Source organism: Pseudomonas sp. yb_5, from assembly GCF_043103865.1.
Lineage (GTDB): Bacteria > Pseudomonadota > Gammaproteobacteria > Pseudomonadales > Pseudomonadaceae > Aquipseudomonas > Aquipseudomonas putida_Y.
The window spans coordinates 56888-98754 of the sequence record NZ_JBICKE010000052.1 but is presented as its reverse complement, the minus strand read 5'-3'; the positions used below and the strand labels follow the sequence as shown (position 1 = coordinate 98754).

The 41867-nt window shown below is 62.2% G+C and carries 44 protein-coding genes (1 of these 44 cut by a window edge); 17 read left to right on the top strand and 27 right to left on the bottom strand.

Going from position 1 to position 41867, the window contains the following annotated elements; all coding sequences use genetic code 11:
* Positions 1 to 82: 82 nt before the first annotated feature.
* The 10 genes from hisC to ACF8GF_RS07450 form a co-directional block, all read right to left on the bottom strand.
* Positions 83 to 1129 (bottom strand): histidinol-phosphate transaminase, encoded by a 1047-nt coding sequence (gene hisC, locus ACF8GF_RS07495; RefSeq protein ID WP_176683734.1) that lies wholly within the window; start codon positions 1127 to 1129, stop codon positions 83 to 85.
* 2 nt (positions 1130 to 1131) lie between these two features.
* Positions 1132 to 2457: a histidinol dehydrogenase gene (gene hisD / locus ACF8GF_RS07490; protein ID WP_176683735.1), complete on the bottom strand. Its 1326-nt coding sequence runs from the start codon at positions 2455 to 2457 to the stop codon at positions 1132 to 1134.
* A 294-nt stretch (positions 2458 to 2751) separates the two neighbouring features.
* Complete coding sequence (hisG, locus tag ACF8GF_RS07485) at positions 2752 to 3387, bottom strand: ATP phosphoribosyltransferase (protein ID WP_176683736.1); 636 nt, start codon at positions 3385 to 3387, stop codon at positions 2752 to 2754.
* Between the two features lie 91 nt (positions 3388 to 3478).
* Complete coding sequence (gene murA, locus ACF8GF_RS07480) at positions 3479 to 4744, bottom strand: UDP-N-acetylglucosamine 1-carboxyvinyltransferase (protein ID WP_176683737.1); 1266 nt, start codon at positions 4742 to 4744, stop codon at positions 3479 to 3481.
* Positions 4745 to 4767: 23 nt separating this feature from the next.
* On the bottom strand, positions 4768 to 5007 hold the full coding sequence (locus ACF8GF_RS07475; RefSeq protein WP_003255121.1) for a BolA family protein: 240 nt from the start codon (positions 5005 to 5007) through the stop codon (positions 4768 to 4770).
* A gap of 117 nt (positions 5008 to 5124) precedes the next feature.
* Entirely contained in the window at positions 5125 to 5427 is a 303-nt protein-coding gene (locus ACF8GF_RS07470; RefSeq protein WP_176683738.1) for a lipid asymmetry maintenance protein MlaB, read from the bottom strand.
* Entirely contained in the window at positions 5424 to 6071 is a 648-nt protein-coding gene (locus tag ACF8GF_RS07465) for a phospholipid-binding protein MlaC (protein ID WP_176683739.1), read from the bottom strand. The genes ACF8GF_RS07470 and ACF8GF_RS07465 overlap by 4 nt, the downstream gene beginning before the upstream one ends.
* Positions 6072 to 6080: 9 nt before the next feature.
* A complete protein-coding gene (gene mlaD, locus ACF8GF_RS07460; protein ID WP_176683740.1) occupies positions 6081 to 6566 on the bottom strand; it encodes an outer membrane lipid asymmetry maintenance protein MlaD in 486 nt (161 codons plus the stop codon).
* Entirely contained in the window at positions 6566 to 7363 is a 798-nt protein-coding gene (gene mlaE, locus ACF8GF_RS07455; protein WP_003255125.1) for a lipid asymmetry maintenance ABC transporter permease subunit MlaE, read from the bottom strand. Before mlaE ends, mlaD begins: the two co-directional genes overlap by 1 nt.
* Entirely contained in the window at positions 7363 to 8172 is an 810-nt protein-coding gene (locus ACF8GF_RS07450) for an ATP-binding cassette domain-containing protein (RefSeq protein ID WP_003255127.1), read from the bottom strand. Before ACF8GF_RS07450 ends, mlaE begins: the two co-directional genes overlap by 1 nt.
* Positions 8173 to 8420: 248 nt before the next feature.
* Between ACF8GF_RS07450 and ACF8GF_RS07445 the strand changes: the two genes are divergently transcribed.
* The 10 genes from ACF8GF_RS07445 to ACF8GF_RS07400 all read left to right on the top strand — a co-directional run bounded on the left by ACF8GF_RS07445 (position 8421) and on the right by ACF8GF_RS07400 (position 15434).
* Positions 8421 to 9395 carry an SIS domain-containing protein gene (locus tag ACF8GF_RS07445; protein ID WP_176683741.1) on the top strand — a complete coding sequence of 325 codons (975 nt, stop codon included), beginning with the start codon at positions 8421 to 8423 and terminating at the stop codon, positions 9393 to 9395.
* Between the two features lie 12 nt (positions 9396 to 9407).
* On the top strand, positions 9408 to 9932 hold the full coding sequence (locus ACF8GF_RS07440; protein ID WP_176683742.1) for an HAD family hydrolase: 525 nt from the start codon (positions 9408 to 9410) through the stop codon (positions 9930 to 9932).
* An 8-nt stretch (positions 9933 to 9940) separates the two neighbouring features.
* The gene (lptC, locus tag ACF8GF_RS07435) at positions 9941 to 10513 is read left to right on the top strand and encodes an LPS export ABC transporter periplasmic protein LptC (RefSeq protein WP_176683743.1); all 573 of its coding nucleotides are present in this window, start codon (positions 9941 to 9943) and stop codon (positions 10511 to 10513) included.
* Positions 10500 to 11024, top strand: coding sequence for a lipopolysaccharide transport periplasmic protein LptA (gene lptA, locus ACF8GF_RS07430; RefSeq protein ID WP_176683744.1), 525 nt, complete (start codon positions 10500 to 10502; stop codon positions 11022 to 11024). The genes lptC and lptA overlap by 14 nt, the downstream gene beginning before the upstream one ends.
* Entirely contained in the window at positions 11025 to 11750 is a 726-nt protein-coding gene (gene lptB / locus ACF8GF_RS07425; RefSeq protein ID WP_176683745.1) for an LPS export ABC transporter ATP-binding protein, read from the top strand. It abuts the gene before it with no gap.
* Between the two features lie 176 nt (positions 11751 to 11926).
* Positions 11927 to 13420, top strand: a complete 1494-nt coding sequence (locus ACF8GF_RS07420; protein ID WP_028697418.1) for an RNA polymerase factor sigma-54 — start codon at positions 11927 to 11929, stop codon at positions 13418 to 13420.
* 79 nt (positions 13421 to 13499) lie between these two features.
* Positions 13500 to 13808: a ribosome hibernation-promoting factor, HPF/YfiA family gene (gene hpf / locus ACF8GF_RS07415; RefSeq protein WP_003255135.1), complete on the top strand. Its 309-nt coding sequence runs from the start codon at positions 13500 to 13502 to the stop codon at positions 13806 to 13808.
* 12 nt (positions 13809 to 13820) lie between these two features.
* A complete protein-coding gene (gene ptsN, locus ACF8GF_RS07410) occupies positions 13821 to 14285 on the top strand; it encodes a PTS IIA-like nitrogen regulatory protein PtsN (RefSeq protein WP_003255137.1) in 465 nt (154 codons plus the stop codon).
* 2 nt (positions 14286 to 14287) lie between these two features.
* The gene (gene rapZ / locus ACF8GF_RS07405) at positions 14288 to 15142 is read left to right on the top strand and encodes an RNase adapter RapZ (RefSeq protein ID WP_176683746.1); all 855 of its coding nucleotides are present in this window, start codon (positions 14288 to 14290) and stop codon (positions 15140 to 15142) included.
* A 19-nt stretch (positions 15143 to 15161) separates the two neighbouring features.
* On the top strand, positions 15162 to 15434 hold the full coding sequence (locus tag ACF8GF_RS07400) for an HPr family phosphocarrier protein (RefSeq protein WP_010952144.1): 273 nt from the start codon (positions 15162 to 15164) through the stop codon (positions 15432 to 15434).
* A 24-nt stretch (positions 15435 to 15458) separates the two neighbouring features.
* Here the strand turns inward: ACF8GF_RS07400 and ACF8GF_RS07395 are convergent, their stop codons facing one another.
* The 6 genes from ACF8GF_RS07395 to pmbA form a co-directional block, all read right to left on the bottom strand.
* Positions 15459 to 16352 carry a ZIP family metal transporter gene (locus tag ACF8GF_RS07395; RefSeq protein ID WP_176683747.1) on the bottom strand — a complete coding sequence of 298 codons (894 nt, stop codon included), beginning with the start codon at positions 16350 to 16352 and terminating at the stop codon, positions 15459 to 15461.
* Between the two features lie 11 nt (positions 16353 to 16363).
* Positions 16364 to 16975, bottom strand: a complete 612-nt coding sequence (locus ACF8GF_RS07390; RefSeq protein WP_176683748.1) for a superoxide dismutase — start codon at positions 16973 to 16975, stop codon at positions 16364 to 16366.
* A gap of 1 nt (position 16976) precedes the next feature.
* Positions 16977 to 17438 carry a hypothetical protein gene (locus tag ACF8GF_RS07385; RefSeq protein WP_176683749.1) on the bottom strand — a complete coding sequence of 154 codons (462 nt, stop codon included), beginning with the start codon at positions 17436 to 17438 and terminating at the stop codon, positions 16977 to 16979.
* Between the two features lie 27 nt (positions 17439 to 17465).
* Positions 17466 to 18842 carry a class II fumarate hydratase gene (locus ACF8GF_RS07380; protein ID WP_392487883.1) on the bottom strand — a complete coding sequence of 459 codons (1377 nt, stop codon included), beginning with the start codon at positions 18840 to 18842 and terminating at the stop codon, positions 17466 to 17468.
* Entirely contained in the window at positions 18835 to 19236 is a 402-nt protein-coding gene (locus ACF8GF_RS07375; protein ID WP_012051310.1) for a hypothetical protein, read from the bottom strand. The genes ACF8GF_RS07380 and ACF8GF_RS07375 overlap by 8 nt, the downstream gene beginning before the upstream one ends.
* Before the next feature lie 243 nt (positions 19237 to 19479).
* A complete protein-coding gene (pmbA, locus tag ACF8GF_RS07370) occupies positions 19480 to 20826 on the bottom strand; it encodes a metalloprotease PmbA (RefSeq protein WP_176683751.1) in 1347 nt (448 codons plus the stop codon).
* A gap of 109 nt (positions 20827 to 20935) precedes the next feature.
* Here pmbA and yjgA point away from each other — a divergent pair, with 109 nt between their 5' ends.
* On the top strand, positions 20936 to 21457 hold the full coding sequence (yjgA, locus tag ACF8GF_RS07365; protein WP_003255152.1) for a ribosome biogenesis factor YjgA: 522 nt from the start codon (positions 20936 to 20938) through the stop codon (positions 21455 to 21457).
* 57 nt (positions 21458 to 21514) lie between these two features.
* Here yjgA and tldD read toward each other — a convergent pair whose 3' ends face one another.
* The 8 genes from tldD to mreB form a co-directional block, all read right to left on the bottom strand.
* On the bottom strand, positions 21515 to 22954 hold the full coding sequence (gene tldD / locus ACF8GF_RS07360) for a metalloprotease TldD (RefSeq protein ID WP_209967842.1): 1440 nt from the start codon (positions 22952 to 22954) through the stop codon (positions 21515 to 21517).
* A gap of 2 nt (positions 22955 to 22956) precedes the next feature.
* Positions 22957 to 23808, bottom strand: coding sequence for a carbon-nitrogen hydrolase family protein (locus ACF8GF_RS07355; protein WP_176683753.1), 852 nt, complete (start codon positions 23806 to 23808; stop codon positions 22957 to 22959).
* 8 nt (positions 23809 to 23816) lie between these two features.
* The gene (locus tag ACF8GF_RS07350) at positions 23817 to 27638 is read right to left on the bottom strand and encodes a YhdP family protein (RefSeq protein WP_392487882.1); all 3822 of its coding nucleotides are present in this window, start codon (positions 27636 to 27638) and stop codon (positions 23817 to 23819) included.
* Between the two features lie 82 nt (positions 27639 to 27720).
* Entirely contained in the window at positions 27721 to 29178 is a 1458-nt protein-coding gene (gene rng / locus ACF8GF_RS07345) for a ribonuclease G (RefSeq protein ID WP_021781845.1), read from the bottom strand.
* Positions 29179 to 29232: 54 nt separating this feature from the next.
* On the bottom strand, positions 29233 to 29844 hold the full coding sequence (locus ACF8GF_RS07340) for a nucleoside triphosphate pyrophosphatase (protein WP_176683755.1): 612 nt from the start codon (positions 29842 to 29844) through the stop codon (positions 29233 to 29235).
* A gap of 32 nt (positions 29845 to 29876) precedes the next feature.
* Complete coding sequence (mreD, locus tag ACF8GF_RS07335) at positions 29877 to 30365, bottom strand: rod shape-determining protein MreD (protein WP_176683756.1); 489 nt, start codon at positions 30363 to 30365, stop codon at positions 29877 to 29879.
* Complete coding sequence (mreC, locus tag ACF8GF_RS07330; protein WP_176683826.1) at positions 30365 to 31417, bottom strand: rod shape-determining protein MreC; 1053 nt, start codon at positions 31415 to 31417, stop codon at positions 30365 to 30367. The genes mreD and mreC overlap by 1 nt, the downstream gene beginning before the upstream one ends.
* Positions 31418 to 31583: 166 nt before the next feature.
* Positions 31584 to 32621 carry a rod shape-determining protein MreB gene (gene mreB / locus ACF8GF_RS07325; protein WP_003255163.1) on the bottom strand — a complete coding sequence of 346 codons (1038 nt, stop codon included), beginning with the start codon at positions 32619 to 32621 and terminating at the stop codon, positions 31584 to 31586.
* A 205-nt stretch (positions 32622 to 32826) separates the two neighbouring features.
* Between mreB and gatC the strand changes: the two genes are divergently transcribed.
* From gatC to ACF8GF_RS07300, 5 genes are all read left to right on the top strand, one after another.
* A complete protein-coding gene (gene gatC / locus ACF8GF_RS07320) occupies positions 32827 to 33114 on the top strand; it encodes an Asp-tRNA(Asn)/Glu-tRNA(Gln) amidotransferase subunit GatC (protein ID WP_003255165.1) in 288 nt (95 codons plus the stop codon).
* A gap of 15 nt (positions 33115 to 33129) precedes the next feature.
* Entirely contained in the window at positions 33130 to 34581 is a 1452-nt protein-coding gene (gatA, locus tag ACF8GF_RS07315; protein WP_176683757.1) for an Asp-tRNA(Asn)/Glu-tRNA(Gln) amidotransferase subunit GatA, read from the top strand.
* A gap of 11 nt (positions 34582 to 34592) precedes the next feature.
* Entirely contained in the window at positions 34593 to 36038 is a 1446-nt protein-coding gene (gatB, locus tag ACF8GF_RS07310; RefSeq protein ID WP_176683758.1) for an Asp-tRNA(Asn)/Glu-tRNA(Gln) amidotransferase subunit GatB, read from the top strand.
* Positions 36039 to 36166: 128 nt separating this feature from the next.
* Entirely contained in the window at positions 36167 to 36541 is a 375-nt protein-coding gene (locus tag ACF8GF_RS07305; protein ID WP_392487881.1) for a septal ring lytic transglycosylase RlpA family protein, read from the top strand.
* 60 nt (positions 36542 to 36601) lie between these two features.
* On the top strand, positions 36602 to 37645 hold the full coding sequence (locus tag ACF8GF_RS07300; protein ID WP_176683760.1) for a calcium/sodium antiporter: 1044 nt from the start codon (positions 36602 to 36604) through the stop codon (positions 37643 to 37645).
* 271 nt (positions 37646 to 37916) lie between these two features.
* Here the strand turns inward: ACF8GF_RS07300 and ACF8GF_RS07295 are convergent, their stop codons facing one another.
* The 3 genes from ACF8GF_RS07295 to ACF8GF_RS07285 form a co-directional block, all read right to left on the bottom strand.
* Positions 37917 to 39278, bottom strand: a complete 1362-nt coding sequence (locus ACF8GF_RS07295; protein WP_176683761.1) for an amino acid permease — start codon at positions 39276 to 39278, stop codon at positions 37917 to 37919.
* A gap of 56 nt (positions 39279 to 39334) precedes the next feature.
* Positions 39335 to 40276 (bottom strand): AEC family transporter, encoded by a 942-nt coding sequence (locus tag ACF8GF_RS07290; protein WP_176683762.1) that lies wholly within the window; start codon positions 40274 to 40276, stop codon positions 39335 to 39337.
* A 193-nt stretch (positions 40277 to 40469) separates the two neighbouring features.
* Positions 40470 to 41396, bottom strand: a complete 927-nt coding sequence (locus ACF8GF_RS07285; RefSeq protein ID WP_392519737.1) for an acyl-CoA dehydrogenase — start codon at positions 41394 to 41396, stop codon at positions 40470 to 40472.
* Between the two features lie 160 nt (positions 41397 to 41556).
* On the opposite strand from ACF8GF_RS07285, the gene olsB reads away from it, so the two are divergent.
* Positions 41557 to 41867 carry the beginning of an L-ornithine N(alpha)-acyltransferase gene (gene olsB / locus ACF8GF_RS07280; protein WP_003255175.1) on the top strand. Its footprint extends 445 nt past the window's final position, so only the first 311 of its 756 coding nucleotides appear in the window; it begins with the start codon at positions 41557 to 41559; the stop codon falls past the right edge of the window.

Below are 41867 nucleotides of genomic sequence, written 5' to 3'. Positions count from 1 at the left end.
GGCCGGGCCTGCTGGCCAATTTCCACCGACCGTTCGCCGCTGCCGCCGCTACCGTATTCGCGGGTAAACCCGCTCCTACACGTCAGTTCAACGCATCCAGCAGTGCCTGGTTCATTTCCGGCGTACCGATGGTGATCCGCAGGAACTGGGCAATACGCGGCTGCTTGAAGTGGCGCACGATCACGCCCTGCTCGCGCAAGCGTGCCGCCAGCTCGCCAGCATCCTGCTGGGGGTGGCGGGCGAAGATGAAGTTGGCAGCCGACGGCAGCACCTCAAAGCCCTTGGCCTGCAACTGCCCGACCAGTTCCTCGCGGCTGTCTATCACCTTGCGGCAGGTTTCCTCGAAATACTCACGGTCTTCGAACGCCACCGCCGCGCCGACGATAGCTGCACGGTCCAGCGGATAGGAGTTGAAGCTGTTCTTGATCCGCTCCAGCGCTTCGATCAGGTCCGGGTGCCCTACCGCCAGGCCAACTCGCAGACCCGCCAGCGAGCGCGACTTCGACAGCGTCTGGGTAACCAGCAGGTTATCGTAGCGGTCCACCAGGCTGATCGCCGTTTCACCACCGAAATCGATGTAGGCCTCATCCACAACCACCACCGAATCACGGTTGGCCTGCAGCAACTGCTCCACCACCTGCAACGGCATCAGGCAACCGGTCGGCGCGTTGGGGTTGGGGAAGATGATGCCAGCGTTGGGCTTTTTGTAGTCCTCGATGCGGATCTGGAACTGCTCATCCAGCGCCACCTGTTCGAAGGCAATGCCGTACAGCCCGCAGTAGACCGGGTAGAAGCTGTAGCTGATGTCCGGGAACAGCAGGGGCGCATCGTGCTGGAACAGGCCATGGAAGATGTGCGCCAGCACCTCGTCCGAGCCGTTGCCGACAAACACTTGCGCCGGCGTCACGCCGTAGTACTCGGCCACCGCTTGCTTGAGACGGTCACCGTTCGGGTCCGGATACAGGCGCAGGTTATCGTTAAGCTCGCCGCGCATGGCCTCCAGCGCCTTGGGTGACGGGCCATAGGGGTTTTCGTTGGTGTTCAGCTTGACCAGGCGCGCCAGCTTGGGTTGCTCGCCCGGCACGTAAGGCACCAGGCCCTTGACGAAGGGGCTCCAGAATCGACTCATGCTCAGTTCCCCTTGTCTTGGGTCAGGATACGGTATTCGGCACTACGGGCGTGGGCAGTAAGCGACTCGCCACGGGCCAGGACCGAGGCAGTGTGACCCAGCTCGGACGCGCCCTGCTCGGAGCAGAAGATGATCGACGAACGCTTCTGGAAGTCATACACCCCCAGCGGCGACGAAAAACGCGCGGTACCTGAAGTGGGCAGCACGTGGTTAGGGCCAGCGCAGTAATCGCCCAGCGCTTCGCTGGTGTGGCGGCCCATGAAGATCGCGCCAGCGTGGCGAATGTGTGGCAGCCAGGCTTGCGGGTCGGCCACCGACAGCTCCAGGTGCTCCGGTGCGATGCGGTTGGCCACTTCCATGGCCTGCTGCATGTCTCGCACCTGGATCAGCGCACCACGGCCATTGATCGACTTCTCGATGATATCGGCACGCTCCATGGTCGGCATCAGCTTGTCGATGCTGGCGGCCACGCGATCGAGGAAGGCGGCATCCGGGCTGACCAGGATGGCCTGGGCGTCTTCGTCGTGCTCGGCCTGGGAGAACAGGTCCATTGCGATCCAGTCCGGGTCGGTCTGGCCGTCGCACACCACGAGAATTTCCGAGGGGCCGGCGATCATGTCGATGCCTACCTGGCCGAACACGTGGCGCTTGGCGGTGGCAACGTAGATGTTGCCCGGGCCGACGATCTTGTCCACCTGCGGCACGCTTTCAGTGCCGTAGGCCAGCGCAGCCACGGCCTGGGCACCGCCGACGGTGAACACCCGGTCGACACCGGCGATGCAGGCAGCCGCCAGCACCAGCTCGTTGACCTCACCCCGCGGGGTCGGTACCACCATCACCACTTCAGCCACGCCGGCAACCTTGGCCGGGATGGCGTTCATCAGCACCGACGACGGGTACGACGCCTTGCCGCCCGGCACATACAGGCCAGCACGGTCCAGCGGGGTGACCTTCTGGCCGAGCACGGTGCCGTCGGCCTCGGTGTACTGCCAGGAATCCTGCTTCTGCCGCTCGTGATAGATGCGCACACGGTTGGCGGCCTTTTCCAGGGCTTCACGCTGGACGGGGGTGATACGGGTCAGCGCCAGTTCCAGGCGCGCGCGATCAAGGATCAGGTCGTCAATCGACTTGGCATCAACGCCATCGAAACGCTGGGTGAATTCCACCAGTGCCGCATCGCCGCGTTCGCGCACGGCCTTGATGATGTCGAGCACGCGCTGATTGACCGCGTCATCGGACACACTTTCCCAGCTCAGCAGATGATCCAGATGTCGGGCGAAATCCGGATCAGCAGCGTTGAGACGGGCAATTGCAGTGGACACGGTCATGGCGAGGGCCTCGTAATAATAGCGAATGCTCAGGCGCCCTAGGGGGTTGGGCGAAAAGTGCCTGCGCGACGACCATGCTACGTTAAAAACAGGCTCGGAATGCTCATTTGCAACCAGCAAAGTCGGGCGCGACCCCGGCCGTTCCTCGCCTGTTTTCGTTCTTGCATGATCGCCGCTCGGCGACTTTTCGCACAATCCCAAGCTACCAGTCCATCCGCGCGGGCACCCGAGAAAAATGGCTATGACGCGGATAGACGGGCGCGACAGCGAAGGCCGCGCGCAGCAAGTAGAGCGTTAGCCGCGGTGTCGCGATTCGACCGCTTCGCGCAGCGTCTCGATCAGACTCTGGATACGGGCGTGCTGCATTTTCATGGAGGCTTTGTTGACCACCAGGCGCGAGCTGATCGTGGCGATCAGCTCCTGGGGCTCCAGGCCGTTGGCACGCAGGGTGTTGCCGGTGTCGACCACGTCGATGATCTTGTCGGCAAGGTTGATCAGCGGTGCAAGCTCCATCGAGCCATACAGCTTGATAATGTCGACCTGGCGACCTTGTTCGGCGTAGTAACGCTTGGCTACGTTGACAAACTTGGTGGCCACGCGCAGGCGCCCCTTGGGCTCGGCTGCGCCGACTACGCCCGCGGTCATCAGCTTGCATTGGGCAATCTGCAGGTCCAGGGGCTCATACAGGCCCTGGCCGCCGTACTCCATCAGCACGTCCTTGCCGGCCACACCCAGGTCGGCGGCACCATGCTCGACATAGGTCGGCACGTCGGTGGCACGCACGATCAGCAGACGCACGTCGTCCTGCGTGGTAGGGATGATCAGCTTGCGGCTCTTGTCCGGGTTTTCGGTCGGCACGATGCCAGCCTCGGCCAGCAACGGCAAGGTATCGTCGAGAATACGGCCTTTGGAAAGCGCGATGGTCAACATTGGAACGTCGGTCCTTAAGCGGCTGCTGCCGGCCAGGTCATCGACCTGGCCGCATTCAATTCAAAAGGTGCGTCCTTGCACCCGCGGGGCATTAGCCCGGTACGCGGCGGATTTTCGCGCCGAGCATCTGCAGTTTTTCCTCGATGCACTCGTAACCACGGTCGATGTGGTAGATGCGATCGATCAGGGTATCGCCTTCGGCAACCAGCGCCGACAGCACCAGGCTGGCGGAAGCACGCAGGTCGGTGGCCATGACCGGGGCACCCTTCAGCGCCTTGACGCCAGTGACGATGGCGGTGTTGCCTTCGACCTGGATCTGCGCGCCCATGCGGTGCATTTCGTAAACGTGCATGAAGCGGTTTTCGAAGATGGTCTCGATGACCGCGCCAGTGCCTTCGGCAATGGCATTCAGCGAGATGAACTGCGCCTGCATGTCGGTCGGGAACGCCGGGTACGGGGCGGTACGCAGGTTGACGGCTTTCGGCCGCTTGCCATGCATGTCCAGTTCGATCCAGTCTTCGCCGGTGGTGATGTCGGCACCCGCTTCCTTGAGTTTTTCCAGCACGGCTTCAAGGATGGTAGGGTCGGTGTCCTTGACCTTGACACGGCCACCGGTCACGGCAGCGGCGACCAGGTAGGTACCGGTCTCGATGCGGTCCGGCATCACGCGGTAGTTGGCCGAATCCAGTCGTTCGACACCATCGATGGTGATGGTGTCGGTACCTGCACCTTGAATGTTCCCGCCCATGGCGTTGATGAAGTTGGCCAGGTCGACCACTTCAGGCTCACGCGCGGCGTTCTGCAACACGCTGCGGCCCTTGGCCAAGGCAGCGGCCATCATGATGTTCTCGGTACCGGTCACGCTGACGGTGTCGAAGAAGAAGTGCGCACCGCGCAGGCCACCTTCAGGCGCCTTGGCCTTGATGTAGCCGCCTTCCACTTCGATCTTCGCCCCCATGGCCTCAAGACCACGAATATGCAGATCGACCGGGCGCGAGCCGATGGCGCAACCGCCAGGCAGGGCCACTTCGGCCTCGCCGAAACGGGCAACCATCGGGCCCAGCACCAGGATCGAGGCGCGCATGGTCTTGACCAGCTCGTACGGCGCGACCAGGGTCTTGATGGTGCGTGGATCGATCTCCACCGACAGCTTTTCGTCGATCACAGGCTCGATGCCCATGCGTCCGAACAGCTCGATCATGGTGGTGATGTCGTGCAGGTGCGGCAGGTTGCCCACGGTGACCGGGCCATCGGCCAGCAGAGTCGCTGCCAGAATCGGCAGGGCTGCGTTCTTCGCACCCGAAATGCGGATCTCGCCGTCAAGGCGAGCGCCGCCAGTAATAATCAGTTTGTCCATTGGAGTCTCGCCGCCAAGTTGGCTCAGGTGCGCTCAGCCCAGGCTGCGCTGCTGAAAAATTTCATGGTTACCGCATGGATGCTGCCATTGGCGATCCACGGATTCAGGTGAGCATAGATCGCCTGCTGGCGTTTGACCGGACTCAGGCCAGCCAACTCGTCGCTGATCACGTTCAACTGGAAGTTGCAGCCTTCGCCTTCAACTTCGACCCGGGAACCCGGCAATTTCTCTTCAAGGAAGCTTTTAACTTCTACGGCCTGCATGCTCAACCTCAATCGGCGCCCGATGCGCACGGGTCGGCCATCATACAAAAAAGCCCCTCGCCTGCGAAGCCCAACGAAGGCTTCGCTGACCGAGGGGCCATCATTCGTGCCTGGCCATTAGCTTGCCAGCACTTCATCGAGATCATAGACCTCGGCAATTTCCCGCATGTCGTCGGGCATGCCACGCACCTCGCACGCCTTGCCGGTGGCCTGAGCATCACGAATGTACCCAAGCAGTAGCGACAGGCCGACACTCGAAGACTTCTCGACAGCCGAGCAATCAAGCACCAGTCGCGGCTCGCGCGAGCCATCGATCAGCACCTTGCCTTGCTTGCGCAAGGCCGGGCCGCTGCGGTAATCCAGCACGCCAGTCAGACGTAGCACGCCCGGCTCTGCCATGCTTACAGCAGCCTCACTCATTTGACGCTCTTCTCTGGCGAGCTGTCGGCCGTCTGCTTGGCCTTGGCCACTTCGCCTGCCCAGCCATCGATGGTCTTGTCCAGGTCGTTGCCGTTGCGCTGCATGGCATCGGCGAACTGGTCACGGAACAGCTTGCCAATGTTGATGCCGTTGACGATCACGTTACGCACCTTCCACTCGCCGCCGATGTTCTGCAGGGTGTACTGCACGGGGTAAACGGCACCGTTGTTGCCGGTAACCTTCATGCCGACGCTGGCGCGCTTGCCGTCATCGGCTTTAGCCGGGTCGACAGTGATGCCCTGGTTGTTGTATTCGAGCAAGGCATTGCCATAGAACTGCATCAGGCTGCGCTTGAAGTTCTCCTGAAAGCGCTGCATCTGCTCCGGGGTCGCCTTGCGCGAGTACTTCACGGTCATGATGCTGCGCGAGATACCGTCAGCATCCACCACCGGGCCGAGAATGCGGTTGAGTGAGTCATAGAAGGCGTTGGGGTTGGACTTGTACTGCTCCTTGTTGGCCTTGAGGTCGCCGAGCAGTTCATTGGTGGTGCCCTGAACCACATCGTGCGGTGTCTGCGCAGCCAGAGCCAGCAGGGGGAAGGCCGCCAGTAGCACTAGCAGGCCACGTCGCAGGATCGAAATCATGGATACTCCTTAATTAGCCGGTTGCGCTTCTTTCGGTTCCTTGCCAACAGAGTTGAGCAGGAACTTGCCAATCAGATCCTCCAGCACCAGTGCCGACTGAGTGTCATGGATGGTTGAACCATCCTTGAGGACTTCGTCTTCACCGCCAACGCTGATGCCGATGTACTTCTCACCAAGCAAACCGGCGGTCAGGATCGAGGCAGTGGAGTCGGTCGGCAGGTTATCGACCGACTTGTCCAGCTGCAACGTCACCCGACCGGTGTAGGAATCACGGTCCAGATCGATGGCGGTGACCTTGCCGATGGTCACACCGGCCATGGTCACTTTAGCTCTGACCGTCAAACCGGCGATATTGTCGAAGTAAGCATAAACTTTATAGGTATCACTGCTCGGGCTGGCCGACAGCCCGCTGACACGCAGGGCCAGCAGCAGCAGCGCCAGGATCCCGGCCAGGAGGAACAGGCCGACACCGATTTCCAGGGTGCGGTTTTGCATCAGAAATCTCCAAACATCAAGGCGGTCAGAATAAAGTCCAGACCCAGCACTGCCAACGAGGCATAGACCACGGTCTTGGTGGTTGCACGGCTGATCCCTTCTGAGGTGGGCTCACAGTCGTACCCCTGGAATACGGCGATCCAGGTCGAGACGAAAGCAAACACCAGGCTCTTGACCAGCCCGTTGAGCACGTCGTCAGTGAAAGAAACGCTGTTCTGCATGTTGGCCCAGAACGAGCCCTCGTAGACGCCCAGCCAGTCCACCGCCACCCACGAACCACCCCAGATACCGACCACGCTGAAGATCAGCGCCAGCAACGGCAGCGAGATGAAACCGGCCCACAAGCGTGGTGCAACGATGTACTTGAGCGGGTCGACACCGATCATTTCCAGGCTCGACAGCTGCTCGGTAGACTTCATGTTGCCGATTTCAGCGGTCAGCGCGGAACCGGCACGGCCGGCAAACAGCAATGCCGTTACCACCGGGCCAAGTTCACGCAGCAGGGTCAGGGCGACCATCTGCCCTACCGCCTGCTCCGAGCCGTACTTGGTCAGGATGCTGTAGCCCTGCAGCGCCAGCACCATGCCGATGAACACCCCGGACACGACGACGATCGCCAGCGACAGCACACCGACCGAGTACAACTGCTTGGTCAGCAGCTGGAAACCGCCGCCAATGCCACCGCGACCGACCAGCGCATGGAACAGGAACAGGCACGAACGCCCGAGCACGGCCAGCACGTCGATTGCCGAGCGGCCCAGCAGGCGGACACGTTCGAGTAAGGATTTTCTGCGCATCAACGCGCCCCCAGCAGGTCGGCGCGGTAGTCAGGCGCGGGAAAGTGGAAGGGAACCGGGCCGTCCGGATCGCCTTTCATGAATTGGCGGATCCGTGGATTGTCCGAGCCCATCAGCTCATCAGGCGTCCCCTGGCCCAGCACCTGACCGTCACCTACCACGTAGATGTAATCGGCGATGCTGGCGGTTTCTGCCAGGTCATGGGAAACCACGATACTGGTGATGCCCAAAGCATCGTTGAGCAAGCGAATCAGGCGCACCAGTACCCCCATGGCGATCGGGTCCTGGCCGACGAACGGTTCGTCGTACATGAGGATCTGCGGGTCCAGGGCAATCGCCCGGGCCAGTGCCACACGGCGCTTCATGCCACCGGACAGCTCGTCGGGCATCAGGTCGATGGCACCGCGCAGGCCCACGGCCTGCAGCTTCATCAACACGATGTCACGGATCATCTCGTCCGACAGCTGAGTATGCACGCGCAGCGGGAACGCAACGTTCTCGAACACATCGAGGTCGGTGAACAACGCGCCGCTCTGAAACAGCACGCCCATCTGCTTGCGGGCGTCGAACAGGTCGCTGCGCGACAGCGTCGGCAGGTTCTGCCCGGCAACCCATACCTCACCGCTCGCGGGGCGCAACTGCGCGCCCATCAGGCGGAGCAACGTGGTCTTGCCGCAACCCGATGGCCCCATGATGCCGGTGACCTTGCCGCGCGGGATGCTGATGTCGACGTTGCTGAAAATGCTGCGCGAACCGCGTTTGAAGGTCACACCCTTCAACTCGACCGCGTAGGCGCTATCCACACTCATCTAGACTCCTTGCTTATGCAGCCTCGTCCTAATGGACGCCGGCCTCCATCTGGAAGGCACAAGCACCCCTGACAGGCCGAATAGCGGCGAACTATAGCACCGCTGACAGCGCCGCCCCAAGGCCGGGCAACCAGCCGTTCAGCCCCGCGACAGACTTTGGTGGTATTTGCTGCAGTAATCGAGGAGGTGAGGGTTTTCATCATTACGCGTATAATCGTCGCCTTTTCATCAGGCATTGCTTTTTCGACATGAGCCAATCCAGCGAGCTGATCCAATCCGCCCAACGCACTCTGCGCCTGGAACTCAAGGCCGTGGAGGCCCTTTTGGCGCGCATCGACGACAATTTCGTCAAAGCCTGCGAACTGATTCTGTCCAGCAAGGGCCGGGTCGTCGTGGTCGGCATGGGCAAGTCCGGGCACATCGGCAACAAGATCGCCGCGACCCTGGCCAGCACCGGCACCCCGGCGTTTTTCGTACACCCGGCCGAAGCCAGCCATGGCGACATGGGCATGATCACTCGCGACGATGTCATCCTTGCCTTGTCGAATTCCGGCAGCACTGCCGAAATCGTCACCCTGCTGCCACTGATCAAGCGCCTGGGTATCAAGCTGATCAGCCTGACTGGCAACCCCGACTCGCCGCTGGCCCAGGCCGCCGAAGTCAATCTTGACGCCCGCGTCGAGCAAGAGGCCTGCCCGCTGAACCTGGCCCCCACTTCCTCGACAACCGCATCGCTGGTGCTGGGCGACTGCCTGGCCATCGCCCTGCTTGAAGCCCGCGGCTTCACTGCCGAGGACTTTGCCTTCTCACACCCCGGGGGAGCGCTGGGCCGCCGCCTGCTGCTGAAGGTCGAGAACGTGATGCACGCCGGCGACGATCTGCCTCAAGTACCACGCGGCACCCTGCTCAAGGACGCGCTGCTGGAAATGTCCCATAAAGGTTTGGGCATGACCGTGATCGTCGAAGCCGACGGCAAGCTGGCCGGGATCTTCACCGACGGTGACCTGCGCCGCAGCCTGGACCGCAACATCGATGTGCACACCACTCTGATCGACCAGGTCATGACCGTTCATGGCAAGACTGCGCGTGCCGACATGCTCGCCGCCGAAGCCCTGAAGATAATGGAAGACCACAAGATCAACGCTCTGGTGGTGGTGGACCGTGAAGACCGCCCTACCGGTGCCCTGAACATGCATGACCTGCTGCGCGCCGGCGTAATGTAAAGGAGCGATGGAATGAACCAGGACCTCATGCAACGCGGCAAAGGCATCAAGCTGGCAGTGTTCGACGTGGACGGCGTGCTCACCGACGGGCGCCTGTATTTCCTCGAGGATGGCAGCGAATTCAAGACGTTCAATACCCTCGACGGCCAGGGCATCAAGATGCTCATGGCCTCGGGCGTGACCACCGCGATCATCAGCGGGCGCAAGACACCAGTGGTCGAACGCCGGGCCAGGAACCTCGGTATCCCGCACCTCTTCCAAGGCCGGGAGGACAAATTGGTGGTACTTGACGGCCTGCTCGCCGAACTGGGCCTAAGCTATGATCAAGTGGCTTACCTGGGCGACGACCTGCCCGACCTGCCGGTGATTCGCCGGGTGGCTCTGGGCATGGCCGTAGCCAACGCCGCACCATTCGTACGCCAGCATGCCCACGGCGTGACCCAGGCACGCGGCGGCGAAGGCGCGGCCCGTGAATTCTGCGAACTGATCATGCACGCCCAGGGCACCCTGGACGCTGCCAACGCCAACTACCTGTAAGGCTGCCCATGCTCAGCAAGAAAGCCCGAAACATTGCGCTGCTCGGGGCGATAGCCGCCCTATTGGTAGCCATCGGCTACTGGAATGTCAGCCCGGAAAGCTTCCTCGACAAGCCTGTGGCCCAGGTCGACGAAAGCGCCATCGATTACTACGCGATCAACGCCCACAGCGTGCAGTTCCTGCCCGACGGCAAACTGCAATACGAAATGACCGCCGACAGGATCGAACACCTCAAGACCAGCGAAATCACCCAGGTGACCACTCCGGACCTGCACCTGTACCGCGGCACTGCGTACCCGTGGCATGTGCAGAGCACACGCGCCGAGGTCAATCCGGACGGTACCGAGGTCGAACTGATTGACAAGGTACGGATTGCCCGCACCGATGAAAAGCAGCGTGAAACCATCATTACCAGCTCACGCATGACCGTGTTCCCGCAGAAGCAATATGCGCAGACCGAGCAAGCCGTTAGAATCGACGGCGCCGGAGGCACAACTACGGGCAAAGGCATGAAAGCGTATTTGAAAGAAGGCAAGATGGACTTGCTCTCTAACGTAAGAGGACAGTATGAGGCTCGTTAAAACCCTCCCCCTTTTGCTCAGCCTGAGCGCAGCACTGGGAAGCGCGAGCGCCCTCGCCCTGCCGAATGACCGTGACCAGCCTATTCGCATCCAGGCCGACAACGCCCACCTGGATGACAAGCAAGGCGTGGCCACTTACACCGGCGACGTGATCATCACCCAGGGTTCGATGATGATCAAAGGCAACACCGTGACCATTACCCGCTCCGCCTCCGGCGATATCGACGTAGTGACCTCGGTGGGCAACCTGGCCTACTTCGAGCAGCAGCAGAGCGCAGCCAAGCCGGACAAGATGAAAGGCTGGGGCGTGACCATCCAGTACCAGTCGCAGAAGGACTTGGTCATTCTCACCGACCGCGCCAAGGTCGAGAACGAAGGCAACACCACCGAAGGCGAGAAGATCGTCTACAACACCCAGACCCAGGTGGCGACCGCCGGTCGCGGTAGCAACGTGACAACACCCCGTCAGCGTATCGACATGGTGATCCAGCCCAAGAAGAAGGCCGAGTAAATGGCAACCCTCAAAGCCCAGCACCTGGCAAAGAGCTACAAGGGGCGACAGGTAGTACGTGATGTCAGCCTGTCGATCGAAAGCGGTCAGATCGTCGGCCTGCTCGGCCCCAACGGCGCCGGCAAGACCACTTGCTTCTACATGATTGTCGGTCTGGTCCAGGCCGAACAGGGCCGCGTACTGATCGACAGCCTCGATGTGAGCTACCAGCCCATGCACGGCCGCGCGCGCGCCGGCATCGGCTACCTGCCCCAGGAAGCCTCGATCTTCCGCAAGCTGTCGGTAGCCGACAACATCATGGCCATCCTCGAGACCCGCAAGGACCTCGACCGGGACGGCCGCCGCAAAGAGCTGGAAAGCCTGCTGCAGGAGTTCCACATCAGCCACATCCGCGACAACCTCGGCATGAGCCTGTCCGGTGGCGAACGCCGCCGTGTCGAGATTGCCCGCGCCCTGGCGACCGCACCCAAATTCATCCTGCTGGACGAACCGTTCGCCGGTGTCGACCCGATTTCGGTCGGCGACATCAAGCAGATCATCCACCACCTCAAGGCCAAAGGTATCGGTGTACTGATTACCGACCACAACGTGCGTGAAACCCTGGATATCTGCGAGACCGCTTACATCGTCAACGATGGCCGACTGATCGCCGAAGGCGACGCTGAAACCATCCTGGCAAACGACCTGGTCAAAGAAGTTTACCTGGGCCACGAGTTCCGCCTCTGACCCGAAAAGCGCCTGAAGTACTGGCAAGCAAGCCGTGAGACTGCGGGTAAAGTTGTTACGGTACTCTAGGCAAACGCTACAATTTAAGGCATAAAACTTGCTTGATCTGGCGCTCCGGCGCCCTCGTGTAGTGGATGGCGCATGCGCGCCGGCGAACAAGGTATTAAGCCCCTGCCATGAAACCATCGCTCGTCCTAAAAATGGGCCAGCAACTGACGATGACACCTCAGTTGCAACAGGCCATCCGCCTGCTCCAGCTCTCTACCCTGGACCTCCAACAGGAAATCCAGGAAGCGCTGGAGTCCAACCCGATGCTCGAACGTCAGGAAGACGGCGAAGACTTCGACAACAGCGACCCGATGGCCGACAACGCCGAGAACAAACCGGCCGCCGAAGTTCAGGACAACAGCTTCCAGGAAAGCGCCGTCAGCGCCGACAATCTGGAAGACGGTGAGTGGAGCGAGCGCATCCCCAACGAGCTCCCGGTCGATACCGCCTGGGAAGATATCTACCAGACCAGCGCCAGCAGCCTGCCGAGCAACGATGACGACGAGTGGGACTTCACCACCCGTACATCGGCCGGCGAGAGCCTGCAAAGCCACCTGCTGTGGCAGTTGAACCTGGCGCCGATGTCCGATACCGACCGCTTGATTGCCGTGACCCTGATCGACAGCATCAACGGTCAGGGCTACCTGGAGGACACACTCGAGGAAATCTGTGCCGGTTTCGACCCGGAGCTGGATATCGAGCTGGACGAGGTCGAAGCAGTACTGCACCGCATCCAGCAGTTCGAGCCGGCTGGCGTCGGCGCCCGCAACCTCGGTGAATGCCTGTTGCTGCAACTGCGCCAACTACCCGCTACAACTCCGTGGATGACCGAAGCCAAGCGCCTCGTCACCGACTTCATCGACCTGCTCGGCAGCCGTGACTACAGCCAGCTGATGCGGCGGATGAAAATCAAGGAAGACGAACTGCGCCAGGTCATCGAACTGGTGCAAAGCCTTAACCCGCGCCCGGGTTCGCAGATCGAGTCCAGCGAGCCCGAGTACGTGGTGCCCGACGTCATCGTGCGCAAGGACAGCGACCGTTGGCTGGTAGAGCTGAATCAGGAAGCCATCCCACGCCTGCGCGTCAACCCTCAATACGCCGGCTTCGTTCGCCGTGCCGACACCAGCGCCGACAACACCTTCATGCGCAACCAGCTGCAGGAAGCGCGCTGGTTCATCAAGAGCCTGCAAAGCCGCAACGAGACCCTGATGAAGGTCGCCACGCAGATCGTCGAGCACCAGCGCGGCTTCCTCGACCACGGCGACGAAGCGATGAAGCCGCTGGTGCTGCATGATATTGCCGAAGCAGTAGGCATGCACGAATCGACCATCTCACGGGTTACCACGCAGAAATACATGCACACCCCGCGTGGCATCTACGAACTGAAATACTTTTTCTCCAGCCATGTCAGCACCTCCGAAGGCGGAGAATGCTCGTCCACGGCGATCCGCGCGATCATCAAGAAACTGGTTGCAGCGGAAAATCAGAAAAAGCCATTGAGTGACAGCAAGATCGCTGGTTTACTGGAGGCACAAGGCATCCAGGTAGCCCGTCGCACCGTCGCCAAGTACCGCGAGTCACTCGGCATCGCACCGTCGAGCGAGCGCAAGCGACTGATGTAGCCCCTGAGATGTGCCACAGCGTTTTCGTGGCAGGTGCAAGACCTGCCTCTTTATGCACGGGCAACAAAGGAGAAGCTGTATGCAAGTCAATATCAGTGGACAGCATGTAGAAGTCACCCAGCCACTGCGCGATTACGTGCTTGAAAAGCTCGCCCGCGTGGAGAGTCACTTCGACAAGATCACCAACGTGCAGGTAATCATGAAAGTCGAGAAGCTTCAGCAGAAGGTCGAGGCGACCCTGCAGATTCCCGGCGGCGAAGTGGTAGCCAACGCCGAACACGAAGACATGTATGCAGCGATCGACGCCCTGGCCGACAAGCTCGACCGCCAACTGAAAAAACACAAGGAAAAACAGCAAAGCCTGCTGCAAGGTGCAGCTGCCCGCTGATCCCCCTCATCCATGATCCGACTTGAAACCATCCTGACCCCCGGCCGTTCCCTCGTGAACGTGCCGGGCGGCAGCAAGAAGCGCGCCCTGGAAAAGGTCGCCACTGTCATCGCCGACCAAGTGCCAGAACTGGAGATGCAGGACGTCTTCGAAAAACTGGTAGCCCGGGAAAAGCTCGGTTCTACCGGTTTCGGCAATGGCATCGCCATCCCGCACTGCCGGCTTGAAGGATGCTCCGCTCCCGTCAGCGCCCTGCTGCACCTGGAAGCCCCTATCGATTACGACGCTATCGATGGCGCGCCGGTTGACCTGCTGTTTGTGCTACTGGTGCCCGAAGCGGCCACCGATGCCCACCTTGAACTACTGCGTCAGATCGCCAGCATGCTCGATCGCAAGGAAGTCCGTGATCGGCTGCGTGCGGCCACCAGCAATGAGGCCCTGTTCCAGGTTGTCCTGGACGTACAGAACGAGCACTGAACATGCGCCTGATCATCGTCAGCGGCCGGTCCGGCTCCGGCAAGAGCACCGCCCTCGATGTCCTGGAAGACAGCGGTTTCTATTGCATCGACAATTTACCCGCCGGGCTGCTGCCGCAGTTGGCGGAAAATGCACTGATCAACACCGATTTGCTGCAGCCCAAGGTGGCGGTGTCTATCGATGCGCGCAACCTGCCCAGCCACCTGACGCGCTTCCCCGAACTGCTTGAAGAAGCCCGCGCCCGGCACATCCAGTGTGACGTGTTGTACCTGGATGCCGATGAAGAGGTCCTTCTCAAACGTTTCTCGGAAACCCGCAGGCGGCACCCCCTGACCAACGCCAACCGCTCGCTCGCGGAAGCGATCCGCGTGGAAAGCGAATTGTTGGGCCCTATTGCCGACCTGGCCGACCTGAAGATCGACACCACCAACCTGAACCTGTACCAGTTACGTGACTCGATCAAGCTGCGCCTGCTGAACCAGCCCGAGCCCGGCACAGCGTTTCTGGTCGAGTCGTTCGGTTTCAAGCGGGGGATGCCGGTCGACGCCGACCTGGTTTTTGACGTGCGCTGCCTGCCCAACCCCTACTGGAAGCCAGAGCTGCGTGAGCACTCGGGTCTCGATCAACCCGTGATCGACTACCTGGCCGCACAACCGGATGTCGAAGACATGTACAACGACATCTCCAGCTACCTGCTCAAGTGGTTGCCCCGCTTCGCTGCCAGCAACCGCGCCTACGTAACCATCGCCATCGGCTGCACTGGCGGCCATCACCGTTCGGTGTACATCACCGAGCGCCTTGGTCGACAGCTGCAGAAAACCCTGAAAAACGTCCAGGTCCGCCATCGCGACCTCTAGCCCAAGGATCCGCCCCACGATGCCCGCCCGCGAAATCACCATCATCAACAAGCTGGGTCTGCATGCCCGGGCGGCAGCCAAGTTCGTCGGTGTGGCCGGCCGCTTCCCCTGCCAGGTGCGGGTCGGTCGCGCCCCGGACAAGCTGGTGGATGGCAAGAGCATCATGGCGGTGATGATGCTGGCAGCAGGCAAAGGCACCCAGGTGCACCTGCATACCGAAGGCGAGCAGGACAGCGACGCCATGGACGCACTGGTCGAGCTGATCAACAACTTCTTTGACGAAGGCGAATAGCCCACCCACACACCTGCGCTTGCATCAGGACATCGCGGTATCCATCACCATCATCAGACAGAAACCTGTACACAGCCCCAGGCTGGCCAGACGATGATGGCCGTTGCTGCGCGATTCTGGAATGATTTCCTGGGTGACCACCAGCAACATCGCCCCCGCTGCACAGGCCAGCCCCAGCGGCAGCAGCAGTTCGGCAACATTCACCAGCCAGGCACAGATCAACGCCGCCAGCGGCTCGACCAAGCCTGAGGCTGCGCCGATCAGGAAGGCCTTGAAGCGCGGCATGCCCGCCCCTGCCAGCACCAGCGCGATCACCAGCCCCTCAGGCACATCCTGCAAGGCAATGCCCATGGCCAGGCTGTCGGCGTCGGCCATTCCACCCCCGGCCGACACACCAATGGCCATACCTTCGGGGATGTTGTGGGCAATGATGGCAATCACGAAAAGCCAGATGCGCGCTGCAATCACCGGTTGGTTTACCGTGCCCACCAGCGCTTCCGGCGAAGCCCAGGAAACCTTGAGGTCGACCAGGAACAGGCACAACGCCCCGAACATCAGGCCAAAACTGACCAGGCCACCTGCCCCCCAAGGGCTGAAGCCAATAGACTGAGCCGCCGCCAGGCCCGGCATGATCAGGGAAAACGCGGTGGCCGCCAGCATCACGCCAGCACCGAAGCCCAATAGCGTATCCGCCAGCGCCACCGGCATATTGCGAATGACCAGTACCGGTACTGCGCCCAGTGCCGTACCCAGTGCGCACAAAGCACCGCCCTCCAGGGCGCGCAGCATGCGCGGGTCGAGGTCTAGCCAGGCGAGGCCCCGCGCCACCAATAACGCGGCGCCAGCCAGCAAAAGCAAAGTCCCAAGCGCCAGGCGGAACAGGCGCACACTGCTGACAGACATCACCTCAGAGCGCATACCGGTCCGACTCACTTCAGGGCTTCAAGGTAACGACGTTCAACTTCCACCCAGTCAATGACGTTGTAGAAGGCACCGATGTATTCCGGGCGACGATTCTGGTACTTGAGGTAGTACGCGTGCTCCCACACGTCCAGGCCGAGGATCGGCGTATTGCCGTGCATCAGCGGGCTGTCCTGGTTGCCGCTACTCTCCACCATCAAGGTTTTTTGCGGCGTCACGCTGAGCCAGGCCCAACCGCTGCCGAAGCGGGTCAACGCGGCTTTGGTGAAAGCCTCCTTGAAAGCCTCGAAGCCGCCAAGTTGTGCAGTGACGGCTTGCGCCAGTTGGCCCACAGGCTCGCCACCGCCCTGAGGCGACATGACAGTCCAGAACAGGCTGTGGTTGGCGTGACCACCGCCGTGGTTGGTCACGGCGCCACGCAGGTTTTCCGGCAGTTGCTTGACGGCAGCGACCAGTTTTTCCACCGGCCATTCGGCCCACTCGGTACCTTCGAGGGCGGCATTGAGGCCGTTCACGTAAGTCTGGTGATGCTTGGTGTGGTGGATTTCCATTGTCTGGGCATCAATGTGTGGTTCCAGCGCATCGTAGGCGTATGGCAATGCAGGCAAGGTATGGGGCATGTCAGTGAATTCCGTAGGCATGGGTTCTGGGTGTTACATCCGGCTGGGCAGCGAGCTCGCTGGCCCCGGCGCTGTGGCGGTTGAGCAAGCGCTCGGTACGCGGGTACTGGCCATACTCGGCAATGAAACTCAGCAGCTCGGTGTAAGTGCGCGCACTGTGGCGCAAGGCGGCATCACGCAGCGCCTGAGGCAGGCGCACTTCCTGGCAGGCCTGCAGCAGTCGCTGGTGAGCAGCGCACAGGTAGTCGGCGCTTTCATGCGGCTGGTCAAGGCGCAGGTGCAGGTCAGCCAGGTTGTGGTGGGCGATGACGAATGCAGCCACCGCTTCGTCCACGTCATGCCAGCGCTCGAACAGCACCTGGGCCAACGCCAAGGCTTGCAGGTAGTGTTCCCGGGCGTCCACCAGCTCGCCTTGTTCGAATAGGCGGTTGGCGGTTTCCGTGGTGCGTTTCCAGTGCTGCATGGCTGTCTCCTGGGCGGTGACGCAGTGTCAGATACCGCCGGCGGTGAGCTTTTCCGGGTCCAGCAGCGCTTCGAGCTGGTCGCGGGACAGGTCGGTGTGCTCCAGCGCAACATCGATGATTGGGCGACCTTGCTTGTAGGCGGTCTTGGCGATTTCGGCGGCTTTGAGGTAGCCGATGATCGGATTCAATGCAGTGACCAGGATCGGGTTGCGCGCAAGGGCTTCCTTGAGTTTGTCTTCGTTGACCTTGAAGGTGGCGATGGCTTTGTCGGCCAGCAAGCGGCTGACGTTGGCCATCAGTTCGATGCTTTCCAGCAGGTTACGGGCGATCACCGGCAGCATCACGTTCAACTCGAAGTTACCGGACTGGCCGGCGACGGCGATGGTCGCGTCGTTGCCAATCACTTGGGCGCAGACCATGGCAGTGGCCTCCGGGATCACCGGGTTGACCTTGCCTGGCATGATCGAAGAGCCCGGCTGCAGAGCTTGCAGCTCGATTTCGCCCAGACCGGCCAGCGGGCCGGAGTTCATCCAGCGCAGATCGTTGGCGATTTTCATCAACGCCACAGCGGTGGTCTTGAGCTGGCCAGACAACGCCACGGCAGTGTCCTGCGAGCCGATCAGGGCGAACAGGTTCTGGCCGGGCGTGAACTCGACCTTGGTCAGGCCACTGAGCTGGCGAGCGAAACCGACCGCGAACTGTGGATGGGCATTGATGCCGGTACCCACGGCAGTTCCGCCCTGGGCCAGCGCCTGCAGGTGCGGCAGCATCGCTTCGATATGCGCCTTGGCAGCATTGATCTGCGCAGCCCAGCCATCCAGCACCTGGCTCATGCGCACGGGCATCGCGTCCATCAGGTGAGTACGACCGGTCTTCACGAATGAATGTACTTGTGCCGACTTGACCTCGATCACCTGTACCAGGTGCGCCAGGGCTGGCAGCAACTGCTCGTGCAGGGCCAGCGCGGCACTGACGTGGATGGTGGTCGGAATGATGTCATTGCTGCTCTGGCCACAGTTGACGTGGTCATTGGCATTGACCGCCTCACCCAGTACATGGGTAGCCAAGGTGGCGATCACCTCATTGGCGTTCATGTTCGAACTGGTGCCAGAGCCTGTCTGGAACACATCCACCGGGAAGTGCTGGATGAAGTCCTCGGCCAGCAGTTGCTCGACAGCCTTGACGATAGCCTGGCCCTGCCCGGCAGACAGTTGCTCCAGTTCGACGTTGGCCTTGGCCGCAGCGGCCTTGGCCAGCAACAAGGCACGAATGAACTGGGCCGGCATACGCTGGCCGCTGATCGGGAAGTTGTCGACCGCGCGCTGGGTCTGGGCGCCGTAGAGGGCCTGGGCCGGCACCTGCAGCTCACCCATGCTGTCACGCTCGATACGGGTATCACTCATCATCAAATCCTTGCATCAGTTCATCGGGAGAAATCGAAGGCAGCAGACGGCAATTGGCCAACTGCAGGGCGTAGGGTTGCCAGCGTTGGTTCTGTTCCTGGCGGTCGAGGTTGCGCAGGTCCAGCAGAGGGCGCCACGCCTGATCCAGGCACAGGCAACGCCAATGCCAGGGGAGCATGCGATCGCAGGCGGTATCCAGCAGCAGGCGAAACGCTGTCAGCGCCACCGTCCATGGCGAGGTTTCGGTGCAACACACCAGATAGCGGCCTTCGGCCAGGTAATGCTCGATCAGGCGCGGCTCGTCGGGGTCGAGCGCACAGCGAATGCGCCGGCTGAGCCAGCGCCAGTTTTCCAGGTAGGGCAGTTCGCGGAGGACGGATTTCATGAACATCATCGCCGGGTTACTGGATAATGATATTCATTATTAAGTGATAAACAGAATCACTTCAAGAAAAAGGTGATGAAATAAAAACCCGGCGCGAGGGCCGGGTCTTCGGATTTGCAGAGAAAGGTGTAGTGTGTGCCGGCCTCTTCGCGGGTAAACCCGCTCCTACAACGGCCGGTGTCCAACCCCGATGTGCGTCCACTACCGTGTAGGAGCGGATTGATCCGCGAAAGGGCCGGCGCAGGCTAAAGATCAGCTACCAGCAACGGTCATCCGCTCGATCAGCACCGAGCCCGTATGAATGTTGCTACGGGTTTCAAGATCGCTGCCAATCGCGACAATCTGCTGGAACATGTCCTTCATGTTTCCGGCGATGGTGACTTCCTGCACGGCATGCTGAATCTCGCCATTCTCGACCCAGAACCCCGCCGCACCGCGGGAATAGTCCCCCGTCACCATGTTCAAGCCATGCCCCATCAGTTCGGTCACCAGCAGCCCGCGCCCCATGCGGCGAATCAGCGCGGCCTGATCTTCGACACCGTGGCTGACGAACAGGTTGTGCACGCCACCGGAATTGGCAGTACTCGGCAAACCCAGCTTGCGCCCGGAGTAGGTGCCCAGCAAGTACGACACCAGCTCGCCTTTTTCGACAAAAGGTTTGGCATAGGTGGCCAGGCCATCACCGTCGAACGCAGCACTGCCCAACGCACGCGGAATATGCGGGCGCTCGTCGAGGGTCAGCCAGGAAGGGAACAGGCGCTGGCCAATGGTACCCTCCAGGAACGACGACTTGCGGTAGAGGTTGCCGCCGGAAATGGCCGACAGGAAGCTACCGAACAGGCCACCGGCCAATTCGGCCGAGAACAGCACCGGTACCTCGCAAGTCGGCACCGGCCGGGCGCCAAGGCGGTTGGCGGCACGCTGGGCAGCGCGCACGCCGATGCTGCGCGGGTCGGCCAGCAGGTTGCCTTGGCGGTTCACGTCGTACCAGTAGTCACGCTGCATCTGCCCGTCGCCTTCGGCAATCATCACGCAGCTCAGACTGTGCCGGGTCGAGGCGTAACCACCGATGAATCCATGGCTGTTGCCATACACGCGGCAGCCCTGGTGGGTATTGAGGGTGGTGCCATCGGCGTTGAGGATGCGCGGGTCGGCGTCGAAGGCCGCGGCCTCGCAGGCCAAGGCCATTTCAATGGCCTTCTCGGGCTCGATATCCCAGTCGTGGTACAGGTCCAGATCAGGGATTTCACGCGCCATCAGTGCCGCGTCGGCCAAGCCCGAGCATTCATCCTCGGAGGTGTGCCTGGCAATTGCCAGCGCTGCGGCGACGGTCTCGCGGATCGCCTCCGGGCCACTGGCCGAGGTGCTGGCCGAACCTTTACGCTGGCCAGCATAGAGGGTGATACCAAAGCCCTGGTCGCGGTTGAACTCGACCGTTTCGACCTCACGCTGGCGTACGGTGGTGGACAGCCCCTGCTCCAGCGACACCGCCACTTCGCAGGCACTGGCCCCCTGACGACGCGCCTCGGCGATGATCGCCTCGACCTGTTCCTGCAATGCTGGCAGGTCTCTCGGACCTACGCTCTGGACTGCACTCATGGTTCTCTCCACTCAAATTCTGCGTACGGCTTGGGGTCATTCTACGACCGGGCCGGACAAGCGGCCCCCGACTGGTTATCATGGCGGCGATTTCTAGCGGACTGCCACCATGGTTGATTCAAACGACGACGCCTTCGACGGCGAAAAAAGCAAAACCCAGATCAAGCGCGAACTGCATGCGCTGGTCGAACTCGGCGAGCGGCTTACCACGCTCAAGGCCGATACCTTGGCGCGCCTGCCATTGACCGACGAGCTGCGCAAGGCACTGGCCGAGGCCAGCAAGCACACCGCTCATGGCGCCCGTAAACGCCACATGTCGTTCGTCGGCAAGCTCATGCGCGTGCAAGACCTCGATGCCATCCACGCCTTGCTCGAGCAGATGGACAGCTCGACTCGCCAGTACAACGAACGCTTCCACAGTTTGGAGCGCTGGCGTGACCGGTTGATCGACGGTAACGACGAAGACCTCGAGCGCTTCGTCAACGAGTACCCCGACACCGACCGCCAGCAACTGCGCTCGCTGGTGCGCCATGCCCAGCACGAGAAGGCGCGGAACAAGCCGCCTGCCGCCGCGCGCAAGGTGTTCAAGTACATTCGCGACCTCGACGAGTTGCAACGCGGGCTACGCTGACAGGCTGGGCCCCTGTGAGAGCGGGCATGCCCGCTCCCACAACGACTCCCGAAGCCATCAAGCGCCCGTACCGCCTACGGTAATCGCATCCAGCTTCAAGGTAGGTTGCCCCACCCCGACCGGCACCGACTGCCCGTCCTTGCCGCACGTCCCTACCCCGCTGTCCAGTGCCAGGTCGTTACCGACCATCGAAACCCGGCTCATCGCCTCGGGACCATTACCGATCAAGGTTGCGCCCTTCACCGGCGCGGTAATCTTGCCGTCCTCGATCAGATAGGCCTCACTGGTGGAGAACACGAACTTGCCGCTGGTGATATCCACCTGCCCACCACCGAGATTGGCGCAGTAGATCCCCTTCTTCACCGACGCGATGATCTCCTGCGGGTCGCTTTCGCCGGCACGCATGTAGGTGTTGGTCATGCGTGGCATCGGCAGGTGCGCGTAAGATTCACGGCGGCCGTTGCCGGTCACTGCCATGCCCATCAGGCGCGCGTTCAGCTTGTCCTGCATGTAGCCCTTGAGCACACCATTCTCGATCAGCGTGGTGCATTCGGTCGGGGTGCCTTCGTCGTCCACGCTCAGAGAACCACGGCGGCCTTCAAGGGTGCCATCGTCAACGATGGTGCACAGGCTCGACGCCACTTTCTCGCCAATGCGGCCGCTGAATGCCGAACTGCCCTTGCGGTTGAAGTCGCCTTCCAGGCCATGGCCAACAGCCTCGTGCAACAGCACGCCCGACCAGCCCGGGCCCAACACCACCGGCAAGGTACCGGCCGGCGCCGGGATCGCTTCCAGGTTCACCAGGGCCTGGCGCAGAGCCTCGCGGGCATAGCCCATCACCCGCTCTTCGGTGAAGAAGCGGTAATCGGTACGCCCGCCACCGCCCTGCCCACCGCGTTCGCGACGGCCATTCTGCTCGACGATGACGCTGACATTGAAGCGCACCAGCGGACGTACGTCGGCGGCCAGGCTGCCATCGGCCGCAGCAATCAGAATACGCTCCCAAACCCCAGCCATGCTCACGCTGACCTGCTGAATGCGCGGGTCCAGGGCACGGGTGGCGGCATCGACACGTTTAAGCAACTCGACCTTTTCGGCACGACTGAGCACGTCCAGCGGGTTGTCCGCGGCATACAGGGCGGCCACCTCCTGGCTGCGGAAGGCTTGCACCGTGCCGTTCTGCCCGGCACGGGAAATCGAACGGGCAGCACGGGCTGCCGAGGTCAGCGCTTCAAGGTTGATCGCGTTGCTGTAGGCGAAGCCGGTTTTTTCGCCGGACTGGGCACGCACGCCCACGCCCTGGTCGAGGTTGAAGCTGCCCTCTTTGACGATGCCGTCTTCCAGCGCCCAGGTTTCCGAGATCTGGCCCTGGAAATACAGGTCGGCGGCGTCGATGCCGGGGCCAGCCAACTCACCCAGCACGCTCTGCAGGCTGTCCAGGGTCAAGCCGCCTGGGGCCAGGAGCTGCTCGCTGACGGTGGATAACATCTGGCTCATAGTCACTCCGAGGTGTGCGCAGGCCGCAACGCGCCCTGCGAAAAAAAGCGCCGGTGCGATACCACCGGCATGCGCGCCCGAATGGACGCTTGTTCTTCAATGTCGCGCTCGGCAAGCAGTACCGCTTCACCTTGCGCCTGTTCTGCGAGAATGCGCCCCCAAGGGTCGACGATCGCCGCATGACCATGGGTTTCCCGTGGACCGGGGTGGGCGCCGCCCTGTGCCGCAGCCAGCAGGTAACACTGGGTTTCGATGGCCCGGGCACGCACCAGCACCTCCCAGTGTGCTGCGCCGGTCACTGCAGTAAAAGCTGCCGGTGCGGTGATCAGCTCCGCGCCGGCAGCGCGCAGCGCGCTGTACAGTTCGGGAAAGCGCAGGTCGTAACACACGCTCAGCCCCAGCCGCCCGACCGGCGTATCAGCCACCACTACCTGAGCACCCTGTGCGTAGTCATCCGACTCGCGGTAACGGCCCCGGTTGTCGGCTACGTCCACGTCAAACAGGTGCAGCTTGTCATACCGTGCCGCCACCTCGCCGTGTTCATCGATCAGCAACGAGCACGCATGGGCCTTGGCATCGGGCTGGCCGGCCGGTGGCAAGGGCAAAGTACCGGCAACAATCCATAACTTGAGGTCGCGGGCGGTGCGTTTCAACCATGGCAGAATGGGCCCTTGCCCCAAAGCCTCGGCACGGCCGATGGCAGCAGCGTCCTTGCGCCCCATGGCGGCAAAGTTCTCTGGCAGCACCGCCAACCGCGCGCCGCCCAACGCGGCCTGCTCCAACAGGGCACCGGCACGCTGCAGGTTGGCCTGCACGTCGTCCTGGCTGACCATCTGGATTACCGCTGCCTTCATGGGTACTCCTAGCGGGATTTCTCGAAAGGTTTCACAAATGTGATTCTAGGCTCTTTCCACGGCCCTTCGACACGGTAGTGCACGCTGGCAAAGCGTGACACGCGGTCACCGATCAGCCGATCGACCAGGAACAGCGCACCGCCCACAGCCGGCGCGCCGACGATCAACGCTGCCAGCGGCAGGTTGTTGGTCACCGGCAGGCTCACCTGCAAGTCAGCATCGACCCGGTCGCTGACCATGTCCAGCGTGCCGTCGAGCTCGAAGTTGCTCGACGGGCCGGTCACGGTAATCGGATTGCGGGTCACGTACACGCCACTACTGGCCACCAGCAAGCCCTTGACCCGGTCATAGGCCAGGCCCTTGTCAAACAGGTCGGAAAAGTCCAGACGCAGGCGCCGGCCAATCGAGTTGAAGTTGAGCAGGCCGAACACCCGCAGTGCTTGTGCGCTGCCTTCGACCTCGACGAACTGGCCGCTGCGCAGCGCCGCATCCATGCTGCCCGAGAAGCGTTTCAGGCCCACCGCGGCGGGCGAGCCCGGCCAGCGGCCATCCACATCCAGGCGGAAGTCGCGGCTGGTCACAGTCGGGGCAAAGCCCCAGGCCTTGAGCACATCCGCCAGATTCTTGCCGTCAAGGCGCCCTTTGTACCAACTGCTGGTTTTGCCCGTTTCACCTTCCCAGCCACCGCCGCCATCGATGCGCAACCCCTTCAGATCGAGGTCGATATCACTGGCTTTAACGCCACGTGCGGTCGGCCGCAGCTTGATCGAGGCGCTGCCGTAAAGATCGTCACCGCGATAGAGCTTGTCGATGCTCAGGTCCAGTGCCGGGACTTTGCGCGGATCGAACGAGGCCAGCGGGTCGGGGCCGTCTTCAGCCTGCTGCTCAGCGGCGCTGGCGGCAGGCAGGCGTAAGGTCTGCATGCGCACGGCCATGGGCACGCCCTTGGCATCCGGAACGCGTGCGTTACCGATGACTTCCTTGCTGTCGAGGCGCAAATCCCAGGCCGGGCCGGCCCGGGCCAGGCGAACCACGGCCTGGTTCAGATCCATGCCGAAGGCTTTCAACTGGCCTATGCTCAGGTCGACGCTTTGCAAGTTCTGCCGCGCGCTGCCACCCGGGTCGTCGCCAGCCAGCCGGGCAGCCTGTTCCTGCCAGGGGGCCAGGTCCAGCGTCTCCAGTCGCCCGCGCACCCTCAGCCCTTGGCTGGCAGGTACCCGGGCGTCGCCTGTGCCCAGCACTAGCTCGCCACGGCCCTGAGTCAACTTCTCGGCCGGTGCGGCATAGGCGAAGCGGGCAAGGTCGGCGTAGGCGGCATCGAATTGCCGCTCCGGTCCCTGAAGGCTCATGTCGAAACGGCTGTCACGGGTATCTGCCGCCGCTTTGCCAAACGGAGCCGGCAGGTCGATGGCCAGGCCCTTGAGGCTGGAAGTGACACTCAGGTGGTTGTCCCGGCTCCCCAGACTGAGTTGCAACTGATACGGCAGGTCACCGGATGCCGGCAAAGCCTGGTTGAATTGCAGCCAGTCAGTCAGCGTCTTGAGCGATACCTGGCCATTGGCATTGATGCGGGTCTGCATCTGCCCAGCCTGACCTTCAGCGGTTATTCGAGCCGTTACCGGCTTGCCGAAGGCCTGTAGGCTGATGCCTTTGCCACTCAGGCCCTTGTCGAAATCGAAGCTGAAGTCTCCCTTCAGGCGGCTCAACTCCAGGCTGGGCGGAGCAACTTTCAGGCGCGCATCGCTGGTGGCGAAGTCCACCTGCACTTTTGGGCGCAGCCCATGGGCCAGCGGGATATCGAGCTTGACCTTGCCCTTCAGCGGCCCCTCACCTTCCCAGCCGGCGAAAATTTCACCAGTGCCGATGGGCGCCTCCTTGAGAATCTTCAGGCCATCACCCAGGCTACCGTCGAAGTCGCCGTCCAGGTAAAGGTGACTGTGCTGGTCACCGTCGACATGCGGGATATCCACTGTTACATCACTGACCTTGGTGTCGAGCAGCACGCCTCGCCGGGCCAAGATGCGCACGCCACTGTCCTCGATGAACACATCGCCATCCACATGCTGCACCTGTGGCCAACCGGGCTGGAAGTCCAGGGCGGCGTCATGCACCTTGAAGAACAGGCTGATGCTGCGCGCCTCCGGCGCTGCGCCATGGTTCAGCGAGCCCTGATACTGGAAGTAGCCCTGGTCCACAGCACCTTTGATGATCGCGCTGCGCAGCCATTCGTCGAGGGCCGGGCTGAGCACTTCGGGCAGATACTTGGCGGTATAGCGGCCATCGCCTTCGGTCAGGCCGACGCGCAGGTCCATGTAGTCCTCGCGGCCTTCCTCGAAGAACAGGCGAATCAGGAAGTCGCCGGCGATCTTGCCCTCTTCGCCCAGCACCTTGAGATAGGGCGCAATCAGGGTGAAACCGTCTTTGTCCAAGGTCCAGGTCAGGCGCGCATTCGCCTTCTGGTAGTGCCAGGGCTTGGCGAAGATCGGGTACAGATGCAGCATGAACGCATCGGTATCCAGGCGCAGCTCGCCGTGGCCCAGGTCACCGTTGATGCTGCCACTGACGTTACCGGCCGCCGGAGCGTTGTAATAAGCATCGAAGCCTACCTTCTCCAGGTTGGCCGCGAACTGCAGGCGCTGGTCACCCTCGGCCTTGGGCCTGACCTCGAGGCGCACATTGCGCAACGCACCGGTCACCTTCAAGCCATCGACCACATCCTTCACCTTGTCCGGCAATGGTGCCAGGGCGTCGATCAGCGGAGTCAGCGGAGTGAGGTCGAGGCGGTCGGCCTGTAACTGCCAGCTTTCATCGGCTGCGTTCTGGCCAGGGCGCTGCTGCAACTGCAGGTGAGACTCCCAGCGGGCCTTGCCGAGGTCCATGGCCAACGAGTCGACGACCACATCGAAGCCTTGCTCCCGGCGCTGGAACCAGGCGCCCAAAGCGAGGTTATTCAGGTCGGCAGCCTTGCGCCCGGCATAGGCCCCCTGCAGCCTGGGTGCATTGAGCCTTACGACGGCCCGTTGCAACTGCCCCTTGCCCCAGCCGATCCAGAACTCACCGCCCGCCCGCAGGGTATCCGCATGCCACTGCCCCAACACCCTGGGTGGCAACCAATGTGCCCAGTCACTTTGCGGCAGGCTCACATAGGCTTGTACCTCGCCATCACGCCAAGCCTCGGCCGACATACGGCTGTTCAGGCTCAGCGCCAGGGGCTGGCCATCAGGCAGGGTCGCGCGCAAGTCCAATGCCTGACGTGTGGCACCGGCCTGCAGGCCAGCACTCACATAAGTCAGGGTCAGCGGGTCGCGCTGCCAGGGGTGCAGGGTGACCAGACTGTCGAATACATCGATGCGCCCCAACTGCCGCAGGCGCTGCAGCAAGTCGGCAGGGTCCAGCGGCGCGTCGTCCTTCTTCGGCAGGCCCTCCAGGCTCCAGGCGCCCCGCTCGTTCTCGCGAAGGATCAGTTGCAGCCCGCCCAGCTGAATGCGCGCCAGGCGCACTTCACGGGCGGTGAGGCTGGCCCAGATGTCGGGCACTACCATGACGTCGTCAAGCCGCAGCGCCTTGGTGCCTTCGCCCAGTTGCAGGTCGCGCACCCGCAGCACGGGGGCCAACCCGCTCCAGTGCCCTTCCAGGGCACCGACATGCACGGGCAGGCCCAGCGCCTGCTCGGCCTTGCTTTCTAAGTCGGCACGGTACTCGGCGACCAGCGGCACCAGTTCACGGCCAAGGCTGACATACAGCGCCACCAATACGGCCAGCAGGGCACAAATGCCCAACCCCCAGCGGGTCAGAGCGACAAGAACGCGGTTCAGACGTCCCATGGCCATGGCCCTCCAAGTCGTTTATCCATGATGGCCCGTAGTGCCGGTTTTACCAGCCCGACGATACCGTGGCGTGTTTCAGAAGGCCTCAGAGCAGCACCACGTCGTACTGTTCCTGCGAATACATCGACTCGACCTGGAAGCGAATGGTTCGACCGATGAAGGCTTCCAGTTCCGCCACGTTGCCTGACTCCTCATCCAGCAGGCGGTCGACCACCTTCTGGTTGGCCAGCACACGGTAGCCTTCGGCCTGATAGGCGCGGGCCTCACGCAGGATCTCGCGGAATATTTCGTAGCAGATGGTCTCGGGCGTTTTCAGCTTGCCGCGGCCCTGACAGGCCAGGCACGGCTCGCACAGCACCTGCTCCAGGCTTTCCCGCGTGCGCTTGCGGGTCATCTGCACCAGGCCCAGTTCGGTGATGCCGATGATGTTGGTCTTGGCGTGATCGCGCTCCAGCTGTTTTTCCAGGGTACGCAGAACCTGGCGCTGGTGATCTTCGTCTTCCATGTCGATGAAGTCGATGATGATGATGCCGCCAATGTTGCGTAGGCGCAGTTGCCTGGCGATGGCGGTAGCGGCCTCGAGGTTGGTCTTGAAGATGGTTTCTTCGAGGTTGCGATGGCCGACGAAAGCCCCGGTGTTGACGTCGATGGTGGTCATCGCTTCGGCCGGGTCGACCACCAGGTAACCGCCGGACTTCAACGGCACCTTGCGCTCCAGGGCCCGCTGGATCTCGTCTTCGACGCCGTACAGGTCAAAGATAGGGCGCTCGCCCGGGTAATGTTCGAGGCGGTCGGCTATTTCCGGCATCAGCTCGCCGACGAACTGCGTGGTCTTCTGGAAGGTTTCCCGCGAGTCGATGCGGATCTTCTCGATCTTCGGGTTGACCAGGTCACGCAGGGTACGCAGGGCCAGGCCAAGGTCTTCATAAATGACCGTGGGCGCGCCACAGGTCTTGATCTGGGTGCCAATCTGCTCCCACAGGCGGCGCAGGTAGCGAATGTCCTGCAAGATCTCCTCGGCACGCGCGCCTTCGGCGGCGGTGCGCAGGATGAAGCCGCCGGCATCCTTGATGTTCTCGCTATCCATGCAGTCGCTGACCACCTGTTTGAGGCGATCACGCTCGGCTTCGTCCTCGATTTTCAGCGAGATACCGACATGACTGCTGCGTGGCATGTACACCAGGTAGCGCGACGGAATCGATAGCTGGGTGGTCAGGCGCGCCCCCTTGGTGCCGATCGGGTCCTTGGTCACCTGCACCACCAGAGCCTGGCCTTCATGTACCAGTGCGGTGATGTTCTCTACCGCCGAGCCTTCACGCTGGGAGATCTCCGAGGCATGGATAAATGCAGCGCGCTCAAGGCCGATGTCGACGAAGGCCGCCTGCATGCCTGGCAGCACACGCACCACCTTGCCCTTGTAGATATTGCCGACGATGCCACGGCGCTGGGTGCGCTCGACGTGCACTTCCTGCAGCACCCCGTTTTCCACCACCGCCACACGTGACTCCATCGGGGTGATGTTGATCAGGATCTCTTCACTCATGGCAGGCTCTCGTCAAAGGTTCTTTCTTATGATGGATGGCGTATGCACTGCTGGCTACTGCGGGTTTGTTACCTCTGGCGTATGCGCGAGCGATTGCCAGCAGGCGATGCCGAACTGGCCAAGCAAATCGGCCGTTTCACAGAGCGGCAAGCCGACCACCGCCGAGTAGCTGCCGGAAAGGCCGGTGACGAAAACCGCACCCAGCCCCTGCACGGCATAGCTGCCAGCCTTGTCTGCTGGCTCGCCGCTGGCCCAATAGCGTTGCGCTTCATCGGTGCCGATGGCGCGAAAGCGCACCTTGCTGGTAACGCAAAAACTGTGCACCCGCTGGCCATCGTCCAGAGCGACAGCGGTCAGCACCTGATGCTCACGGCCTGACAGGTCAGCCAGCATGGCCAAGGCATCTTCGCGGTTTTCCGGCTTGCCGAGAATACGACCATCGAGTACCACTGCGGTGTCAGCGCCGAGCACTACAGCCGGGCCATCGATGCTGGCCAGGCCGGCGGCAGCCTTTGCCCGGGCCAGGCGTTCGACGTAGGCAGGGGCGCTTTCGCTGGGTAGCGGAGTTTCATCGACGGGGGCACTGATGACGATGAACGGCACGCCGATCTGCGTCAGCAGTTCACGACGACGGGGCGAGCCGGAAGCCAGGTATAACGGGGTCATTCAGACATCTCCCTGTCAGCGGCGCGTTGCCGTCAGTTGATATGCAAGCGTCGACGCAGGTCGCGCAAGGCAAAGCTGATCCACGGCCAGAGCAAGGCACTGATCACCGCCGACCAGACCAGCGCCAGGGTGGGTAGGCGGTTGCCGGTCAGTGCGCTGAGCCACAACTGGATCAACTGGGCGATACCAAAGATCACCAGAATGACCAGGCTTTGCTGCCACATGGGGAACATGCGCAGACGCTGCTGCAGGGACAGCACCAGAAAGGTGATGAAGGTAAGAACCAGCGCATTCTGCCCCAACAGGGTGCCATACAGCACGTCCTCGGCCAGGCCCAACACGAACGCCGTGGTCATGCCGACTTTGTTCGGCACGGCAAGGGTCCAGAACGACACCAGCAAGGCCAGCCACATGGGCCGGAACACCTCCATGAACTGCGGCATGGGGGAAACGCTGAGCAGCAGGCCGATGGCGAAAGTAAGCCAGATGATCCAGCCGTTATTGCGGCGTGATGCAGCCATCATTGCCTCCGGAGTTGAGCGGGTGCAGCCGGCGTGGCAGGTGCAGCAGACGGGACTGCTGGCTGCGCGACCGGAGTGGCCGGTGCTGCCGGTGTGACCGACGCGGCAGGCGTGCCAGCGGCGGGTGCGACCTGATCACTGGTAGCGGTCGGATGGCCAGCAGGTGCAGCGCCCTTGCGATCAGCCTCTTCCTGGGCAATGGCGGCATCGGTGGCGCGCTGCTCCGGGCTACGTCGGTCACTGAACACCAGCAGCATATAGCGGCTGCGGTTGAGTGCAGCGGTAGGGATGGCACGAACGATGGCAAAGGGCTGGCCGGAATCGTGGATCACTTCGTTGACCGTGGCCACCGGGTAGCCGGCAGGAAAGCGCTGCCCCATGCCGGAACTGACCAGCAGGTCGCCTTCCTTGATGTCGGCAGTGTCGGCCACATGGCGCAACTCCAGGCGTTCCGGGTTGCCAGTGCCGCTGGCGATGGCACGCAGACCGTTGCGGTTGACCTGCACCGGAATGCTGTGGGTGGTATCGGTCAGCAACAGTACCCGCGCGGTGTAGGGCATCAACTCTACGACCTGGCCCATCAGGCCGCGGGCATCGAGCACCGGCTGGCCCAGGAACACACCATCACGCTCACCCTTGTTGATCAGAATGCGGTGGGTAAACGGGTTGGGGTCGACACCGATCAGCTCGGCCACTTCAACCTTTTCGTTGACCAGCGCCGAAGAGTTGAGCAACTCGCGCAGCCGCACGTTCTGCTCGGTCAGGGCTGCCAGCTTCTGCAGGCGCCCCTGCAGCAGCAGGGCTTCGGTCTTGAGCTTCTCGTTTTCGGCAATCAGCTCGGTGCGGCTACCGAACTGGCCGGCCACACCTTGCCAGGCACGCTGCGGCAAATCGGTGATCCAGTACGATTCCATCAGCACCAGGCCCATCTGGCTGCGCACGGGTTTGAGCACGTCGAAGCGCGCGTCGACAACCATCAACGCGACCGACATCACCACAAGAACGAGGAGGCGAACGCCCAGCGAAGGGCCCTTGGAGAAAAGCGGTTTAATGGGCCGTTCCTCGTGGACGACTCAGGAGGTCATTGGACATGGAACAACGCACCAGCCTGGTTGCGGGTTGACGGATACGGTGCCCCAAACGGGCACCAGCGCAGCACATACAGGTAGCACTGTGTGTACTACCTGTAAACCGGGCGCTCGTGAACAGCGAGCGGGATCACTCGCTGGAGAGCAGGTCCATCGCGTGCTTGTCCATCATTTCCAGGGCGCGACCGCCGCCACGGGCGACGCAGGTCAGCGGGTCCTCGGCAACGATTACCGGCAGGCCGGTTTCCTGGGCCAGCAGTTTGTCGAGGTCACGCAGCAGCGCACCACCACCGGTCAGCACCAGGCCGCGCTCGGCGATGTCCGAAGCAAGCTCGGGCGGCGATTGCTCGAGGGCGCTCTTGACCGCCTGGACGATGGTCGCCAGCGATTCCTGCAGCGCTTCGAGCACTTCGTTGGAGTTCAGGGTGAAGGCACGCGGCACACCTTCGGCCAGGTTGCGGCCACGCACGTCGACTTCACGTACTTCACCACCTGGGTAGGCAGTACCGATTTCCTGCTTGATACGCTCGGCGGTGGATTCGCCGATCAAGCTGCCGTAGTTGCGGCGCACGTAGGTCACGATGGCTTCATCGAAGCGGTCACCGCCCACACGGACGGACTCGGCATAGACCACGCCGTTCAGCGAGATCAGGGCGATTTCAGTGGTACCACCACCGATATCGACGACCATCGAACCGCGGGCCTCTTCAACCGGCAGGCCTGCACCGATGGCAGCGGCCATCGGCTCTTCGATCAGGAACACTTCACGGGCCCCCGCACCGAGGGCCGACTCGCGGATGGCGCGGCGCTCTACCTGGGTCGACTTGCACGGCACGCAGATCAGCACGCGCGGGCTTGGCTGCAGGAAGCTGTTCTCGTGAACCTTGTTGATAAAATATTGCAACATTTTTTCGCAGACGCTGAAGTCGGCGATGACGCCGTCCTTCATCGGACGAATGGCTGCAATGTTGCCAGGCGTACGGCCCAGCATGCGTTTGGCTTCGGTACCGACGGCGACGACGCTTTTCTGGTTGCCATGGGTACGGATGGCAACAACCGAGGGTTCATTCAGGACGATACCGCGCTCACGCACGTAAATAAGGGTGTTGGCAGTACCCAGGTCGATCGAAAGATCGCTGGAAAACATGCCACGCAGTTTCTTGAACATGGGAAAGTGACCCTGGGGAAAGCGTGGGTAAAAAAGTGCGGCAAACTCTAACAATGGCAGGGATTTTGGGCAAGGAGCCAATATGTTAAATTGGCTGTTTTTCCGAGCACGCCAGCAGAATTTCGCGGCCGTTAGACCGCCAGAAAGCTGACATGTTCCTCACTGCGGACCCAAATTCCGTTCTTTGTTTCCCTTGGAGATCCTCATGGCGCTTGAACGCTGCGACGTGGAAAAGATCGCCCATCTGGCCCGCCTGGGCCTGAATGATGGCGAACTGCCACGCATTACTGACGCCCTGAACAGCATTCTCGGCCTGGTCGACCAGATGCAAGCGGTCGATACCACTGGCATCGAGCCCCTGGCCCACCCGCTGGAGGCCAGCCAGCGCCTGCGTCCCGACCAAGTCACCGAAAGCAACCAGCGCGACGCCTACCAGGCCATTGCGCCGTCGACCGAAAGCGGTCTGTACCTGGTTCCCAAAGTCATCGAGTAAGGGATAGAGCCTGCCATGCATCAATTGACCCTGGCCGAGATCGCCCGCGGACTCGCCGACAAATCGTTTTCTTCCGAAGAGCTGACCGGCGCGCTACTGGCGCGCATCAAACAGCTCGACCCTCAGATCAACAGCTTCATCAGCATCACCGACGACCTGGCCCTGGGCCAGGCGCGTGCCGCCGATGCCCGTCGCGCCGCTGGCGAAACCGGCGCGCTGCTGGGTGCACCGATCGCCCACAAAGACCTGTTCTGTACCAACGGCGTACGCACCAGCTGCGGCTCGAAGATGCTCGACAACTTCAAGGCGCCCTATGACGCCACCGTGGTCGCCAAGCTGGCCGAAGCCGGCATGGTCACCTTGGGCAAGACCAACATGGACGAGTTCGCCATGGGTTCGGCCAACGAATCCAGCCATTACGGCGCGGTGAAGAACCCGTGGAACCTCGAGCACGTGCCAGGCGGCTCATCCGGTGGTTCGGCCGCTGCAGTGGCCGCGCGCCTGCTGCCCGCCACCACGGGCACCGACACCGGCGGCTCGATCCGCCAGCCCGCGGCACTGACCAACCTCACCGGCCTCAAGCCGACGTACGGTCGTGTGTCACGCTGGGGCATGATCGCCTACGCCTCCAGCCTCGACCAGGGCGGCCCGCTGGCCCGCACCGCCGAAGACTGCGCGCTGCTGCTGCAAGGCATGGCCGGTTTCGACGCCAAGGACTCCACCAGCATCGAAGAGCCGGTGCCGGACTACAGCGCCAACCTGAACGCTTCACTTCAGGGCCTGCGCATCGGCCTGCCGAAAGAGTACTTCGGCGCCGGTCTCGACCCACGCATCGCCGACCTGGTCCAGGCCAGCGTCAAAGAGCTGGAAAAGCTCGGCGCAGTGGTCAAGGAAATCAGCCTGCCGAACATGCAGCATGCCATTCCGGCCTACTACGTGATCGCCCCGGCCGAAGCCTCTTCCAACCTGTCGCGTTTCGACGGCGTACGCTTCGGCTACCGCTGCGAAGAGCCGAAAGACCTCACCGACCTCTACAAGCGCTCACGCGGCGAAGGCTTCGGCGCTGAAGTACAGCGCCGTATCATGGTCGGTACCTACGCCCTGTCGGCCGGCTACTACGACGCCTATTACGTGAAGGCGCAGCAAATCCGCCGCCTGATCAAGAACGACTTCATGGCCGCCTTCAACGATGTCGACCTGATTCTCGGCCCGACCACGCCAAACCCGGCCTGGAAGCTCGGCGCCAAGAGCAGCGACCCGGTTGCCGCCTATCTCGAAGACGTCTACACCATCACCGCCAACCTGGCAGGCCTGCCAGGCCTGTCGATGCCTGCGGGCTTCGTCGACGGCCTGCCGGTCGGCGTACAACTGCTGGCGCCATACTTCCAGGAAGGCCGCCTGCTCAACGTCGCGCACCGCTACCAACAGGTGACCGACTGGCACACCCGCGCCCCCAACGGCTTCTGAGGAATTCACACATGCAATGGGAAGTTGTGATCGGGCTGGAAATTCACACTCAGCTCGCCACCCAGTCGAAGATCTTCTCCGGCAGCGCTACCACCTTTGGCTCCGAGCCGAATACTCAGGCCAGCCTGGTTGACCTGGGCATGCCCGGCGTACTGCCGGTGCTGAACGAGGAAGCCGTGCGCATGGCGTGCATGTTCGGCCTGGCCATCGATGCCGAGATCGGCAGGCGCAACGTGTTCGCACGCAAGAACTACTTCTACCCGGACCTGCCCAAGGGCTACCAGATCAGCCAGATGGACCTGCCGATCGTCGGCAAGGGCCACCTGGACATCGCACTGGAAGACGGCACCATCAAGCGCATCGGCGTAACCCGCGCGCACCTGGAAGAGGACGCCGGCAAGAGCCTTCACGAAGACTTCAGCGGTTCCACCGGCATCGACCTGAACCGTGCCGGCACCCCGCTGCTGGAAATCGTCTCCGAGCCTGACATGCGCAGCGCCAAGGAAGCCGTCGCCTACGTCAAGGCGATCCACGCGCTGGTGCGCTACCTGGGCATCTGCGACGGCAACATGGCCGAAGGTTCGCTGCGCTGCGACTGCAACGTATCGATCCGCCCGAAAGGCCAGACCGAGTTCGGCACTCGCTGCGAAATCAAGAACGTCAACTCGTTCCGTTTCATCGAGCGCGCGATCAACAGCGAAATCCAGCGCCAGATCGACCTGATCGAAGACGGTGGCAAGGTGGTGCAGGAAACCCGCCTGTACGACCCGAACAAGGACGAAACCCGCTCCATGCGCAGCAAAGAGGAAGCCAACGACTACCGTTACTTCCCCGATCCGGACCTGCTGCCGGTGGTCATCGAGGACAGCTTCCTCGAAACCATCCGCGCCGGCCTGCCGGAGCTGCCACCCCAGAAGGTCGAGCGTTTCCAGAGCCAGTACGGCCTGTCGGCCTACGATGCCAACGTCTTGGCTTCCAGCCGCGAACAGGCGGACTACTTCGAAGAAGTGGTGAAAATCGGGGGTGATGCCAAGCTGGCGGCCAACTGGGTCATGGTCGAACTGGGTAGCCTGCTGAACAAGCTGGGTGTCGAAATCGATCAGGCGCCGGTCAGTGCCGCGCAACTGGGCGGCATGCTGCTGCGCATTCGTGACAACACCATCAGCGGCAAGATTGCCAAGACCGTGTTCGAGGCCATGGCCGCCGGTGAAGGCGATGCCGACAGCATCATCGAGAGCAAAGGCCTGAAGCAGGTTACCGATACAGGTGCGATCGACAAGATGCTCGACGAAATGCTGGCAGCCAATGCCGAGCAGGTCGAACAGTATCGTGCAGCCGATGAGGCCAAGCGCGGCAAGATGTTCGGCTTCTTCGTCGGCCAGGCCATGAAAGCCTCCAAAGGCAAGGCCAACCCGGGGCAGGTGAACCAATTGCTCAAGGCCAAGCTCGAAGGGTGATGATTTTCCCCCTGTAATGCTGCGAGGGCTTCGCCCTCGTTCGCGGCTAAAACCGCTCCTACACAAGCCTGCGCTTTACCTGTAGGGGCGGGTTTACCCGCGAATGGCCGCACCGGAGAGCACCTGACTTGCTAAAACGATCCCTCGGCACTCTCGCCCTGTTTTCTTTCCTGGCCGGTTGCGCCAGCCATGACATCGACCCGCGCGGTTACGACCGGACGGGTACCGCGTCCTATTACGGGTCGCGCCACCACGGCAAACGCACTGCCAGTGGCGAACCATTCAACCAGCACGGCCTTACCGCCGCCCACCGCAGCCTGCCTTTCGGCACGCGAGTACTGGTGACCAACATGGCCAACCAGCGCAGTGTGGTGGTTCGCATCAACGACCGTGGCCCGCACACCCGGGGCCGCCTGATTGACCTGTCTCGCGCAGCAGCAGAAAAAATCGGCATGCTCCGTAGCGGAACAGCGCGCGTCCGGGTACAAGGGCTTAGCGACTGACGCGACAGGAGTCCGACCATTTTCGACCTGGCCACCCTTCCCACTTTTAGCCTGCTGCAAATGGGCGTTGCCCTGCTGTTGCTGGTCGGCGGCGCCGAGCTACTGGTGCGCTCCGCTTTGCGCCTGGCGCAGCGCCTGCACGTTCGCCCGCTGATAATAGGCCTGAGCCTGGTGGCCTTCGGCAGCACCGCGCCACAATTGACCGTAAGCCTGCAGGCTGCCTACCAAGGCGCGCCGGATGTGGCAGTAGGCAGCGTGATCGGCAGCAATATCTTCAACGTACTGGTCATTCTCGGCCTGGCCGCGCTGATCATTCCGCTGCGGGTGTCACGCCAACTGGTGCGTCTGGACATTCCATTGATGATCGTCGCCAGCGGACTGGTGTATGCACTGTCCGCCAATGCCCGCCTGGGCAGGGTTGAAGGGGCACTGCTATTGCTGGGGCTGGCCGGTTACCTGGCAATGCTCTGGCATCAGTCGCGCCACTATGCACGCACCTACCCGGCCCCGGACGCCACCAGGTCCGGGGCCGGGCGCTTCTGGTCAGGTACGCTGTTGCAGGTATTGGTCGGCCTCGGCCTGCTGAGCCTGGCGGGCCACTTGCTGCTGGAAGCTGCCATCGAGGTGGCCACCGACCTGGGCCTGTCCGAGCGCATCATCGGCCTGACGGTGGTCGCCATCTGCACCTCCCTGCCGGAACTGGCCGCTGCGCTGATCGCCGCCTTGCGTGGCGAACGGGAGATCGCCGTGGGCACGGTGATCGGCAGCAACCTGTTCAACCTGCTGGCCGTACTGGGCCTCACCGCACTGATCACCCCGGAGCCACTGTCGATTTCGCCTAACGCGCTATCTTTCGATCTGCCTGTAATGCTCGGCGTTGCCGTCCTGAGCCTGCCAGTGTTCTATTCCGGTTACCGCATCACTCGCGCCGAAGGCCTGGTGTTTCTTTGCCTGTACCTGGCCTACGGCCTGCATGTGGCGGCTTTTACCATGGGTATGCCGCTGGCTGGCCGCCTGGAGCGCTTGATGCTGTTCTATGTACTGCCGGTGCTCGCCACAGTGTTGCTGTACACCACCGTGCGCGCCTGGCGGAGGCAGCATTGAGGGGCATGGAAGGGGCACGCGTCAGGGCCGCCAGACGCATGCCTTTAGGCTTTCATCGCCTGTGAGATCGAGCGCCGCCCGCGCGGCGCTTCGCTTTGGCGCATGCCTCGATATCGCGTCGTACAAACAAGGCGGTCGCGCGCGCCTGGCACAGAACGGACTGGCCCGAAACAAACGTAGGAGCGGGTTTACCCGCGAAGCGCCGCGCGGGCGGCGCTCGATCTCACAGGCGCCGAAAACTTAACGGCATACCCCATACGAACAAACCCGATCAGCCCTTGGCCTGGCGCGCCTTCTTCAACTTGAAGGCAACCCACAGCACAGCGATCCATGCCGGGATCAGCATTACCGAGATGCGAATCGGCGGCGTCAAGTACATCACCACCAGGATCAGCACGATGAATGCCAGGCACAGGTAGTTGGTCAGTGGGTGCCCCAGGCTTTTGTAGAAAGGGGTGATCCCGGCGGCCAGCTTGGCCTGGCGGAACTTCAGATGGGTAATACTGATGCTAGCCCAGTTGATCACCAGCGCAGACACCGCCAACGCCATCAGCAAACCAAAGGCCCCTCCCGGCATCAGGTAATTGATCAGCACGCACAGGCCGGTCGCAAAGGCCGACACGCCCAGCGCGGTCAGCGGCACACCGCTACGGCTTACCTTCAGCAACTGACGCGGCGCATCGCCCTGGCTGGCCAGGCCGAACAGCATCCGGCTATTGGCGTACACACAGCTGTTGTACACCGAGAGCGCAGCCGTCAGCACCACGATATTGAGGATGGTCGCCACCAGGTCGCTGTCCAGTTCGTGGAAGATCATCACGAACGGGCTGCCGCCCTGCACCACCTTCTGCCAAGGGTACAGCGACAACAGCACTGCCAAGGCACCGATGTAAAAAATCAGGATGCGGTACACCACCTGGTTGGTGGCCTTGGGGATGCTCTGGCGCGGGTTGTCGGCTTCGGCAGCCGTGATGCCTACCAACTCCAGGCCACCGAACGAGAACATGATCACCGCCAAGGCCATTACCAGACCAGTGACACCGTTAGGGAAGAAGCCACCGTACTGCCACAGGTTGGCCACGCTGGCATCCGGGCCACCATGGCCGCTGCCCAGCAACCAGGCACCAAAGCCGATCATGCTGACGATGGCGACCACCTTGACCAGGGCGAACCAGAACTCCATCTCGCCATAAACTTTTACCTGGGTCAGGTTGATCAGGTTGATCACCACGAAGAAGATCGCCGCCGTGGCCCAGGTAGGGAAGTCCGGCCACCAGTACTGCACATAGATACCGACCGCCGTCAGCTCGGCCATGCCGACCAGCACGTACACCACCCAGTAATTCCAGCCTGAGACAAAGCCGGCGAACTCGCTCCAGTATTGGTGGGCGAAGTGGCTGAAGCTGCCGGCGACCGGCTCTTCCACCACCATTTCGCCCAGCTGGCGCATGATCAGGAAGGCCATCAGGCCGGCGATGGCGTAGCCCAACAACACGGAGGGGCCGGCCAACTGGATGGTCTGGGCAATGCCCAGGAACAACCCGGTACCGATGGCCCCGCCCAGCGCGATCAGCTGGATATGGCGATTCTTCAGCCCGCGCTGTAACCGCTCGGGCGTGCTCTGGTCTTGCATGAAGTGTCCTTTAGCTCAGTGAGGCAGTGTTGTTGCTGTTATTTGCAGTCAAGGATCTAGATCCATCCGCCCCACTGCAAGATGAAAATACCAATGTTGGTGGTGATCGCCGCCATTAGCGTGGTGATCACGATGATCGACGCGGCCAGTTCATGATTGCCGTTGGCCGCCCTCGCCATCACGTAGCTGGCCGCAGCAGTCGGGCTGCCTATGTACAGGAACAGGATGCCCAGCTCCGCCCCGCGAAACCCACACAACCAGGCCCCAAGGGTACCGAGCAGCGGCAGCCAGAGCATTTTCACGAGGCTGGCATCGATGGCCAACCGACCACAGTTACGCAGGGCTGCCAGCGACAGCGTGCCGCCGATACAGATCAGCGCCAGCGGCAGGGTCATCTGCGCCAGGTAGTCGCCCGAGGTCAGCAGCCAGTTGGGCAGCGGCACCTGGCCATAAGCCATGGGAGCGGCCACCAGCACGCTGATGATCAGCGGGTTGCTGAAAATGCTCTTGCAGATACTCCACGGGTCGGACTTGAGGTCCGGGCTGTACACCGCCAGCACCACCGCGGACAGCGAGTTGTACATGAGGATGACCAGGCCTGCGAGCACCGCCCCCAGGGAGATGCCATAGTCACCGTACAGGCTGGCGGCCAGGGCCAGGCCTATCACACCGTTGTTGCCGCGGAATGCGCCCTGGGTATAGATGCCCCGGTCGGCCATCGGGCTGCGCCAGATGGCCATGCCCCAGGCAATGGCGAAACCGGCCAAAGTGGCGACGATGAAATACAGGAGGACGCCGGGTTTGACCGCTGCGGCCAGGTCGGCGTGATAGATGCCGAGAAACAGCAGCGCCGGCATGCAGACGTTGAACACCAGCTGCGAGGCGACACGGTTGAAGTTGTCGTCGATCAAGTGTATGCGTTTGAGCAGGACGCCCATGAACAGCATGGCGAAAACCGGTGCCGTGATGTTCAGGGTCTGGATAAGAAGGGCGAGCATGCGCAAGCGATCCTGGAGGGGGTTGCCGTCAGGCGGCCAATGATACGTCAACGGCCGGGATTTGCGGGGATCAAGCGCGATAAAAGGAATGTCTTTTCAGGTTATCCGCTGCCCGTACCGGCCTCATTGCACGCCCCCCACCGACTAGCACGCCGCGACTCATCGGTTCATACAAACCCGTGTCAGCCAGTCATTACAACCCCGCAGCAACCCAAGCCTTGTTCAGCCGCTTCTCCCGCGCCGACGCCGCCAGCGCCATCACCCCCTGGTCACGCTGCCAGATTTGCGCCCAATGCACCGGCCCTGCCGCCAACGCTGCATCGACCTCCCCCCGCAACGCCTGGAACTGCGCAAACAACCCGCCCAGCAACAAGTGACACCCCATGCTATCGGCACACTGCCGGCTCCCCTCGGCACAGCCGGCCAAAAGCCCGAGCAACTGCAGGCGCAGCCCCTGCGGCCAGGCGCACTCCTGCCCCACGCCATACAACCAGGCGGTCAGCGCCGTGAGTACATACAAGTCCTCCAGCGAACGGAACGGCTTCACATAGGCATCCCAGCCGTCACCGGCCAGCAACTCGCACGATGCCTGCTCCAGCAGCAATCGGCCATGACCGACTTCCGGCATCAGCGGCAGGGTTGGCAATGGCTCCAGTGTCACCCCCGGCTCCCCGGGGTAAACCACCGCCAGGCTCAGTTGCGGCGCAGCGCCAGCCGCTTCGCTACGCGCCGCCACCAGCAACCACTCCGCCTCCAGCCCCGCGGTAACGAAGTCTTTGCAACCCGACAGCCGCAGAGCGTCCAGCCGTGTGTGCATGTCTGCCGGCCGCACGCTGCGCCGCTCGGTGGCACACAAGGCGCCAAGGCTGTGCGGCGCACTGGGCCACAGCACGCGAAGGGCAGCCTGGTAACCCACCAGGAAGGCCAGGCCCGGGGTGGCCATTGCACGCCCGCCCAGTACCGCCAGTTCGAACGGGGTGGCCATTGCACGCCCGCCCAGTACCGCCAGTTCGAACGGGGCAACCGTGCCGAGGCGCTCAAGCAGCGCGGCGTAGGTTTCGCCCAGGGTGCCTGTCGGCGCGAGGCGAAGCGGATCGTTGAGTCGTTGCAACCAGGCCATGGAACAGTTCCTTGCTGGAGGGCTTTCAGTTAAGGCTCAGGGTGTGTCACGCAAGCATCACCAAAGATTCACAGGGGTGACACTGGGTCTACCTAGGCTGACTTTGCACAACAAAGCCGACCGGCCGCAACCCTTCTTGGCTGGCTTATGGAGACTCGTAATGACTCGGATCGCTACCGCTGGCGACTACAGCACTGAACGCCGTCTGCAAGCCGAACGCCTGGTTGGCGCCGCGGCGCTGCAAGAAGCCCAGGCCCTGCGCTATACAGTATTCAGCGCAGAGTTCAAGGCCAAGCTCAAAGGTGCCGAGCAAGGCCTGGACATGGACGACTACGACGTGCACTGCCGCCACATTGGTGTACGCGACCTGAGCACCGGCGAACTGGTTGCCACCACCCGCCTGCTCGATCACCAGGCTGCCAGCAGCCTGGGCCGGTTCTACAGCGAAGAAGAGTTCAGCCTGCACGGCCT

Excerpts from the sequence above, each read along its gene's own strand:
- gatC (WP_003255165.1), top strand. The coding sequence starts at position 32,827 with ATGGCGCTTGAACGCTGCGACGTGGAAAAGATCGCCCATCTGGCCCGC.
- murA (WP_176683737.1), bottom strand. The coding sequence starts at position 4,744 with ATGGACAAACTGATTATTACTGGCGGCGCTCGCCTTGACGGCGAGATC.
- ACF8GF_RS07300 (WP_176683760.1), top strand. The coding sequence starts at position 36,602 with ATGGGCGTTGCCCTGCTGTTGCTGGTCGGCGGCGCCGAGCTACTGGTG.
- ACF8GF_RS07340 (WP_176683755.1), bottom strand. The coding sequence starts at position 29,844 with ATGACCCCGTTATACCTGGCTTCCGGCTCGCCCCGTCGTCGTGAACTG.
- rng (WP_021781845.1), bottom strand. The coding sequence starts at position 29,178 with ATGAGTGAAGAGATCCTGATCAACATCACCCCGATGGAGTCACGTGTG.
- ACF8GF_RS07445 (WP_176683741.1), top strand. The coding sequence starts at position 8,421 with ATGAGCCAATCCAGCGAGCTGATCCAATCCGCCCAACGCACTCTGCGC.
- ACF8GF_RS07290 (WP_176683762.1), bottom strand. The coding sequence starts at position 40,276 with ATGCTCGCCCTTCTTATCCAGACCCTGAACATCACGGCACCGGTTTTC.
- mlaD (WP_176683740.1), bottom strand. The coding sequence starts at position 6,566 with ATGCAAAACCGCACCCTGGAAATCGGTGTCGGCCTGTTCCTCCTGGCC.
- hisD (WP_176683735.1), bottom strand. The coding sequence starts at position 2,457 with ATGACCGTGTCCACTGCAATTGCCCGTCTCAACGCTGCTGATCCGGAT.
- hisC (WP_176683734.1), bottom strand. The coding sequence starts at position 1,129 with ATGAGTCGATTCTGGAGCCCCTTCGTCAAGGGCCTGGTGCCTTACGTG.
- gatA (WP_176683757.1), top strand. The coding sequence starts at position 33,130 with ATGCATCAATTGACCCTGGCCGAGATCGCCCGCGGACTCGCCGACAAA.
- mreD (WP_176683756.1), bottom strand. The coding sequence starts at position 30,365 with ATGGCTGCATCACGCCGCAATAACGGCTGGATCATCTGGCTTACTTTC.
- rapZ (WP_176683746.1), top strand. The coding sequence starts at position 14,288 with ATGCGCCTGATCATCGTCAGCGGCCGGTCCGGCTCCGGCAAGAGCACC.
- tldD (WP_209967842.1), bottom strand. The coding sequence starts at position 22,954 with ATGAGCCAGATGTTATCCACCGTCAGCGAGCAGCTCCTGGCCCCAGGC.
- ptsN (WP_003255137.1), top strand. The coding sequence starts at position 13,821 with ATGATCCGACTTGAAACCATCCTGACCCCCGGCCGTTCCCTCGTGAAC.
- ACF8GF_RS07420 (WP_028697418.1), top strand. The coding sequence starts at position 11,927 with ATGAAACCATCGCTCGTCCTAAAAATGGGCCAGCAACTGACGATGACA.
- ACF8GF_RS07440 (WP_176683742.1), top strand. The coding sequence starts at position 9,408 with ATGAACCAGGACCTCATGCAACGCGGCAAAGGCATCAAGCTGGCAGTG.
- ACF8GF_RS07400 (WP_010952144.1), top strand. The coding sequence starts at position 15,162 with ATGCCCGCCCGCGAAATCACCATCATCAACAAGCTGGGTCTGCATGCC.
- ACF8GF_RS07355 (WP_176683753.1), bottom strand. The coding sequence starts at position 23,808 with ATGAAGGCAGCGGTAATCCAGATGGTCAGCCAGGACGACGTGCAGGCC.
- hisG (WP_176683736.1), bottom strand. The coding sequence starts at position 3,387 with ATGTTGACCATCGCGCTTTCCAAAGGCCGTATTCTCGACGATACCTTG.
- lptA (WP_176683744.1), top strand. The coding sequence starts at position 10,500 with ATGAGGCTCGTTAAAACCCTCCCCCTTTTGCTCAGCCTGAGCGCAGCA.
- pmbA (WP_176683751.1), bottom strand. The coding sequence starts at position 20,826 with ATGAGTGCAGTCCAGAGCGTAGGTCCGAGAGACCTGCCAGCATTGCAG.
- mlaE (WP_003255125.1), bottom strand. The coding sequence starts at position 7,363 with ATGCGCAGAAAATCCTTACTCGAACGTGTCCGCCTGCTGGGCCGCTCG.
- ACF8GF_RS07375 (WP_012051310.1), bottom strand. The coding sequence starts at position 19,236 with ATGATGTTCATGAAATCCGTCCTCCGCGAACTGCCCTACCTGGAAAAC.
- ACF8GF_RS07470 (WP_176683738.1), bottom strand. The coding sequence starts at position 5,427 with ATGAGTGAGGCTGCTGTAAGCATGGCAGAGCCGGGCGTGCTACGTCTG.
- ACF8GF_RS07385 (WP_176683749.1), bottom strand. The coding sequence starts at position 17,438 with ATGCAGCACTGGAAACGCACCACGGAAACCGCCAACCGCCTATTCGAA.
- ACF8GF_RS07475 (WP_003255121.1), bottom strand. The coding sequence starts at position 5,007 with ATGCAGGCCGTAGAAGTTAAAAGCTTCCTTGAAGAGAAATTGCCGGGT.
- lptB (WP_176683745.1), top strand. The coding sequence starts at position 11,025 with ATGGCAACCCTCAAAGCCCAGCACCTGGCAAAGAGCTACAAGGGGCGA.
- ACF8GF_RS07395 (WP_176683747.1), bottom strand. The coding sequence starts at position 16,352 with ATGCGCTCTGAGGTGATGTCTGTCAGCAGTGTGCGCCTGTTCCGCCTG.
- ACF8GF_RS07465 (WP_176683739.1), bottom strand. The coding sequence starts at position 6,071 with ATGATTTCGATCCTGCGACGTGGCCTGCTAGTGCTACTGGCGGCCTTC.
- ACF8GF_RS07350 (WP_392487882.1), bottom strand. The coding sequence starts at position 27,638 with ATGGCCATGGGACGTCTGAACCGCGTTCTTGTCGCTCTGACCCGCTGG.
- mreB (WP_003255163.1), bottom strand. The coding sequence starts at position 32,621 with ATGTTCAAGAAACTGCGTGGCATGTTTTCCAGCGATCTTTCGATCGAC.
- gatB (WP_176683758.1), top strand. The coding sequence starts at position 34,593 with ATGCAATGGGAAGTTGTGATCGGGCTGGAAATTCACACTCAGCTCGCC.
- yjgA (WP_003255152.1), top strand. The coding sequence starts at position 20,936 with ATGGTTGATTCAAACGACGACGCCTTCGACGGCGAAAAAAGCAAAACC.
- lptC (WP_176683743.1), top strand. The coding sequence starts at position 9,941 with ATGCTCAGCAAGAAAGCCCGAAACATTGCGCTGCTCGGGGCGATAGCC.
- ACF8GF_RS07390 (WP_176683748.1), bottom strand. The coding sequence starts at position 16,975 with ATGCCCCATACCTTGCCTGCATTGCCATACGCCTACGATGCGCTGGAA.
- ACF8GF_RS07295 (WP_176683761.1), bottom strand. The coding sequence starts at position 39,278 with ATGCAAGACCAGAGCACGCCCGAGCGGTTACAGCGCGGGCTGAAGAAT.
- ACF8GF_RS07285 (WP_392519737.1), bottom strand. The coding sequence starts at position 41,396 with ATGGCCTGGTTGCAACGACTCAACGATCCGCTTCGCCTCGCGCCGACA.
- ACF8GF_RS07380 (WP_392487883.1), bottom strand. The coding sequence starts at position 18,842 with ATGAGTGATACCCGTATCGAGCGTGACAGCATGGGTGAGCTGCAGGTG.
- hpf (WP_003255135.1), top strand. The coding sequence starts at position 13,500 with ATGCAAGTCAATATCAGTGGACAGCATGTAGAAGTCACCCAGCCACTG.
- ACF8GF_RS07450 (WP_003255127.1), bottom strand. The coding sequence starts at position 8,172 with ATGAGTGTGGATAGCGCCTACGCGGTCGAGTTGAAGGGTGTGACCTTC.